This is a genomic window from Suttonella sp. R2A3, assembly GCF_021513215.1.
Taxonomy (GTDB): domain Bacteria; phylum Pseudomonadota; class Gammaproteobacteria; order Cardiobacteriales; family Cardiobacteriaceae; genus JAHUUI01.
Genome location: NZ_CP090975.1, coordinates 462,214 through 519,884, shown reverse-complemented (window position 1 = coordinate 519,884; position 57,671 = coordinate 462,214). Strand labels below are relative to the sequence as shown.

Below are 57,671 nucleotides of genomic sequence, written 5' to 3'. Positions count from 1 at the left end.
CATCCACGAGATATTGGAAAAACACGATCAACAAGCAGAAATTGCCTTTACCGCACCTTCAGTGCTTCCAGCAGAAACCGCCACTGAAATTCGCGCGCAATTGATTTGTCGTGACGATAACAGTCGAATCTGGCAGTGTGTGGAGCGTGCGTTATTTGTGCTTAGCTTGAATAATGAGCATTTTACCGATGCCGATAGTACGATTGCTGATGTAATTTTTGGCGATGGTGGTAATGTGTGGGCGTACAAACCGCTCAATTATTGCTGTTATTTGAAAGACGATCGCTATTATGTGCATTTTGAGCATACTTGGAACGATGCGGCAGTACTCGAAGAGATTATCAAGCGTGCACAGGCACACTATGACGCCCAAGACTGCCCGCGCAAAAATTTACTTGGTGAACATCTCGGGATGCAATCGCTGGAGTGGTCGATTGACGAACAAACCCGTTTATTGCTCAAAGAAGCGTTGGCAGAATATAGCCGTCGCGCGGAAAGCTTGCGTGTGTGGCACAACGAGCTAACCCTTAACGAAGAAGACCAAAATCTCTTACAAGACTATAGTCTCGATGGGATCTGTCAGCTGATATTGCAATATGCGCAATACGCCACCTTTGACCGTGTGCGCTCAACCTATGAAGCCGTTGATATGCGTCATTATATTCAAGGGCGCACCGAATGCTTACGCCCGGTATCTGAGCAGTCGCTTGCCTTAGTGCGTGCAATGGCGAACAGCAAAGCCACCCTTGCCCAGCTTGAAGCGTTTAATGATGAGCATAAAGCGCGGATTAAGGCGTGTAAACGCGGCGAGGGTGTGCACCGTCATTTATTAGGCTTGCAGATCATGGCCGAACAAGGCGATGAAGACGTGGCGTTTTTTAAAGATGAGGGCTTACGTTTGCTCAGTGAAGATTTCTTATCGTCTTCCTCGCTCGGCCCACACCATACCATCGGCAATGTCGCTTTTGCGCCAACACATGCTGAAGGCTTAGGCGTTAATTATTCTGCCAACCGCAATCATCTGAACTTTATGGTTATTTTCCGCCGCCAGCAGGGCGCTGCGGTAAAAACGTTTATGGCAGAGCTAGAAAACGGCTTAAAACGTTTGTTATTGCTGTTGAGAAGTTAACCGACGAATGCGCCTAACCGCGATTCATTTACACGGTTTTAAATCGTTCCCCGAGCGTACGGTGTTTCCTGTCGATGCACCGCTAACCGCGATCCTCGGGCCCAATGGCTGTGGTAAATCGAATATCATCGATGCGGTGCGCTGGGTGCTTGGTGAAAGTGCGGCCAAACAGCTGCGCGGTCAGGCGATGAGCGATGTCATATTTGCTGGCTGTCAAAGTCGCGCGCCAAGCCGTCAAGCCTCGGTTGAGCTTCATTTTGATAACAGCGATCAGCAAGCCGGCGGCGCGTTTGCCGATTTTGCCGAATTGGTGATTCGTCGTGAAATCGATAGTGAAGGGCAGTCGCGCTATTTGATCAATAAAAAACGCTGTCGACGTCGCGATATTATCGATTTATTGCAAGGCAGTGGCGTGGGTGCGCGCAGTTATGCGGTGATCGAGCAAGGGATGATCAGTCGTGTGATTGAGGCGAAGCCTGAAGAGTTGCGCAGCTTTATCGAAGAAGCCTCGGGGATTGCGGTTTATCAAAGCCGTCGTAAAGAAAGTGAGCGACGGATGGCGCGCGTTAATGAACACCTTACTCGCCACGATGACCGACTTTATGATCTCACCCGACAGCGCAGCCGGTTAGAACAAGAGGCGGAGATCGCCCAACAATACCGCGAAATACAGCGCCAGATTAGCGATCAACAACATCGCTTAAATAGTTGGCAATACCACCGCCTGCAGATCCAACAGGCAACGCTCAACAAAGAAAGCACAGAGTATGAAACGCAGTTGATCGAGATGATGGCGGTGCTTAATCGTGAACAAACGCAATTACCTGAAGTGGTACAACAAGCAGAAGACGCGCTGAACACCAAGCGTCAAGCCGCGGCTAACTGGCGCAAAGCGCAGCAACACGAACAGCTGATTAATCAGCAGCAGCTCTCGCAAAACCAAGCACTGCGTCATACGTCCGCTCAGCTTAACCAACTCAACGAGCGACAAGCGCGGTTGGACAAACAAAATGCGGCCGATGGTGCGCAGTTGCGTACGATGCAAGAAGAAGTGCAACAGGTAGAACGCGCGCAACAAAACTATGACGCCAGCTATCACCAGCAACAAGCCGATTATCAAAATAAAGAACAAACCTACCACGCGCAGCAGGCAGCGTATGATACTTTTACTAAGCAACGCGCACAACGCGATGCTGAACGCGCGCAAGCACAAAGCACCTTTGATCAAGCCACAAATCGTTTAGAGGCGCTAGATCAACGGATCGCTGAGCGCACGCAAGAACAACAAGCACATGAAGATCATGCGCTGGCGGTTGAGGAAGCTGCACTCGCCCAAGAAACCCAGGCGCTCGCCGTAGAAGACGCCGAAGTAGAGCTTGCGCGCATTGAAGCGAACCTTCAAACAACTGAAGCGGCGCTCAATACTGCCCAGCAAGACGAACAAGCTGCCAGAGACGCGTTCCAACACGCCAATCATCAGTACCAAACGTTGCAGCAGTGGGGCGAAGAAGCGCAAGAGGTACCAAGTAGTGAGGCGCCATTATTGCTTGATGCGCTTCGCGTTGATCCACTCTGGCGAACTGCTTTGGAGCGATTTTTGGGTAAGCGCTTGCAGGCGGTATATCAAGCAAAAGGGAATCATCAAAACGCGTTAGCACAACAACAGGCGCTGGTTAGCGCAGGCGATGTACCGCTGCCTTGGCAAGAGATTGTGCAGTCTGAGGCTGCTTTGTCTGATTGGCTGGCCGATGTTTGGCCGTTGGCTGAGCATGATGTTGATATCGATCTGAAATTGCTTGATAAAAACAAACATTATCTCACGCTGGATGGGACATTGATTACTGCGCATAGCATTGTACCGCTGCGTGATGGGGATCAATCAGGCGCATTAGCGCGTAGTGCACAGCGACGAACGCTGGCTGAAGAGCTACCAGCGCTCGAAGCCGCTTGGCAAGATAAAATCCGCGCTCACGAGCAAGCAAAAATCAACCATCAACGCTTGAAAATAGAGATCACTCAAGCGCAACAAGCCTTGGCGAGCCAGCGTGAGGCGCATCAACAAAGCGCTAATACACTGATTATAAAGCGCAACGCCCAGCAGTATGCTGAGCGTTTGGCGGCTGAGCAACGTGCCGTATTGCATAGCTGGCAACAAGAGCGCGAGAGTACGCAGCAAGCGCTCAATCAGGCGCAGGCACAACTCAATACGCTACCTGATGACGCGGATGATAGCGCGGTGGATGAGCAAGCATTAACGCGTGTGCGAGATGAGTGGCACAGCGCTCGTCAAGCGCTGAACCAGCTTAGTCAGGAAAAGCAGACTAACGAAACACGCCTAACCACACTGCGTGCGCATATTCAGGCGTATATCGAGCGCGAGGCACGTAATGAGGCCGAGCAAGACGAGATTAAGGTACAACAGCAGTACTTAACCAGCGAGCAAGAAACGCTCAGTTTAGCGTTAGAAACCTTAGAAGAGGAGCTGATAGCAGCTAATGAATCACTGCTTGAAGCCGAAACGGGGATGCAAGATGCAGAAGTGCGTGAGCATGAAGCCACCCAAAACGTGCAACGGTTAGAACGTACACTCGATCGCCGACAGCATGAGATAGATTTAGCGCAGCATCAGATGGCGCAGTACCAAGACCGCAGTGCAACGATTGACGAATCAATCGCACAATTGCAAGCCCATTTTCTCGATAGCGACCGCAAAGCGATTATCTTTCCAGAGGATATGACGCTTGATGAACGCTCACTTCAGCGTAGCTTGAAATCCTCACAACGAGCGTTGACAGAGCTTGGTGCGGTGAATCTCAGTGCGATAGAAACGTTTCGCAGCGTCGATGAAGAATACCAAACGCTTAATCAGCAGTGTGAAGACCTGCGCCAAAGCTTGGATCAGCTTAATGAGGCGATTCGTGAGCTCGATGAAGAAACCCGACAACGTTTACACGAAACGATGGGGGTGATTAACCACCATTTTGCGGCGCTGTTCCCACGCCTGTTTCGCGGCGGTGAGGCGGCGCTCGAATGGTCAGAAGACGATGTGTTAAGCGCGGGCGTAAATATCCGCGTGCGCCCACCAGGGAAAACGATTAAAAACTTAAGCGCGTTATCCGGTGGTGAAAAAGCGCTCACGGCGATCGCTTTAGTGTTTGCCTTATTCCGCCTAAATCCGGCGCCATTTTGTTTGCTTGATGAAGTCGATGCACCGCTCGATGATGGCAACGTCGGGCGATTGACCGCGCTGTTGCGTGATATGGCGCAGCACACCCAGTTTGTGGTGATCACCCACCACAAAACCACCATGCAAGCGTGTGACCATTTGATCGGGGTAACGATGAGCGAACCCGGTATATCGCGCTTGGTCGCGGTGAGCTTTGATGAGGCACAATAAATCAGCAGCAAAATAACCTTAAATGACCGCTTGTGATACGCTGACATATAAAAGATACTGACAAAAGTGGCAGGTGATCGATGGAAGCAGATCAGTGGATCATGCGAACGTATTACGCCTTAGATGGCACTTTGGTTAATGCCTCTGATGAGGTGATCGATGCGTTATCTGCTATGCTCGAGGGCAGCCACCAAGGGTCTTTTCTAACCACGCTGTGCGTTGAAGCAGATGCGGCGCAGACGCTTGAGATGCCATTTGCCACGGGCGCCTCTCTAGAGCTTTATGATGAATACAACACGCTGTGTGCGGAGTTGATCAGTTCAGTACATGGTGAAGTGGCTTTGCCAGCACTCGATGCAGGCTATTACACAGTGCGCGATCATCAAGCGCAGCAAGTACGTTTGGTTGTCGCTCCTCGGCAAGTTTATCAGCCACCAGTGCTCGAGCAGGGCGCTAAATTGAGCGGAATCACCTTGCAGCTTTACAGTTTGCGCAGTGCGCATAATTGGGGGATTGGCGATTGTGCGGATTTAGGCGAAGCGATTGATCATTTTGCGGCGCGCGGTGCGGATTTTATTGGTATCAATCCTTTGCATGCCTTATTCGCTGCTAACCCTAAAGCGGCCAGCCCTTATAGTCCATCATCGCGCTATTGGTTGAACCCGATTTATCTTGATGTCGATCATGAACCGGCGTTTTTAGCGAGCAGCGAGGCGCAAGACTGGTGGCACAGCGAGCAAACGCAAACGCAACTTGCTGCAGTGCGCGCCAGTGAGTGGGTGGATTATCAGTCGGTGTGGCAGCTGAAAGATCAGGCATTGCACTTTGCGTTTGCCCATTTTTATGAAGATACTGCTTTTACTGCTGAGCGTGAGGCATTTAGAGCTTTTTGTGACCAACACGGTGCATCACTCACCCAGTTTGCCTGTTTTCAAGTGCTTGATGAGCATTTTGCCTCAACGCAAGGCTGGCTAGGCTGGGCGCCAGAATATCACATGGTAAATAGTGAAGCGGTACAGGCGTTTTCTGCGGCACATTCACACGAAATAGACTACCACCGTTGGCTGCAATGGCGGCTGGATCAACGGTTGTGTTCATTGAACGAATACGCGCACGAAGCCGGTCTTCGCTTAGGGTTATACGGTGATTTAGCGGTTGGTGCGGCGCGTGGGAGTGCGGATGTTTGGGTAAATCGTGAACGTTATGCGCTTGACGGGTCAATCGGTGCACCGCCGGATGTTTTTAATCCACAGGGACAAAATTGGCAGTTGTCGCCGTTAAATCCACAGGTGTTGTTGACCCAGGGTTGTGCAGCATGGATAGCGCTGTTGCGTGCGAATATGCGCCATTATGGTGTACTGCGGATTGATCATGTGATGGCGCTGATGCGCCTATGGTGGGTCGCATTTGGGGAAGGTGCACAACATGGTGCGTACGTGCGTTATCCGCTTGAGGTACTGTTGGCGATTTTAGCTTTGGAAAGTACGCGGCAGCGTTGTTTGGTTATCGGTGAGGATCTGGGCGTTGTGCCTGATGAACTGCGCAGCTTGCTGGCTCAATATGGTGTTTATACGTATCGTGTGCGCTATTTTTCTGAAGATACTCAACAGTTCCCAGCACGTGCTCTCACCACTTTAGGTACGCATGATGCCGCGCCGTTTGTTGGTTATACTCAAGGTAAAGATATTGATCTATTGCACGATCTGGACGTTATTGATGCGACAGACAAACAAGCGTTACATGCGCAGCGAGCGCAAGTACTTAAAATGATGCGTTTTTCCTTATCGGGTTATGTGACAAACGCTGGTGCAGAAACTTTACATGATGCGTTACTCCAAGATTTGGCACGCTCCCCCGGTCAGTTACTCGCCTTACAGCTGGAGAATCTCTTTCAGTTAGCAATGCCGTGCAATATCCCTGGTGTGGCGGAAGCTTATCCTAATTGGCGGCTGAAAATGCCGGCAGCAATTAGCAGCTTGAATGATGCCGATTTGTGGCACACTGTGACCAAAGCGCGACAGGAGAAAACCATGACAGCGTTAGTAAGTGAAGAGGATCGCCAGAATATCGATGATGTCTTCGTTGCACGTTTGCACAATCCTTTTGCTTGGCTCGGGGTGCACGAGTGTGACGGTCGAACGTTGCTGCGCGTCGTACAACCTGATGCACAGGCGGTTCAAGCGGTCCTTGCTGATGGTAAAGCTTACGCCCTTGAATTGGTCGATGACCGAGGTTTGTTTGTCGGCGAGCTGCCGTATTGGAGCGATGAGTATACTTTGCGGGTGTTGCGTGATGGACAAGAACAACGCGTGGATGATGCGTATCGCTATACCAGTGCTTTAAGCAATTATGATTTATGGTTGCTTGCAGAAGGGGAACACCTGCGTCCTTACGAGCAGCTCGGCGCGCATCCGATGAATCATCAGGGCACTGCAGGGGTGCGGTTTGCGCTATGGGCGCCCAATGCGCAGCGGATCTCTGTGATTGGCGATTTTAATCAATGGGACGGGCGCCTCCACAGCATGCGTTTTCATCCAGGAAGTGGTATCTGGGATATATTTATTCCGGGTGTGGCGCGTGGGGCAAAATATAAATTTGAATTGTTAGACGCCGAAAATCAGGTTCGCCTTAAGGCTGATCCTTATGCTTTTGCCGCAGAACTACGCCCAGATAATGCGTCTGTCGTGCATGGTTTACCGGATAAGGTGTGTGTGTCGACTGTGCGTCAAAAAGCGAACGCCCGAGAAGCACCAATCAGCATTTATGAAGTTCATTTAGGTTCATGGCGCCGCCGTTTGGACAACCATTATTGGCTGGACTACGACAGAGTTGCTGATGAGCTGATCGATTATGTGGTTGAGATGGGGTTCACCCATATTGAATTGCTGCCGGTGGCTGAATTTCCCTTTGATGGCTCGTGGGGCTATCAAGCCACTGGTTTGTATGCACCAACCGCGCGCTTTGGTGATCCGGATGGATTGCGGCGCTTGATTGCGCGTGCTCATGAGGCAGGTATTGGTGTGTTGCTCGATTGGGTGGTTGGGCATTTCCCGACTGATGAACACGGCTTGCGCCATTTTGATGGGACGCCACTTTATGAATACGCCGATCCGCGAGAAGGCTATCATCAAGACTGGAATACGCTGATTTACAATTTCGCCCGCCATGAGGTGCGCAATTTCTTAGTCGGCAATGCTTTGTACTGGATTGAGCGTTATGGTTTTGACGGCTTGCGCGTCGATGCGGTCGCTTCAATGATTTATCGTAATTACAGCCGTGAAGAGGGGCAGTGGATTGCCAATCAATACGGTGGCGCTGAGAATCTCGAAGCGATCGAATTTTTGCGCCGCAGCAATGCAATTTTAGCACGTGAATGTCCACAGGCGATGATTGTTGCCGAAGAATCGACCTCATTTCCGGGGGTGACACAAGCAGTCGAGCATGGCGGTCTGGGTTTTACCTTTAAATGGAATATGGGCTGGATGAACGACTCTTTGCGTTATATGCGCCATGATCCGGTACATCGTCGTTACCATCATCAGCTGATGAGCTTTGCGATGATGTACCAATACAGCGAATCGTTTGTTTTGCCGCTCTCCCATGATGAGGTGGTCCATGGTAAAGGATCGTTACTGGCACGCATGCCCGGCGACTGCTGGCAACAGTTTGCCAATTTGCGCGCCTATTTTGCCTTTATGTGGGGGCATCCCGGGAAGAAATTGCTGTTTATGGGTGGGGAATTCGCCCAAGGCCGTGAATGGAGAGAAGACAACAGTTTGGATTGGTTTTTGCTTGATGAAGCCAATGGCCCATGGCATCGTGGGGTGCAACGCTGGGTACGTGATTTAAATCATGTCTATCGGCATCATTCGGCGTTTTTTGCTGGCGATGATAACGAGCAAGGGTTTACGTGGCGAGTGGTGGATGATGTCGGACAGTCGGTGTTTGCTTTTGAGCGCCTTCATGCTGGTGAGCGTGTATTGGTGGTGGTGAATTTTACCCCAGTTGTGCGTGAGAATTACCGTATTGGGGTTGGCGCGGCGGGGCGTTATCGTGAGATGCTCAATTCTGATGCCTTAGAGTATGGCGGCAGTGGCGTAGGTAACGCTGGTGAGGTGACAACGGACGCGCTGTTTGCTCATGGTGCTGAGCAATCGCTTAACCTGACTTTACCACCGCTTGGCGCGCTGTTTTTATATCATGAAGGCTAGAGCGTATCCACTGGGCGTGACCTTGCGTGAGGGTGGCGCAAATGTCGCTTTGTTTAGTCGCAATGCCAGCCAGGTCTGGCTGTGTTTATTTGATGATGCGGGCAAAGAAACGCGTCATGAACTGGCTTACCGTGAAGACGATGTTTTTTTTGATTTTATACCTGATATTAAAGTGGGGCAGCGCTATGGGTTTCGCGTGGCTGGTGAGGGGAAATGCTTTAACCCACAAAAGCTGCTGATAGACCCCTATGCGAAAGCGTTATGTGGCAAACCGCGTTATGGGTCGGCAGAAGAAGCCGCATGGTTTCACTATAAAGATCCACGTGATAACGCTGAGCGAGCAGTACAGTCAATAGTTATTGATGAGCGCTTTGCTTGGGATGACGATGTATTACTACAAACACCTTGGGCACAAACGGTACTTTATGAAGTGAATGTTAAAGGCTTTAGTGCTGAGCGACCTGAAGTACCGCACGAGCAACGTGGCACCTTTTTAGGCTTGGCGCATCCAGCTTCGCTGGCGCATCTCAAAGCATTAGGGATAACCGCTGTTGAGTTACAACCTGTCACCTTTGGTCTTGATGAACCGCATTTGCAGCGTTTGGGCTTAAGCAACTATTGGGGGTATAACGTGCTTGGCGCGTTTGCGCTTGATCCGCGCTTTGCGGTAAACGATCCTTTGCTTGAATTTAAAACCCTGGTTAAAGCGCTGCATCAGACAGGGATTGAAGTGATTCTCGATGTGGTGTTCAACCACAGCGCGGAAGGTGAACTAGACGGACCGATGCTCGGCGCACGAGGGATAGATAACGCCAGCTACTATTGGAACGACGGTCAAGGAAACTACGCAAACTGGAGCGGCTGTGGCAATACACTCAAGCTCGATGAGCCGATGGTGATGCGTTGGGTGTTAGACAGCCTGCGCTATTGGGCAGAAGCGTGTCATGTCGATGGCTTTCGTTTTGATTTAGGCACTGTGTTGGCGCGCACGCCGCACTTTGATAACCGGGCTGCATTACTGCAAGCGATGGCGCAAGATCCACTGCTCGCCACACGTAAAATGATTGTTGAGCCGTGGGATTTAGATACCTACCAACTTGGCGCCTTTCCACCACCTTTTGCGCAGTGGAATGATCGTTTTCGTGATGATATGCGACGTTTTTGGTTGCGAGGGGACCTGTCTTTAGGCGATTTTGCTATGCGTTTTGCTGGCTCTGCGGATGTGTTTCGTCACCAGCACCAGTCGGTATGGCGTAGCGTTAACTTTATCACCGCGCATGATGGGTTTACCTTAGCTGATTTGCTTAGCTATCAACACAAGCATAATGAGGCCAATGGTGAGGATAACCACGATGGGCATGATGAGAACTTCAGCAACAACCATGGTGTAGAAGGCCCCAGCGATAATCTGCAAGTACTTGAAGCACGTGCGCAAAGCGCAGAAGCGCTGCTTGCCACGCTACTGCTTGCTAATGGTACACCGATGCTGCTTGCCGGTGATGACATAGGGCATTCGCAGCAGGGCAATAATAACGCGTACTGTCAGGATAATGCGTTGACGTGGCTGGCTTGGTTAGAGGCCGATGAATTACTGCATGAGAAAGTACAAGCGCTGCTTGCTCTACGCAAAAAACTAGTGGCTGATGGTGTGCTGGGTTCGTGGTGGGATGAGGACGCGCAATGGTTTAACGGTGTGGGTGCGGCGATGGTTGAAGAAGATTGGCGCAGCCACGATGGTGTGTTGCAGCTTGTGCTCAAAAATCGCTGGTTGGTGGTGATTCATCGCGTATCGAATGAGCAAAGCCTGAATTTGCCTGAAGGTGATTGGCAAGCAGTGTATGGTCAGCGCTGTACGCTTGAGGATGATCGTAGAGCGCTGTGTTATGGCTCGGGGATTAGCGTTTTTCGCCATAATTTACTTATTTAAAACGCTAAATGCGTTAATATAGAAGAAAAAGGATGCTGGTGAATTTAAGGAGAAGATCATGATGCGTTCAGCCCAACAAATGCAGCAAATCTCAGAGGATACGTTGGTTTTGATTTTGGCGGGCGGGCGCGGTTCACGGTTACATGAATTTACCGATAAACGCGCTAAGCCCGCCGTCTATTTTGGCGGCAGTTGGCGGATTATTGATTTCCCTTTATCTAATTGTATTAATTCTAATTTACTCAAAATTGGCGTGATTACGCAATATGCTGCGCATTCTTTACTGCGTCATTTGCAGCGCGGCTGGTCTTTTTTGCCGTATGAGCGCAATCAGTTTATCGATATGTTGCCCGCGCGCCAGCAACTTGATGATCAAACATGGTATCGCGGTACAGCCGATGCGGTGTATCAAAATGCTTCAGTGATGCAGGATCACTACCGTTCGAAGTATGTGGTGATACTAGCCGGGGATCATATTTATAAAATGAATTATATGCAGATGCTGCTTGATCATATCGATAATGATGCGCGCTGCACGGTGGCGTGTATTGAAGTGCCGCGCGATGAGGCGCATCAATTAGGCGTGATGGCGGTTGATGAGAACTACCGGATAACCGATTTCCTCGAAAAACCCGAAGATCCACCGGCGATGCCGGGTAGAGATGATGTGTCGCTTGCTTCAATGGGGATTTATGTGTTTGACGCGGATCACTTGAACAACCTGCTGCGTGATAACCTTAAAGACGGCAGCACACAGCACGATTTTGGTAAAGACATTATCCCGCAGGCACTGGCCGCAGGAGGCTTGTTTGCGCATCCATTTACGCGCTCGTGTGTGCACGAATCCGATGAGCCTATTTATTGGCGCGATGTCGGGACGCTTGATAGCTACTGGCAGGCCAATATGGATTTGATTCACGAAGAGCCACAGCTGGATTTGTTTGATACGCAGTGGCCGATTCGCTCGATTCTCTCGCAAAACACCCCAACACGCTATTTTTTTAACGAAAAAAGTAACGCGAAAATCAATAGTTCAATGATTGCTGGCGGCAATATCATCCACGATGCAACCATTTTTCATTCGGTGTTATTTAACGACATCACAGTTGGCGAACACAGCTATATTGAAGAAAGCGTGATTTTGCCGAATATTCGTATTGGCAAAAATTGTGTGTTGAAACGCTGCATTATCGACCGCGATTGTGTGATTCCTGACGGGATGGAAATTGGTGTCGATATCGAAACCGATCGTGCCCGTTTTCGAGTGAGTAGTACCGGGAAAATCGTCCTTGTGACCGAACCGATGCTACGTAAGCTCAGTTAACGCGATGAAGGTACTTCATATTGCCTCAGAATGTTATCCGCTGATTAAAACTGGTGGGCTGGCCGATGTGCTCGGTGCGCTACCTTGGGCGCAGGCGCAAAGTGGCGCGGATGTGCGCGTCGTGTTGCCGTATTATCCGGCAGTGGCCGAGCTTCTGCCCAAAGCTCAACCGATTGATGAATTACACACCTTTGCCGGAACGATCATTCTGCGCGAAGCCAGCTATCAAGGGCTGAGTCTTTATTTACTCGACGCGGCGCATTTATTTGCGCGCCATGGTAACCCCTATCACAATGCCGATTATCAAGATTATCCTGATAATGTGTACCGCTTTGCAGCGCTCGCTTGGGTGGGCGCGTCATTAGCTGCCGGGCTTGATCAGCGTTGGGGGCGCGCCGATGTGTTGCATGCCCACGATTGGCAGGCAGGGCTGGCTTGTGCGTATATCAGCCATTGGCGCGTGCGATTAAAAACGGTATTCACCGTACATAACCTCGCCTACCAAGGGCTTTTTGCTGCTTGGCATTTGACCGAGTTGGATTTACCCAGCTCGATGTTTGCGATCGAAGGCTTAGAGTTTCACGGTCAGCTATCAATGCTCAAAGCCGGGTTGTATTACGCTGATGAAATTACCACAGTTAGTCAGTCGTATGCTCAGGAAATCACCGATAAGATGTATGGTTACGGGCTCCATGGATTGCTTCAACACCGTGCGGCACAAGGGCGTTTGCACGGCATCTTAAACGGCATTGACCCAAAGATTTGGGCGCCGGAAACGGACCCTTATATCGCTCAGAATTATTCGCGGGTAAAAACGCTCAAGCATAAAACAGAGAGTAAATACGCCTTACAGCAACGATTCGGGCTTAGTGAAGACGCGAATAAACTACTTTTGGTGATGGTCAGCCGTCTAACCGAGCAAAAAGGTGCTGATATTTTGCTCGAAGCGCTACCGAGAATTTTGTCCGATCAAGACGTTCAGTTTGTGTTGCTTGGTAGCGGAGAGCCTTCTTTAAGCGAAGCATTTGCGCGCTTGGCAGCAGATTATCCCCAGCAAGTCGGTGTGCATATTGGTTATGATGAAGCGCTGGCACATCAACTCATTGCTGGCGGGGATGTGATTGTCGTGCCGAGTCGTTTTGAGCCTTGTGGACTGACCCAACTATACGGTATGGCCTATGGCACACTGCCATTGGTACGTCATGTGGGTGGCTTAGGCGATAGTGTGCGTGATGGACAAACTGGGTTTGTGTTTCATCAAGCGAACGCTGAGGATTTATTTGAAGCGTATCAACGCGTACGTACACGTTGGGACAAACCACGTAGCTGGCAATATGCACAGCGCCAAGCGATGGCAGAGGATTTCGCTTGGGCAAATGCCGCGCAGCGCTACCTTGAGCTATACGCACAATAATAAGGGGTGTGAAAAGAGTGTGTTAGTGTGGCATAGATTGACTTCTGACACAGTTATTTTATAATTCGCCTCTGGTCTGCATTGGCGCTTCGCGACGGTGCGCCGTTAACCCCGCCAGGTCCGGAAGGAAGCAACGGTCGCGGCTAAACTGGGCGCCGGAGAATGCTGGTGCAGGCCTTCCTTTTTAGAGCAAAGCGCGATGTATCAAGTATTAGCACGCAAATGGCGACCTAAAAATTTTCATGAGCTGGTCGGTCAACAACATGTTACGCAAGCGCTCACTTATGCGCTAGATCATGATCGTATTCACCATGCCTATCTCTTTACCGGCACACGCGGCGTCGGCAAAACGACGATTGCGCGTATTTTTGCCAAATCCTTAAATTGCCTAACTAACGGCGTCAGCGCAGAGCCTTGCGGCGAATGTACGCATTGTCGAGAAATCGATGGTGGACGTTTTCCTGATTTGATTGAAGTCGATGCGGCGTCGCGTACTGGGGTCGATGATACGCGTGAGCTGCTTGATAATGTGCCGTATGCGCCAGTTAAAGGGCGGTTTAAGGTTTATCTGATTGACGAAGTGCATATGTTTTCTAAGAGCAGCTTCAACGCACTGCTAAAAACCTTAGAAGAACCCCCGGCGCATGTGAAGTTTATTCTCGCAACCACTGATCCGCAAAAAATGCCGGCAACAGTATTATCGCGCTGTTTGCAGTTCCATCTAAAAAATATGACCCAAACCCAGATCAGCGGACATCTGCGCGCGATCCTCAAACAAGACCAAGTCGTTTATGACGAAGATGCGTTGGCTATGCTGGCCGAAGCGGGCTCAGGGAGTATGCGCGATAGCCTGAGCTTGCTTGATCAAGCGATTGCTTATGGGCAGGGCGCGGTGCGTAGTGCAGAAGTTGCGCAACTGCTTGGCGCAATTCCGCAAACGCAATTGCGTGCGATCATTCACGGATTATGTGATGGTGATGCGCCAGCGGTGCGGCGTATTTTGTCTGAGTTAGATGAATTCGCCCCTGATTATCACGAACTATTGCGCCGTTTATTGCTGGAGCTGCAAAACATCACCATCGCGCAACTCCATGCACAGCGCTATGCAGGCGAAGTGGATCGAGAAATGATCGGGATTGCTGAGCGTTTACCGGTTGAGTTGGTACAACTTTGGTATCAAATCGCTACCGATGGCTGGCAAAGCCTGCCGTATCAGCCCGATAGCCGCTCAGCGATTGAGATGATTTTATTACGCATGATTGCTCTGCGTCCTATTTTGCCGACTATGGATGTGGGTAAGATTAAGCCAATCAGCGAACCTTCAGCGCCACAAAAAGACGAAACGACCGAGATTATCGAGAAAATGCAGGCTGAGCAATCAGCGGATTCTCAGCAGTCAACAGAACCTGATCATAGTGCACAAGCGCCTGAAGCATCGAGCGTAGAACCAGCACAACCAGTGGCGTCAGATGCAGAACACCCGCCACAGGATCAAGTGCCCGTGGAAACAGTTGTAGAACAGCCTGCTGCTCAGGAAGAACCTGTAGCGGTCGAGCAAGCTGCTGAGGTTGAACAGTCGCCCGTTGCGGATCACACACTATCGCCACCATGGGAAGAAGCAGCGCCTGCTGGCAACGAATATTACCCACAGGCAGCAGCTATTGATGCGCAAACACCTGCACAACCAGCAAAGCAAGTTGATGCCAATGAGCAATCTGCGCAAGCACCAACTGCTGATGTTGCCCAACCCACGCCACCAGTCAAAGCGTCGATCGATTTACACGATTGTGTTGGCAATGTTCGGCAATGGGGCGCCTTTTTGCGCGAATGCCAGCTTGCTGATGAACTGCGCGTGATTGCTGATCATAGCACTGTGGCACAATGGCAACCGCCAGAATTAACGCTGTCTGTTGATAGTGGTGCGTGGTTTATGATCAGCGATGAATCACTGGCGCAGATGGGCGAACAGTTTGCGGTGTCCACTCAAGCGCCTTGCCAGATAGCGGTGCATGAATGTAGGCAAGAACAAGACACACCGGCGCGACGTCGTGAAGCCGATGCGAAAAATGAACAGGCGCGCGCTGAGCAAGCGTTTCATGATCATCCAGTGGTGCACCGCTTACACAATGAGCTAGATGCGGTCGTCACCCCGGGCAGTATTTCTTCATTGAACAAAAATCAGGAGTAACGATGTTAAAAGGCGGATTGGGCAGTATGATGAAAAAAGCCCAGGAAATGCAGGAAAATATGCAACGCATCCAAGAAGAATTGGGCAATAAGACCGTCACAGGACAAGCCGGCGCTGGCGCGGTTGAAGTGGTGATGAATGGTCACTTTGGCTGTGAACGCGTGATTTTTAGCGACGAGCTACTCAGCGAAGATAAAGAGATGATCGAAGCGTTGATCGCCGCAGCAGTTAGCGATGCAGCGAAAAAAGCGCAAGCGATGAGTCAGAAAGAAATGGCCGCGATTACTGGCGGTATGAATTTACCACCCGGCTTTAAGATGCCGTTCTAATGTCCTTTTCTCCTTCCTTTGACCACTTGGTTTCTGCGCTCACCTGTTTACCTGGTGTGGGCGCTAAATCCGCGCAACGTATGGCGCTACAATTATTGCTACACAAGCAAGACAAAGCGCATCAGCTCGCGCAAGCGATCGAACAAGCCTTACACACCGCCACGCGTTGTCGGGTGTGTCGCAACTTAAGCGATGAAGAGGTGTGTTTGATTTGCGCGAACGAGCAGCGTGATACTGGCACACTGTGCGTGGTCGAAGCGCCTGACGATGTGCTCGCGATCGAACAATCAACTGATTATCGTGGGCAGTATTTTGTGCTGATGGGCCATATCTCGCCACTCGATGGAATCGGACCGGAAGCGCTCGGCCTAGACACACTCGATAAACGCCTCGCAGAAGGTGGTGTAAACGAATTGGTGCTTGCGACCAACAGTACGATGGAAGGAGAAACCACCGCATACTTTCTTGGCGAGCTTGCGGCAAAACATGGTGTAGAAGCCACGCGGTTAGCGAGTGGTGTACCAATGGGTGGCGAGCTATCGTATATCGATCGCGGCACACTATCGCTTGCCTTTAACGCACGCCAGCGTTACCAAAGCGAATAACTTGCTGATGAGTAAAGCCTACGATTATTTAGTATTTATCGGGCGCTTTCAACCGTTTCATCGCGCCCACCAAGGCGTTATTGCTCAAGCATTAGCCTTAGCGGACAACGTGATTTTGCTGCTTGGTTCGGCCGATAGTCCGCGCACGGTGAGCAATCCTTGGACGGTTGCTGAACGTGAAGCTATGATTCGTAGTACATACAGCGAAGAGGATAATCAACGTATTTTTATACGTGGTATCGTTGACCATCCACACGATGATGTCGCTTGGCAACGCAATGTTGTGCGTACAGTCAATGAGATTAGCGGACCTGATCGTGCCATTGGTTTGATTGGACACATGAAAGACAGCTCATCGTATTATCTTGGGCTTTTTCCCGATTGGGCGATGGTATCCGTGGATAATATTGATCAAATTAACGCCACTGATTTGCGCAAACAGCTCTTTTCTTTACCTGACTCACAAACCTTCCATCACCCGGATTTACATCCGGCAATTAATCAAACGCTCGAGGCATTTCGCCACAGTGAGGATTTTTCGCGCTTACAAGCTGAATATGCTCACTTACAAGCGCATAAAGAAGCGTGGACTAACGCGCCATTCCCACCAATTTTCGTCACCGTTGATGCGTTGGTGCTCTGTCAGCAATGCGTATTGATGGTGCAACGCAAAGGCCCACTTGGTGCGGGGCTCTGGGCGCTACCCGGTGGATTTGTCGAAAAGGAAGAAACGCTAGCTGATGGCGCACGCCGCGAACTCTATGAAGAAACCGGCCTCGCCCTTGAGCAAGATGCACTAGCAGTAAGCGTATTCGATCGACCGGATCGCAGCGCACGTGGACGCACCATCACTCATGTTCATAGCTATTCATTAGACGATGATGTATGCCCAGAAGTTCAAGCCGCTGACGATGCTGCAGAAGCGCGCTGGATACCGCTAGCTGAACTCAAACGTAGCCAATGCTTTGAAGACCATTATTCAATCATCCAAGCGATGACCTAGCAATTTTTACCTATAACAGATAAACACCAGAATATTCCATTCAATGAATGGCGCAAGTTAAGCTGCTTGTGTGATGGTTATAGTAACAAATGGATAGAGAAGGTCTATTGCGCGATCTGAACAAATGCTGCAAGGGTATTTTGTGGTATAAAAAAGCCCCTGAATAATCAGGGGCTGCGATCTAGAACTTGGCTTCGCACGCGGCAGGCTGTGCCATTCAAGCCTCTGACCCGGGAGAGAACTTCCCACAACAACTGCCTTCAGGTTGATTTTGGTAAGAAAATACAGGAAATCAAGTATGGCTAAGAACCACCCATTAACTTATAAATCGACCTTATCATCGCCAAGTTTAATAAATTGAGGACATCCTCGAAGCAGAAGTTGAAAGCATTTTTACGAACCAGTGATATCTATTTATCCACGAAAAAAAGTCTTATCTAAAAGTCGATAAGGCTGCATCTGCCGCTGCTGCTAGAAGTGTTTAGCAACCCTGACAAAATCTGGCTGAATTAGGAGGCGGTGGCTACTAGGCAAAAAAGCACGTGGTATAGCTCGATAATATTCCAGTTATCTAAGTGTGCAGATAACAAAGAACAATTGCTGCACCAAATCGATACTAAACGTAAGGGTATTTTGTTGTACAAAAAATCCCCCTGAATAAGGGGGATTGCGATGTTGAACCCGGCTTCGCACGCTTGCAGATATGCCTACATTCTCCGGCGCGGGGGGAGCAAGATCTTTACACGATCTGCACGCCAACTATAAGTAAAAAACCACAGGAAATCAAGATAGCAAAGAACACATCGATCACCTAACTACCACAACGCTCATCGATAAACTTAACGAGTTATCTGTCTAATTAGAAAACCTAGAGCTGGTGATGATGTGCATTGCAGGGATATTTGATTTTCTAAGCCGCCTGTGCGGCGGCTAACGTGTGTCTAGTTTTTTACGTTCTGCTTCTGGTGTTTCTAAGCCGCCTGTGCGGCGGCTAACGACAAGGATGGGGGGATTATCCCATTACAAGATTTCTAAGCCGCCTGTGCGGCGGCTAACGGTGTATTTAGATATAACGCACGCGCTAAAACTTTCTAAGCCGCCTGTGCGGCGGCTAACTCAAAGATGGTGAAGCGATTCTGTTGCCGAAATTTCTAAGCCGCCTGTGCGGCGGCGAACTGCCTACGTTGCCGCCAGAAGCGACGAATACATTTCTAAGCCGCCTGTGCGGCGGCGAACGATACACCGAATAGATCAGCGATATCGTCTTGTTTCTAAGCCGCCTGTGCGGCGGCTAACCTAAATACTCAACGGGCATTTTCGAAGAAATGTTTCTAAGCCGCCTGTGCGGCGGCTAACGTATTGATCTGTCTCGCCAACGCGCTGATATATTTCTAAGCCGCCTGTGCGGCGGCTAACCCTGAACAGGGTTTTTTAAGTGGCCAATGTATTTTCTAAGCCGCCTGTGCGGCGGCTAACATTGCCGCAAAGGTAGCAAGCTTTATATTGAGTTTCTAAGCCGCCTGTGCGGCGGCTAACATAACCAGTCAGCGGATCTTCAGCTACTAGCTTTTCTAAGCCGCCTGTGCGGCGGCTAACGAAAGGATGATCGTTTCAAGTGAGATTGTTTGTTTCTAAGCCGCCTGTGCGGCGGCTAACCTCGGCTGTTTGTGTACTCTGCATACAAAATCTTTCTAAGCCGCCTGTGCGGCGGCTAACGAGTTTAAAGAGCATATCCTCGATTTTTTTGATTTCTAAGCCGCCTGTGCGGCGGCTAACAAATCACCGCCGATATTTTCACCAGCATTTAATTTCTAAGCCGCCTGTGCGGCGGCTAACATTGATGGCATGCTCTGGCAGTTTATTATTGATTTCTAAGCCGCCTGTGCGGCGGCTAACGATTTTGCCACATTGAACATAGACGGACGAGATTTCTAAGCCGCCTGTGCGGCGGCTAACTTATGAGTGAAAAATTGTCTATGTCTCAAGTTTTTCTAAGCCGCCTGTGCGGCGGCTAACGTAATTTCTTTACGGCGTAAGCCCGACCGTTATTTCTAAGCCGCCTGTGCGGCGGTGAACGATGATGGTGCGTCGATTTTAAATAAAGATCTTTTCTAAGCCGCCTGTGCGGCGGTGAACTATTAAAGTAAATAGACCTGCCGCCACTAAATTTTCTAAGCCGCCTGTGCGGCGGTGAACCAGTTGATCAAGCGCTTAACGCTTATCATGAATTTCTAAGCCGCCTGTGCGGCGGTGAACATATTATGCGGTTCGCTAAACATCGTCATAGCTTTCTAAGCCGCCTGTGCGGCGGTGAACAAGCGATTCAACGATTCTTTAGAGATCACAAATTTCTAAGCCGCCTGTGCGGCGGTGAACACCGTTACGCTTGCCAAATCGCTACGTTAATATTTCTAAGCCGCCTGTGCGGCGGTGAACCAGGTAATGGCTCTGGATCTTCAGAAAATAGCTTTCTAAGCCGCCTGTGCGGCGGTGAACTAATTAGCAATAAGCTTTGCATCTTGCTTGTCTTTCTAAGCCGCCTGTGCGGCGGTGAACTCACGCCTCGCTAAAAAGGTGGTAAATCCAATTTTCTAAGCCGCCTGTGCGGCGGTGAACCTATGCTCAAAGAACTTGGAAAAACAGACGACTTTCTAAGCCGCCTGTGCGGCGGTGAACCTTATCAAGGCACATTATCACTCTGGAGACACTTTCTAAGCCGCCTGTGCGGCGGTGAACCTAAAAGATAGCGACGGTGCTGCGCAGGCAATTTTCTAAGCCGCCTGTGCGGCGGTGAACAGTTTCATTCGCAAACCATAGCGAACGTCCATTTTCTAAGCCGCCTGTGCGGCGGTGAACACCAGCGATTCTGAGCTGCTCATTCGCCACATTTTCTAAGCCGCCTGTGCGGCGGTGAACATCAAGAAATCAAGGAATCGATCCGTGCGATTTTTTCTAAGCCGCCTGTGCGGCGGTGAACGCAATTTGTACAATTCAAAGTAAAAATCATAATTTCTAAGCCGCCTGTGCGGCGGTGAACTTTTGTTGCAGCAAGGCTTCTTAAGTATAATTTTTCTAAGCCGCCTGTGCGGCGGTGAACTAATAAACATTACAACACGGCAACAATACAGTTTTCTAAGCCGCCTGTGCGGCGGTGAACGCTAAATCACGCGATCAAAGAATCACTGATGATTTCTAAGCCGCCTGTGCGGCGGTGAACTAATCACTCATTTGCCGTATGGTGTTAAGTATTTTCTAAGCCGCCTGTGCGGCGGTGAACCCAACCATTCGTCTTGGGCATGTGGATCTTGTTTTCTAAGCCGCCTGTGCGGCGGTGAACAGTACAAAGATGCAATCAATTCGAGAGTCTAATTTCTAAGCCGCCTGTGCGGCGGTGAACTTGCCCTCGTATTCGGTCCATGACCTTCACCTTTTCTAAGCCGCCTGTGCGGCGGTGAACGGTAAGTATGAAGCAACATTGCTTATCCCCAATTTCTAAGCCGCCTGTGCGGCGGTGAACTAGAATTTTAAGGTGAACAATATAGTTGTGGCAAGCGTTTAGTGACAAAAACCAAATATTCACCAATTGTTTTTTAACTTACTGCAACTATATGATTTTTAATTAAGTTTTTAAAGAGCGTATCAAAAGGGTATTTTTGCCTTTTTGTTATGGGTTATTACCAGTGTGGAACGGTCACTTTATTTGATAGGTTATTTATTCCATATGTGTTAAACGTTCCTTGTACTGGCTTGTCTGCCTTTTCTTGTTTGATGGCTAACTTATAAAAATGATTGTTTCCCTCGCTTTTTAAGTTGATAAATGGATAACTTTGGTTGTCTCGTTTATATTTTTTGCAGTGTTCTAGTGCATCTTTATATGGGATGTCTTTAAATGCCGCGAATTTTTCAGCTTGTTTTTGTTCGTTATAGTGCCGATAACGTTGAACAATTATATGACCAGTATTATCTGGTACATACTCAATACTTTCATTTTGTACATAATCAGTCAGTCGCTCAAGCCATTTGGCTATGTTTAGTGTTTGAAGATCATGCTCGTGTTTTGCAAATATACGTAGTTTATTGCCTAAGGTTGCAAAAGTTTTTTCATCACCTTGCTCAAAACGATAGTTAGGAAAACTCACGCCAATATTATTTATACCGTAGTTGTTATGTATATTTGCCAAGGCAATGTGGAGCTGTTTGTATAGCTTACCCCATATAAAGTATGGTGATATGCCAGGGTCGGAGAGTAGGATTAGTTCTTGGTAATAATTCATAAACTACTCCTTACCGCTGGCACCAAAGACACCGCCGCGAATTAGTACACCCATAACAAAATGCTGTTGTTCTTCTTCGGGTTTTTCGCCCTTTAAAACCCAAGCATCAAATAAGCTATAAAAATCCATTTTTTGTTTAGGTTGTCGAAACGCGCTGCCCAAGGTGGTTACAGCACCATAAGGCTCAATAGCTATCGGAAAACCGTTGTCTTGATAATCAGGATACCAAGTATCAATGGTCCGAATAGCATTGCTGACTTTTTGTGAATGCATGCCTGCTTTGCCATTTATTTCGTAAAGGACTTTGCTCTTGGCTTTTCCTGTATCTAAAATTAGCTCTTGTGAGGGATACACCTCTTGTCCAAAGCCCATGTGAGCCTTAGCTTCAACATAAAGAATAATAAATTTCTCACCTGTAAGCCCTTGCTCTATTAATTTAGCTAGTTGCGTTATATTGTTATCACTGCTATCGAAGCCTTTCAAATTGATTTTTAAAGCATCAAATTCAAGACTCTCATTGTTGCAGGTTACAACCACATCGATGCGTTCAGCACCCACACGATTGCGCCATAACCAGCGGGCATTTGCGATATTTGTTGCATAACGTTTCGCTAATTCACTCACGCCGTATTCAGCTAGATATTCTTGTACAATACCCATTAGTGCTTTTTGGTAGTTTTGGTTGTTGCAGACATTTGGCTGGCCAGTAAACGGTAAAACTTTACAGCTCCACTTGGCAATTAGGGTGTCACAGTTTTCATTAAGTGCGGCTGCATCAACACGTTGTAGGTTTGCTTTCTCTATCTCAGCATCCAACTTGGCAGGGTCATTAGTAATCGCGTTTTTCAAACGATTACTAATGGTGCCACGTACTGATTTTTCATTGATAGTTACAGGTGTAGCATTGCCTTTTTCATCGCGGCTACTGGTTTGCCAGAAAAATGCATCTGAAATATCAAGGTTGCGTTCAAATGCTAATACGCTTGCTGTTTGTAAATTACTCATAATTTATCTCCGTATTTTAAATGCTGTATTGGTTAAGTTTTGGTTTATGGGTTGTCTTGTGTGACAAGGTAGAGTGAACGTTTGGCATCATGGCTGTAACGCCAAAACGCATTTTCAAATTCATCCGTTAAACGTTGCGGATAAATCCATCTGCCTAGGCTGTAAATAGCTTCTACATACTGGCTAGGATATTCAGGGTTACGTGCATGTTGCATTAACTCTGGTTCAAATACATCGGATATACCTTGATAGCCAATGGGTATGGGAACTAGCCAACCTGAGCCTGAGCTGCGACCTGATTTTACGGATGTGGTTGTCCACGTATATTCCCCCGTGGGTTCACCGTTTTTAAATCTAGGTTCAGTTATGTGATGTAAGGTACAGACATCTAGCAAAGCATCTAACGCTGTTTTTTCAGGGTTTTCACTTTGCTGTTCTTCAATAATCTCAGCAAAAGTGTCTTGTGCATCCATGAGTACAAAAGCAGGCATCAGCAGTGGTGCTAGTGTGTCAATTTCTTCCTCTTCAATAAATGACACGGGCAGGCTTGAGTCCAAACCATGAACGCTGCCTCCTGCAATGCGTTGTTGCTGTATCAAGTGTTTGCACAGCTGTATCAATATCTCTATTTCTTCTGAGCTTGGCGCTTCATCACCTAACACTTCTACCACAAAGCTCATGGTTAAATGGCATTTTCCCTCTTCGATGATGGATGCAGTTTTGCCATCTTTTTTAATCGGATTGCGTGTTTGGTTGAATGTATAGTTGCTGTATTTGCTAGAACGGTATACTTGAGGTTGGCAGTCATGGCAAGCTAACAACACGCCTCCTAAGCTATAAGGGTTTACTGCTTCATTAGTGCTCATTTTTCGAGACAGCGCATGAAATGCTCCTAAGAATCCCGTAATTGCCGGAAAACCATAAGTAATGGGGCTTGATATGCTATTGGCATTGATAATCTGCACTCTCTTAAAGAGAATGTAACCTACAACCTCTTTGGGGTTTATACTGTTGTTCATAGAAACACTCCTTTACCTGCGCGCTCATAGCGTTTTAGCATCTCCTCTATTTCTCGTTCCCACTCATTGTGTTCGGGATTGGCAAATTCGTGTTTAATGTCTTTAAACGCTTCCTTGAGTAATGCGTTTATCCAGTTGGCAAAACGAGTAATAATGATTTTATTCCAGTCGGTAGACTCTCTTTTCTCTTTAAATTCCTCTTCGCCTTCGAGCTGAGCTCTATTTGGATCTAACCAGAACTTTTCTTCTATATCTAAATCAAAACCTTTAGACCAGCCTGCGGGTTTTTCTGTACGTACTGCGTTTGCAATTGAAAACAATGTGTGAAGCACGCCGTCAATAGCGTCTTTTCTATTATCACGCCAGTCCACATTGTTTTTGTTGGATTTAACCACCTTTAATATTTCATCAATATGATGATTAGCACGGTATCGCAGTGATTTACTTTGAAAGATGCTGCTTGAAAACTTTGATACATTAAAACTATCGTTCGGTTTTAGTTTGGGAGGCATGGAAGGCAATAGGTAATTTCTTCCACGTTGCTTACTCATTAACTGACTTACCCCTTGGGGATTGCTGCCACCAATTAAAGTTACGGCTAAGTTTTCTAATGTAGGATATGAACTCATTTCGCCAGTATTAGAAAATCTATTTTTTCTTTTCTGGCTGATTTCATCAGAATATTTAACGTGGTTTACACGTTCAAAGATGTAATTTGTGAAAGACGAAGGGTATAAGGGTATTAAGCAAGTATATGAGTTATCTCCAGTGCTCCAGAGAATCTGTTTGTTATACTTACTTGTTTTTGGCTGAGTAGGTTGAGCAAGCAACAAATTTCTGAAAATATTGAAGTATTGTAAAGAAAGCTTTTTATCATTTGAAAAAGCGGCTTTAAAATTGTCATCATTATCAATAATGAAATGCTTTATCTTTTTGTTGTCAATAACTGAACAGTCAAACAGGGAAAAAAGAGGTAATGCAGCTGCATTACCGCTAGCGTCTAGTTTGTGTGTTTTAACTGACTGGTGTCCTACGAGGTTTTTTGGTAACTGAGTGCTTGGAACAAAGTTGATATTGTCTCCCTTGGAGCTAGGATGTATTCCTTTTGATATATGGCTTCCAAAGCCGATTTGATTTGCCATCCAATTAGCAGCTCTATCCATCCAAACTTCGAGTTCATAGTCATTTTTTATTCTTTCAATTTTGTTTTCAATTTCTAATATCTTTTCCGTTTCCTTGTTTTTGATTGCTTTCGCTAAACTCTTAATTTCTTTTTCTGTTTTTTTATTTAGTTGATTATCGAGGAAACCCAGAATAGTTGATCTTGCCAATTCTGGCGTAATTTTTTTCATATATATCTCCTTTGTAAAATGTTACTGTTTTCAATTGGCTAAATAAAATACAGTCTTGCCATTTAATTTCGCATAAATCCAAAAAACTCATGAAAGCACCAACCATTTTGGTTGCTCTCTAGCGACACACTGTTATAACTCATCGACAAACTTTTCAGACTTTTGTCAGATTCTTTTTCTTTTAATTGGTTAAGCGCATCCACTAAAGACGTTATCAACCATGGTGAAATTTGTGGATGATTGAACGTATAGTCAAGAGGTCTGATGTACTGTGATTGTGGTGTGGCTTCATGTTTTTTTTCAAACACATCCTCAGTATAAAAAGGAAGAAACTCTCTAATGCTTTCAGGGTATGTCGCATCTGTGTCAGGTAAGAGTAAAAAATCTTCTTGAGGTGTTCCTACGCGAAACTCGCTTATTTGCTGCAAGTGAGTATGCGCTCTATTTGCGGTGGCTTGAGTATCCCAGTATGCATTGACAAAATTCAGGTTAGGGCTATTGAGCAATGTCCCCATGACTTCATGCTCAAGTTTGCATAAGCTATCAATTTCAGTTTTTTGTGATGGGTTTTCAGTCGTCGGCTTTTCAATACGCGGTCTGGCATCTATGTGTTCTAACTGATTCTCAGGTACAAGTTTATGCACATCATAGTTTGTAGGTTTGAAGTATTTACTTTCAAACCCTGGTTTAGTAAACACTGGCTGGTTCATGCGACGCGTAAAGTACCTAATGTTGTGCTGCATAACCAACATATTGATTTCATTAGCTATTTTTGTTTGTCGGTGACGCCATATGCGTCCAGCTAATTGAATAATTGAGCGCATGGATGATGGCTCTACAATCGCCCAATCATAGTCATGATCTCTTCCCACTTCTGCAACTGATGTCGCCAACACGATAAAAATATGTTTGCGTGCGTCACTTTTATTCAATGCATTATTTATTTCTTTATGACTAAATAGAGCATCCAAACTATCTTCTTCACGATGCAAAATGCGGTCTAGTTTAACTTCCAGTGCATTTCTCAAAATCAATAATTGTTTCGCGTGATAGCAGCTTAAATGAATATGCGTATCGTCAGATACTTTAACTGTTTCAAACAGCTGCTTTGCAAGACCAATGATGTTCTTAATATTAGCAATTCGAACCAATCCTATACTGACTTGTTTTTGGCTGTTAGGTTCGACTTGATGGTAATAACTATGAAGACGTTCAGCACCGTATAAAATCTCTTGCCCTAGTTTGCTATAAAATAGCTCAGCATTTTCTTTAATATAATCCAAGGAGAGTGGCATTATCTCCGCTTTTCTTCTAACAGGTTGCTCAGCTAAGAAGTCTGCACGCTTTTTTACAAAGTTTTGGTGCTGCTTGGAAAAATCGTCATTATTATTACAATTAACAGAAGAGATATTTTTACTGTTTTCATCAAACCAAGCGCAAACCACTTGTGGCTCAGGTGTGTTTTGAGACTTGTTAAATTGCTTTCGCCCAGCCTGATAAGCAGAGAACAGGCCTGTTACTAGGTCGGGGGTAAGCGTTGCTGATGAGAGCAAGACTCGTGACCCAAATAATCCTGCCAAATGAACCAGTCGTGACAGTGCTGGCAAATCATCTTGGTCAAAGTCATCTGGCTCATCTAAAACGAGGTCACCACTGAGTAAGCGCAGCATTGGGGCAATATATTTACCGCCACGTTTACATTCGCTAGCTTGGATAATATGATCAATAGTACATGTAATTACGGGCGCAAAAAGTAAATCACGCATCTTAGAGTTTTCAATGATCGTGCCAAGATTGAGAGCATCATAGTCACTATAGTCAATGTCACTATGCACCATTTCATCAATTAGTTCATCACTCGACTCACTGCCCCATGTGCTGCCATATGCTAACTGCTTTTCTCCAGTGATTTCTTGTTTTTCAGCTGTGCTTTCTTGGTTAAATTCAAACAATTGTTTTTGCGCTTGACCACCGACCAATATAGCTAGTTGTGATTCATTAAGGCGTAAATCTTTGCGGAGGCTTTGCCCGGTTTGCAATGTCAATACACGCAAACCAAGCGCAATGATAAATCGAGCGCCTTTTTTAGGGTCTGCCAAACCATACATGATTCGTGCATTGCCAATGGTTTTGCCGCACCCCGTAGACGCCATATTAACGCCAAAAAAGCCATTTTTTTGGGATTCTTGTTGAATATTTTTTGCCAATTCGAATGCTTTATTTTGCCAGCCAAAACGTTTAGATGTAGTGGGGTTTGATAAGGATGATTGATTTTTTAAGCTTGGCAGTTCATTAGCTATGATGGGTAAACGGTGTGCAAATTGTGCAGAAAAATTTGCTACTCCAATTAAGTGTTCATCTAGCGCTTGCTTAGCCTGATTTTCCCCATCCACATTTTTGGTTGTATTGGCAATAATTTTGCTAAATTCACGAGAGCCTGTTGCACAGCGCTTGTGCTGGATTGGTAAGCTTGAATAGTTATGGTCTCCCACCATCAGGCAAAGCCGTGAGAGATACATCAGAAACGCGTCACTGATACATGCATTATCATTACTTGCATCCAATGCCAGTTGGTTTAACGTGCTATCTTGCAAGGCTTTTTTACTCCATCTTGCTAAATGCTTTTGCCATTCAGGGCTGTGGATGACGAGCGTTTCATATTGCCAGAAGTTTTTACAAAATGATTCTGTGGATTCATCCAATGTTTTGGGGTTTTTCACCCAATAATCAAAAGCCTGAAAATACTTTTCGTAATACCTTAAAAGCGTTGGTTTGATTTCTTTGGTTTGACCTCTAAGTTTTTCTTTTGCTTTTGGTGTGTAATAGACTTTTTTGAAAGGTGGTAGCCGGTGGTGGGTTGCTATCAACCATGCTACCCATTGAGCTAACGGCGGCATTGTTGAAATATCAACGTTATCTTGATTGCAGTTTTTTAAAAAATTGTCAGATTGATTATGTTTAAGCCATGTATCAATCTTTTGAAACCTGCTGAGCCATTGCTCGTCTGTGTCACAGTCTTTTATTAATGCTTCAAATAATTTGAGTGAAATCCACTCATGCCGGTATGGGTCACCTTTACCTGTGTATTCATGAAGCTTATTTTGGAAGCCAAGCGTAGATTTCCCGATGTCATGTAACAGAGCAGCAAGTGTCGCTATTGTTTGAATGCTGCTGATGTAGTGCCAATTATTTTCCCATTCTGAATGCAATATATTTCGTTTAGTACGATTCACCGCCACCATGCCACGATAATCAAAGATATTTTTTTGTCCTACCACCCACAGCAAGTCAGACCTTGCGCGTGTGCGTATCCAGTGGCAGCTCACTGCGGTGTTTTTGCTGGCGGTTTTGCGCAGTAAATTTTTGACTGTTTGTAGTCCTTCTTCAGTAATCACAGTTTGCCATGTGTTATCACCAATACGGTCAGCAAAAGCGTCCAGCACACGACGGGTGCGTTTGAGGGCTTTTTTCTCACACTGGCTGACAAAGATGACCATCATGTTGGTACATCCTTATCGCCTGTCCAATCGGTTTTGAGCGCGACGGCTTTGACGACATCGAACATATAATCCAATACGTTGTGCTTGGTGAATATTTGCAAGCATTGTTGGCGAAACGCTTGTTCGCTGGCGTTTTCTTTAGCACAGATAAATGCTGTGGGCAGAACCAGTGCGTCTTTAATCAAATCGGCGATGTCAAATACGAGTGCGCCGCGTCGCGTTTTGCCATGCATGACGGCGAAACCGTGAGGAATGCCTAATACCCAGGCAGTGGTTGCACCTAATCCATAGGCTAAATAGTTACCGTGGTTCAAGAAAGCATTAGCTTTGTCCAGACCTTCATGGTTACGGCTAAAGCCCATTTGTTTGGTTTGGGTGGCGGCAAATTTGTATAGTTGTTTGGTGAGTCGAGCTTCGAGTTGTAGCAGGTTCATCGTGCTGTTTTGCAGAGAGATTTGCGCGCGCTGTTCGTCTAATGATGATGTAAGATGTGCGATGTTAAACCCTTCAGCTTTGAGTTCACGGTCTTTTTGCCACACGTGGGTTAAAAAATCTAGGCGTGCGTGTTGAAACAGTTTGGCTGCTTGCAGGCGTTTGCTATCATTAAACCACCAGCTTAACCAGCCTTGTACGTATTCAGTGGGGCGATATTCGCTTTGTGGGCAAAGCCACTGAATTTCGGTGGCCATCAAAAGCGGTGTACCGCCACCACCGCAGAAACCAACCAAAACACCAGCGCTGGCGAGCATGCGCATAGCAGCTTGGGTGATAGACGTACCTGTGGCGAGTAAAATGCAGGTGGTATTGGCAATGGGGATATTGTAGTAGTGGTTTTCTTTTTCAGCTTCGGTGAGATAGAGCACACGGCCATCTTTTTGCATTACGCGGCAGTGCTCCAAGTAATAAATATTGGCGCGTTTAGAATGAAGAATGGTTTTGAGATCAGCACTGGTAATTGCTTGATTCATCCTGTCTCTCGCATGAAACCATAATACCTATCATAACAGTAAGCGTTATTTAAAATCATTAGTTATTTTATGCGAAGTCTGGTAGGAATTTACCCCTCATATAGCAAGGGTATTTGCTACAATATCGAGACTTTTTTAACACAAGATGAGTTCATGAACACCACAGCACCACGCCGTATTTTGGTGACCAGCGCGTTGCCTTATGCCAATGGGCCGATTCATATCGGGCATTTGGTTGAGTATATTCAAACCGATATCTGGGTGCGTTTTCAGCAACTGCGCGGGCATGAATGCCATTATGTTTGTGCTGATGATGCGCACGGAACGCCGATTATGTTGCGCGCTGAAAAAGAGGGCTTAACCCCACAGACGCTGATCGATAAGAGCCATGCCGAGCATCAGGCCGATTTTCAGGGCTTTTTAGTTAACCATCATCAGTTTCATACTACGCACAGCGCTGAAAACCAGCATTACACGGGTAAAATTTATCAGTCGTTAGACGAGCAAGGCTACATTCTTACCAAGGTGATCGAGCAAGCCTATGATGTGGAAAAACAGATGTTTTTACCCGATCGCTTTATCAAAGGGACGTGTCCTAAATGCAAAAGCAAAGATCAGTATGGGGATAACTGTGAGGTGTGTGGGGCGACTTACGCACCAACGGAGCTGCTTGAGCCCTATTCTGTACTCTCTGGTGCATCACCTGAGCTGCGCGATAGCGAGCATTATTTCTTTGATCTGCCGCAGTTTGAGGCGTTTTTAAAAGGCTGGTTGAACGATCAAGACGTTAATTTGCAAACCTCGATGCGTAATAAATTAGCAGAATGGTTTGAAAGTGGCTTAAAAGCGTGGGATATCAGCCGTGACGCGCCTTATTGGGGGTTTGAAATTCCGGGTAAAAAAGATAAATATTTTTATGTGTGGCTGGATGCGCCAGTCGGCTACATGGCGAGCTTCCAAGCGTTATGTGATCGAGAAGGGCTCGATTTTGAGGCGTTTTGGGGCGCAGATAGCGATGCTGAGCTTTATCACTTTATCGGTAAAGACATTGCTTATTTCCACATGCTCTTTTGGCCGGCGATGCTTAAAGGCGCAGGCTATCGCACGCCAACTGGTGTGTTTTGTCATGGCTTTTTGACCGTTAATGGCGAAAAAATGAGTAAATCGCGCGGCACCTTTATCCAGGCAGCGACCTATTTGCGTCATTTGCGTCCTGAATATTTACGCTATTACTACGCGGCGAAGTTGAGCTCACGTGTGGAAGATATTGATTTAAGTATGGATGATTTCAAAAATCGTGTGAACAGCGATCTGGTCGGGAAGTTGGTCAATCTGGCGAGTCGTTGTGCGCCGTTTATCATCAAACATTTTGATGGACAGCTTAGCGATGCGTTACCAGAAAACCATCTGTTTGTTGATTTTGCGGCACGTGGAGAAAAAATTGCTCAGTATTATGAGCAACGTGAGTATGCCCAAGCGATGCGTGAGATCATGCAATTAGCCGATGCGGCGAATGAATATATCGATGCAGAAAAGCCGTGGGTTAAGATCAAAGACGAAGCGAGCAAAGCGGATGTGCAAGCGATTGCCACAGTTGGCTTAAATGCGTTCCGTCAGTTGATGGTTTATTTAAAGCCGGTGTTACCGCAAGTGGCTGCTGATGCTGAAGCGTTTTTACACATTGAGCCGCTTACATGGGCGGATGCAACACAACCACTGCTTGATCATCGTATTGGTAAATTTAAGCCGTTGATGCAGCGCATCGAAGATAAAGATATTGACGCGATTATTGCCGATAGCAAAGAAGATTTACGTGCGGAGAACACCATGCAAACAGCTAATGAACAACCTGTAGAAAACCAAGAAGATTGGATTACGATTGACGATTTCGCCAAGCTCGACTTGCGCATTGCAAAAGTGCTGAGTTGTGAGCCGGTGGAAGGCGCGGATAAACTGCTACAATTTACCTTAGACGTAGGTGAATTAGGCCAGCGTCAGGTATTTTCCGGGATTAAAAAATTCCATGCACCAGAAGAGCTCGACGGCCAGTTGGTGGTCTATATCGCCAACCTTAAGCCACGAAAAATGCGTTTTGGGCTCAGCGAAGGGATGATCCTTTCTGCAAGCGATGATGAAACCTTGCAGATTCTCTTGCAAGGCGGGCGCGCGAAAGCCGGCATGAAAATCAGCTGATGCATATTTTATGATCATTTTAATGCCGGACTTTGCGCCGGCATTGTTTTATCTCCTAGCTAAATATTGGGTTTTGTGATGATTAGTACGCAGCAACTCGGTGCGGTTCAGGCGTTGGCGCAAGCAGTAAATGTGTATCAGCCAAGTGCCGATGATATCGCGCAAATCGATGGACTGTTTGACCAGCAAAAGTTGATTGCCTTTGCCTGTTGGCAGGTGGTTTGTGATGAGGCAACGCTGCTTAGTATTGCGGTTGATGAGGTTTATCAGCGTTTAGGTTACGGAAAAAAAGTGCTTGCACACAGCGAACAGCGCTTGGTTGCTTCTGGTATCACGCAGTTTTTTCTAGAAGTTCGCGAGAGTAATCTGGCGGCACAGCGTTTATATGAAAACTTGGGTTATCAAGAAATCGCAAGACGGCGTGATTATTACCCAATTGCTAATGGTCGTGAGGATGCGATTATCATGAAAAAGGAGTGTTAAGGTATGCAACGCATGACCTTTGAACAGGCGAATATGACTTGGCAGGCGATGGCCAAGAAAACGCCTTTGGTACATTGTATGACCAATCAAGTTGCTGCTGCATTTACCGCCAATGTGTTACTCGCCGCTGGTGCGAGTCCGGCGATGGTAACTGCACCAGAAGAGGTGCAACACTTTACGCCGCTGGCGGCAAATCTACTGATTAATGTGGGTACGCTACAGCGTGATCAGTTGGATGGTATGCGTGAGGCGGCTGAACAAGCACAGAAGCATCATAAGCCTTGGGTGTTAGATCCGGTGGCTGTTGGCGATGTGTTGCGTTTTCGGCGCGATTTTGTGTATGAATTACTGACTTATCAGCCGGCGGTTATTCGTGGTAACGCTGGCGAGATTTTGTTTCTTGCTGGTGAGTCGGGGCGCATTCGTGGCGCAGATAGCCTATCAAGTAGTGATGAAGCGCAAGAGGCTGCGCAAGCCTTGGCTAAACGTTACCGTTGTGTCGTAGTTGTCACTGGTGCACGGGATTATATAACCGATGGTGCGCTGATGCGCTATACCGAAGGTGGTAGTGTGTTACAAACGCGAGTAACGGCTTGTGGCTGTACACTTTCAGCTTTGGTTGCGGCTTTTGTGGCTGAAGGTAATGTGCTTGATCATGCGGCAGCCGCTTGCGCGGTGATGAAGCATGCTGGGGATTTGGCCGCAGCACAACATACCGGGCTTGGCAGCTTTGCGCAGGCGCTATTAGATGGATTAACGTATGAGTAAGCGGGTTGAATGCTGCGTGCAAAGAAACGGTAGGATGAATGGTCATTGATTTATCACTTTATTTGGTGCTCGATGCAGCGGTATGTGGCTCTCGAGAGCGCCTAATCGATACGGCAAAACTGGCGCTCAATGCTGGGGTGAGTGTATTACAATTGCGCGGTCATAAAACGGCGTGGTCGCGGCGTGATTGGTATGAGGTGGCGCTTGCGTTAAAGCCGCTTTGTGCCGCGGCGCGTGTACCTCTGATCATTAATGACCAACTCGATATTGCCTTAGCCGTGGACGCTGACGGGCTGCATATTGGACAAGACGATTTACCGGTTGCTGTGGCACGGCGTTTGCTCGGAAAAGATAAGATTTTAGGGTTATCAACGCATAATTCGCATGAAGCGCAGGCCGCAGATCCAGCGGTGGTTAATTATATTGGTATGGGGCCGGTGTACAGCACATCGTCTAAAGCCGATGCGAAACCAGCGCTGGGCTTGGATGGCTTGGCAGAGTTGGTTGCGGTTAAGCGGGTGCCTGGGGTAGCGATAGGCGGGATTAACGCTGAGCGTGCTTCAGCTGTGCGGCAGGTTAATCCGCAAGGGATCGCAGTGATTTCTGCGATTTGTGGGCAAGACAATATTCCTGCTGCTGTTGCAGCGTTGCGTGCGTAGCACTAAAAACTAAGCTGGATGAAGCGCGATCACAAGTGCGCCGCTTCTGCCATCTGTGTCGATGATCTCACACACGGCTGCAATATCGCTGTGGTTGAGAATGAGCTCGATAACCGCATGTTTGAGCGGGGCGCGATCATAATGTGGGCTGTTATTGCCTTTGCCGTGAACGATTTGCCAACAACTCAGATGACGATTGCGCCGTTCGTTGAGCGCATCTTGTAATACGCGCAGGGCGTGATCGACGTGCAAGCCGTGTAAATCGATCACGCGATCGGCAGTGATTCGGTTATACTGCATGGCATGAAATAAGCGCGGATCAATGCGGTCAAAATTATGGCTGATGCGCTGAAACGATCGGTGCACTATGGGGTCGCGATGGCGACGTTTGCGGATCCGCACTTTGGCCTGGCGCTGAAAATTCGGATGAGTGTCCGAGCGTTTGACGTTATCGACGTTGCCAATCAGCTCGGCAAAGGTGTCTCGCTTGCTCATGGTGAATCTGGTGAGTGGGTTCGGAACTAAGATGGGTATCATAAACCACGAGATAAAAGAGGACAAATGATGAAAGTGGCGGTTCACGCAGTCGATGGGAAAATGGGCCAGGCGATTTTGCGTTTAATTAGCGAGCAGGACGCGTTAACCCTTGGTAGCGGTTTTGTGCGCAATGGGCATGCTTGGGCTGGAGAATCGATTGCCAAACACACGGGTATTGATGTGGGCACAGTGCGTGCAACAAGTAATCATGATCAGTTTTGTGCCGCGGGCGATGTGGTGGTCGATTTTACCCGTCCTGAAGCCACGCTGGCCTTGCTTTCGGTGTGTCGAAAACAGCGTAAACCTTTGATGATCGGTACTACTGGTTTTAACCATGAAGCGAAGAAATGGATTGAAGATGCTGCGCGCGATATCCCGATTATTTTGGCGGCCAATACCAGTGTTGGGGTTAATGTGTTGATTGAAGTCAGCCGTCAAGTGGCCAAAGCGCTACCGTTTAAAAACTGGAATGTCGATATTTTAGATATCCACCACAAACATAAAGATGACGCACCATCGGGCACAGCGTTGCGTTTGGGTGAAGCAGTGGCTGAGGCACAAGAGAGTGATTTTGATGCGCGAATGGTTTATCCGTATCAGCAACGTCGTGGCGCGGATGATATTGGGTTTGCGGTGATGCGAAGCGGGGAAGTGGTTGGTGAACATACGGTGTATTTCACCAGCGACAAAGAGCGCATTGAGCTTAGTCACCGCGCTAGCGATCGGGTGATTTTTGCCCAGGGCGCGTTGCAAGCAGCAGCTTGGTTGGTCGATCAACCCCCAGGTTTATACACCATGGCTGATGTATTGGGGTTCAATTAATGACTGCACTCAGCGTTAACTTAAATAAAATCGCCTTGTTGCGTAATGCGCGTGGGCGTGATTATCCGAATGTGGCCGATTTTGCCCATTTGGCGTTGCAGCATGGCGCAGCTGGGGTCACGATTCATCCACGCCCGGATCAGCGACACGCAACTTATGCAGATATCGAGACACTCGCTGTGGTGGTGGCTGACTACGATGGTGCTGAATTAAATATCGAAGGCTATCCAAACGCAGATTTTCTTGATGCGGTATGCGCGGTGCGTCCAGCACAAGTTACTTTAGTGCCAGACGCGCCAGGACAGCTCACTTCAGATCATGGCTGGGCGGTGCGAGAACATCGCGGGCAATTGACTGAGGTGGTGGCACGCTTGCATGAGGCGGGTATTCGTGTGAGCCTGTTTATGGATTGTCAGCGTGAGGAAATTGCCGCAGCACAAGCGCTTGGTGTGGCACGGATTGAATTACATACTGAGCCGTATGCACGGGCGTTTGAGCAGGGTGGCGAGCGCTATGTGGCTTCGCTGGCCACTTTTACCGAACACACAGCTTATGCGCGCTCAATCGGTCTCGGCGTTAATGCCGGCCATGACTTGGATTTGGCGAATGTGGCGGGGTTTGTGCGTGCGTGTCAGCCGGATGAAGTCTCGATTGGGCACGCCTTAACCGTTGAAGCGTTAACTCGCGGTTTTGCCGCAACCGTGGCACAATACCACTTTCTACTGCAAGCATCATCGGAGAGAAAATATGATTCAAAAATGGTTTAACTATGCGTTCATCGCGCTGTTTGGTGTGGTGTTTATTTTGATGGGCTTACTCAATAGCGACATGGTAACGTTTAACTATTTACTTGGCGAAGGGCAATGGCCGTTGGTGCTGGTGATGGCGATGAGCTTTGTGATTGGTGCGCTCTTCTCGTTGGCTGTGTTTGGCCTGCGTGCGATGGTTTGGCGCTCACGTGCGAAAAAACTGCAAAAACAAATCGATTACGAACACGAAGCACAGCGTAAAGCAAACATTCGCTCTGATTTTCATTCTGAACAAGCCGCATAAATGGCGCAATGGTTGGTGATTTTTTTGTTGCCACTAGCTGCGTGGAGCGGCTGGTGGGTTGCGATGCGCAAAGAAGCACGCATGCTGAGACAAAATCGTTCACGAGCGGCGTATTTTGAGGGCTTAAGCTATCTGCTGAACGATCAAACCGATAAAGCGGTTGATGTGTTCGTCAATATGTCGGCGCTTGATCATCAAACCATTGACAACCAATTAACCCTCGGTAGCCTGTTTCGAAAGCGTGGCGAGCTTGATCGTGCGCTACATCTGCATCAGCAGCTCGCTGAACAAACCACAGAACCGCGACAAAAACGCAATATTCAGTTTGAATTGGGCGAAGATTACCGCGCTGCCGGGATGTTCGCACAGGCACAATCGATTTTTGAGGCTTTATTTAACGATCAATCAGAGCAACGCGTTATGGCGGTGCTAATCGATGTCTATGAGCGAACCGGTAATTGGCAAGCCGCGCAAGATATGGCACAACTTTGGCAGGATAGCGGCTATGGCGATAAATCACGTGCGCTGGGGCAATACGATTGTGAGTTGGCGATTGAAGCGAGAGCGCGTGGCGATAAAGGGGCCGCACAAGCGTATTTACAATCCGCTTTGGGGCGTGATCATGGTTGTATCCGTGCGAATATGTTGCTGGGCGAATGTGCACTTGACGATGCGCGTTATTTATCAGCAATTCATGCTTTACAGTCAACCGCGGATCTTTCACCAGCGCATATTCCGGAATTATTGCCTTCTTTGCGCAAAGCGCATCTGGCGATCAATCAAAAAGATGCGTACCGTAGCTGGCTTAAAGAATTAGCCAGCCGCTACGACAAAGCGCGATTACAAACTGCAATTGCTGATGAACTGGCCGCTTTGGATCAACCGTATGAGGCGCGTGTTGTGTTAGAACAGGCGGTGGCTGGTCAGCGTAACCCGCTCCTTGTTTGGAGCTGCCTGCGTCACCATGTGCCCTTAGAAGATCACAGCGAAGAAATTATCAGTGCACTGAAACCACAAACGATTTATCAATGCCATGATTGTGGGTTTCGTCAGCAACGCCCTTGCTGGCATTGCCCAGCATGTTTTTCATGGAACAGTTTTCAAGCGGTGCTAGAGTTAAAAATGGAGCAACGATGAGTTCACGATCAGTACTGGTTGCCCTGGATGTGGATAGTTACGATAAGGCGATGCATTTAGCAGAATGTTGTTCGCCAAAGCTTTGTCGAATGAAAGTGGGCAAAGCGCTGTTTACGCGCTGTGGGCCAAGCGTTGTCCAGGGTTTGCACGATCTGGGTCATGAGGTATTTTTGGATTTGAAATACCACGATATTCCCAACACAGTGGCTGAAGCCGTTCAAGCAGCTGCCGATTTAGGGGTGTGGATGGTTAATGTGCATGCCAGCGGTGGTGAGGCGATGATGCGCGCGGCGGTTAATGCGCTTGATGGTTATGAACGTAAACCGTTATTGATTGGTGTGACTGTGCTCACCAGTATGTCGCAGGATGAATTGCCAGCGCTTGGCGTAGCAAGAGCGCTCAACGATCACGTGTCCGCGCTAACCCAATTGACCGCTGATGCCGGTTTAGATGGTGTGGTGTGTTCGGCACAAGAAGCCTCAGCCGTCAAAGCGGCTCATGGTGCTGGTTTTTACACGGTGACGCCTGGTATTCGTCCAGCATGGGCAGCTAAAAATGATCAATCGCGAGTGATGACGCCGCGTGAAGCTGTGGCTGCAGGGAGTGATTATTTAGTGATTGGACGGCCGATTAGTCGAGCCAAAGATCCGGCGGCTGCGCTTGCGCGCGTGCACAAAGAATTAGTAGGGGAGGCCTAATGAAAGGCTATCGTACGATCTATATTTTGCCTAATGCAGTAACCACTGCTGCATTATTCTGTGGATTTTATGCGATTTTAGCAGCGATTAATGGCAGGTTTGATCATGCGGCAGTGTTGATTTTTGTCGCAATGATTTTTGATGGCTTTGATGGACGGGTGGCGCGCTGGACCAAAACAGAATCGGACTTTGGCGTGCAATACGATTCGCTCTCGGATCTGATTTCATTTGGTGTTGCGCCTTCGATCTTGATTTACCAATGGGCGTTACATGGCTCGATCTCTGATCCACTATTACCGACCAAGCTTGGCGCAATGTCAGCGTTTATTTATACCGCTTGTGCCGCGCTGCGATTGGCACGATTTAATATTCAGGTTGAGCAAGTCGATAAAGCTTTTTTTGTTGGTCTGCCGAGTCCAGCTGCAGCGGCAGTGGTAACGAGCTTTGTGTGGGTGGGCGCACGCTATGATTTTGCGATGAGTCAATATGCGCTGCTGCCGGCGATTATTGTGGTGTGTGTTGGTTTGGCGATGGTTGCGAACATCAGCTATTACAGCTTCAAAACGTTTAAGCTTGAAGGGCGCATTCCATTTTCACGCGCGTTTGTGCCAGCAGCAATCATCGCGTTGATCTTTCTAGAACCACCTTTGATGCTGTTTTTAATTTTTGGCGCTTATGCACTGCATGGGCCACTGTGGTCAGTTTGGCGCTACTGGCGCCGCCAACGCAAGAAAGCCCATGATTGATAGGCTTGAGCCGTTAAGCGACTGCGCGGGGATGACCCTTGCATTGCTAGGGTATCAACGCTGGTTGCCACGATCAGTATGCGCTGGTGCGTTGGCGTTCGACTTACAAGAAACCACGGATCGTATGGATGCGCTGCTGAAAAGCTTCAACGATCAAACGCCGCAACAACCGCTTGAGACAAGTGAGCCGCTGGCGCTTGATTGGTGGGTTGCGCATCTGAGCCACCCACCGCTATTACAGCTTACCCGCGATATGAGCATCTTACATGAAGCGGGCGCGCCAGAAGCTTGGTTGTTACCACCGCTTTATCAAGGCGATCAAAACGCTTGGACATTTTGGCGTAGCGATTCAGAAGCAGCGCTTTGGCACGCAGCATTGAACGCTTGTGGGCACTATCAGGCTGCAGGTTGGTTTGCTCGTGCATTAACAGAACCTGTAGCTGCTAAACAATTACCCAAGCAATCAATTGCTGCGGATCAGTGGTCGATGCCCGAAAGCATTAACACCCTTTGGGTGATTGATGGCTTAGCGCACCATTGGTTTTTTGCTGGAAAAAATACACAACGGCAATTAAGCATTGATTGGCAAGGCAGGCAAGTTGCAGTAAGATGCGTCACACACCCTTATCGCTGCATCCTTGATGGGCGTATGAAAGCTCAATTATGGCGAGATTTGATAATTAAATGATGAAAAAAATGACGATAAAAAGCTTAAGTCTGCTGGCGTTATTCGTTGGCTGTAGTGCACTGGCCCAAGAGGCTGAGCAATCTTGGATTAGTGATGATTTACGCACCGCGGTTCATGAAGAAGCGTCTGCCAATGCTGGCTTTAAAGGAACGGTAATGGCTGGTGAGGCGGTTGAGGTTTTGCAGCTAAGCCCTGATGGCGAATTTGCTGAGATTCAAACTGACGATATTCGTGGTTGGGTGCGCGCACGCTATATTATGGATGCGCCGAGTTTTCGGGCACGTGCGCAACAAGCACAAAGTGCGCTGAATGAAGCACAAAATGAATTGAGTACGCTGCAATCAAGCCAAAGTGGTAGCACAGAAAAAATTGAGCAATTACGTCAGGCATTAACCCAGGCGCAAGGTGAAGCACAAAAAGCCAAAGAAGATTTATTGCGCCTGCAGCGGGCCTCAGAAAATGTGGTGCAAATTGATGAATTAAATAACGAATTACAAAGTAAATTGGTGCGTTTGGAACAAGAGAATATTCAACTCAATCAGCGCAATGAGCGCTTAAAAAGCACCCAGGACAGCAAACAATTAATGTTTGGTGGGGCGTTGGTTGTAGGCGGTATGCTGCTATTCTGGCTGTTGCATTTTATGGTCAATACGCAATCTCGCCGACGCACCTTCCACGATTTCTAACCTCAAGGAGTTTATGATGAGTAAGCGTATTGAAGACTATTTAGGCAATGAAGCTGAAACGCTACTAAACCATACCTGTAAAACCATCGATAAAAATGATCTTTACCTGCCAGGCGGGGATTATATTGACCGGGTTTTTAGCGAGACTGATCGTTCTCCGGCGGTGCAGCGTTCATTCCAGCAAATGCTCGATCATGGACGTTTAGGCGGTACAGGCTATTTATCGATTCTCCCTGTCGATCAGGGCGTTGAACACTCTGCGAGCGCCTCTTTTGCTGCTAACCCACGCTATTTTGATCCAAAGAACATCGTTGAACTCGCTATTGAAGGCGGTTGTAACGCAGTTGCCTCAACTGCGGGTGTGTTGGCCAGTGTGTCGCGCAAATACGCACACAAGATCCCATTTTTAGTCAAGCTTAACCACAATGAATTATTGAGTTTGCCAGCGATCCACGATCAAAACATGTTCGCAAGCGTTGAACAAGCTTTTGATATGGGCGCGATTGCGGTTGGCGCGACCATTTATTTCGGTGCGCAGGAATCGCGTCGTCAGATTATGGAAGTCAGTGAAGCGTTTGCCCGTGCGCATGAACTCGGTATGGTCACCGTTCTTTGGGCGTATACACGCAATTCAGCATTCAAACACGATGGCGTGGATTATCATACTTCTGCCGATTTAACCGGCCAAGCGAACCATTTAGCGGTGACCATTGGTGCCGATATCGTTAAACAGAAGCAAGCGACCAATAATGGCGGTTTCCGTGATATTGGCTTTGGTCAGACCGATGATCGCGTTTACAGTGAACTCACCACCGACAACCCAATTGATTTAACCCGTTATCAGTTAGTGAACTGTTATATGGGTCGCTTTGGTTTGATTAACTCAGGTGGCGCGGCTACTGGCAAAGATGATTTGGCCGAAGCAGTTCGCACCGCGGTGATTAACAAACGTGCTGGTGGTATGGGGTTGATTCTCGGGCGTAAGTGCTTTAAGAAGCCGCTTGATGAAGGTATTGAGCTATTAAATGCCGTACAAGATGTTTATCTCAACGATCAAGTCACCATCGCTTAAATACATTCGGGGCGGGTTGACCGCCCCTTTACATTCCTTGATTCACTATGCTTTATCATCCTGATATTAACCCCTATATTTTTGAACTCGGCCCGATCAAGCCAACCTGGTACGGAATGATGTATGTGATTGCGTTTGTGCTCGCGATTGTGCTCGCTAAATATCGCGCCAAACAACAGCCATTATGGACCGAAGAAACCGCTGATAAATTGGTCACCAATTATTTAGCCTTTGGCGTTATTCTTGGCGGTCGACTCGGCTATGTGTTGTTTTATGGTTTAGAATACTGGCAGCAAGACTGGCTTTATCCGTTAAAAATCTGGCAGGGCGGGATGTCGTTTCATGGCGGTTTACTTGGAGTGATTTTTGCGTGCTGGTTGTTTGCGCGCAAACAAAAAATGCACTTTTTCCAAGTCACTGATTTCTTAGCGCCACTGATTCCGGCCGGTTTATTTTTTGGCCGGATTGGTAACTTTATTAATGGCGAATTGTGGGGCAAAATCAGCGATGTGCCATGGGCGATGGTGTTTCCGACCGGTGGGCCGTACCCGCGCCATCCCTCGCAGCTCTATGAAGCAGCTTTAGAAGGATTGGTATTATTTGTCGTGCTTTGGTTGTACTCAGCCAAACCACGGGCATTAGGTCGAGTATCAGGGGGCTTTCTGTTCGGCTATGGCCTGTTCCGTGCATTGATTGAATTTGTTCGTGAACCAGATGCACACTTGTCGTATTTGGCCTGGGATTGGTTAACCATGGGGCAAATTTTGTCTTTGCCGATGATATTATTTGGTTTGTATTTATTATGGCGGCCCGTCACTCATGAAAAATTATCTTGATTTAGTCCAGGAAATTATCGATCACGGTGTGGATAAGGATGATCGCACTGGTACTGGTACGCGTTCACTTTTTGCACGTCAGCTGCGTTTTGATTTAAACGCGGGTTTTCCGTTGGTCACGACAAAAAAAGTTCATCTGAAATCGATTGTTTATGAATTATTGTGGTTTTTGCGTGGCGAGACCAATATTGCCTATCTCAAAGAGCATGGTGTGCGGATTTGGGATGAATGGGCCGATGAGCAAGGTAATTTAGGGCCGATCTATGGCAAACAGTGGCGTGATTGGGACGGCCACGATCAAATTAAATTGGTGCTAGAGCAGATTAAAACTAACCCCGATTCCAGACGAATGATTGTCAGCGCGTGGAACGTTGGCGAGCTGGAGAATATGGCGTTGATGCCGTGCCATGCGTTGTTTCAATTTTATGTGGCTGATTCACGCCTGTCTTGTCAGCTTTATCAGCGCTCGGCTGATATTTTCTTGGGCGTACCGTTTAATATTGCCAGTTATGCGCTACTCACGATGATGATGGCGCAACAAACCGGTTTAGGCGTCGGTGAGTTTATTTGGAGTGGGGGTGATGTGCACCTTTATCACAACCATTTTGAGCAAGCACATACCCAGCTGGCGCGCGATCCTAAGCCATTGCCACAGTTACGCCTCAATAAGGCGCCGGCGATCGATCAATACCGCTACGAAGACATCGAACTCATTAATTACCAACATCATCCGGTGATTTCAGCGCCGGTTGCTGTATAGAAAGGACAGACTCTTGTTAAAGCTCATCCGTAATACATTTTATTTTTTAGTTGCCTTATTTATCTTAGGCCTTGTGGTCGCTGTGGGTTATGGGATCCATCTTGATCAAAAATACGGTCTTTCTGATGAAGATCTCGGTGGTGCGCTGTGGTCGATGCCGGCGAAAGTGTATGCTCGGCCGATGGAGCTTTATCAAGGCGCTGAGATTAGCGCTGAACGCCTGGTGCGTGAGCTTGAGATACTGGGTTATCACAAAACGGATAATCCGGTTGTGCAAAATACCTATAGTGTGGGCGAGAATACGGTCACTTATTACGCGATCCCATTTGTTTTTTGGGATGGTGCGAAGCCGCCGCGTAAGATTGAAGTATCCTTTGCTAATGGCAAAGTTACCAAGATCACCAATTTAACCACTTTAGAACCGGAAGTGCTGGAAAAGCTTAATCCGCTGCGGATTGCTAATATTTATCCGAAGCACCGTGAAGACCGTATTTTAGTCGATCTTGATGATGCGCCACCGGTACTCATCGATGGGTTGATTGCGCTAGAAGACCGCTATTTCTGGCAGCATCCGGGGATTGATCCGAAAGGGATCATGCGCTCGATTTATGTCACTTTTATTAAACAAACCGGCTTTCAAGGCGCGAGTACGCTGACCCAGCAATTTGTTAAAAACCATTATTTGACCAATGAACCGACGTTGTCGCGGAAAATCAAAGAAATGCTGATGGCGATAGCGCTCGAAACCCATGCCAGTAAACAAGATATCCTTGAAGGGTATTTGAATGAAATTTATTTAGGTCAGGATGGGCAGCGCGCCATTCATGGCTTTGGTTTGGCGAGTGAATTCTTTTTTGATAAAAAGCTCAAAGAGCTAAATTTACATGAAGTCGCGATGTTGCTTGCATTAGTGCGTGAGCCAGGTGATGCAAACCCGCACCGCCATTCAGAATATGCCCTGGAGCGGCGTAATCTTGTGCTCGATGTGATGTTCGAGCGAGAGCTCATTAGCGACAAAGACTTAGAACTCGCCAAATCTCTACCGCTGGATGTGGTTGATGCGAAACAAACCACCGATCGTGTGCTCTATCCAGCGTTTGTTAATATGGTGAGCAAGCAGTTGGCGCAATATTACAGCCAGGAAGATTTAACCCGTGAGGGATTAAATATTTTCACTACTCTTGATCCGCTGATGCAGGAAGACACCCAGGAAGCGATCAGCAGCGGCTTGCCGGTATTAGAGCAACGTGAAGGGCTTAAGAGCGAATTCTTACAGAGTGCGGCAGTGGTGGTCAATAGCACCAATGGTGAGATTAATGCTTTGGTGGGTTCACGAACGCCAGGCGATTTGGGCTTTAACCGCGCCTTGTCGGCGAAACGTCAAGCGGGTTCATTGGTCAAACCGATGGTTTATTTGAGCGCCTTGGAATGGCCACAGCTCTACTCGTTAGCGAGCATGATCGATGATAGTCCGCTGAACTACGATATGGGGAATGGTACGGTATGGTCGCCGAAAAACTACAGCAAAAGAAACCATGGCCAAGTGATGCTGATCGATGGCTTGGTCAAATCGTATAATATCCCGACCGCCCGTATTGCGCTTAATTTAGGGATTAGCGATGTGGTCAGCACCATGAAACGCTTGGGTGGGCGTGATGACATCCCAACCTATCCGTCTGTGTCGCTTGGCACAGTTCATTTTACACCGATGGAAATCGCGCAAATGTATGAAACCTTGGCCAATGGTGGCTATTACACACCGCTGCGCGCGATTCGTGAAATTACCAGCCAAGACGGGGAAGTCATTCAGCGCTTTCCTTTATCAAACACCAAAGCGATTGAGCCGGGCCCGCATTACTTGATCACCAAAGCGATGCAAGAAATTCCGCGTCGCGGTACCGCACGTTCGATGAGTAGTAAAATCGATCCTTCGTTGAATATTGCCGGGAAAACTGGTACCACGGATAACTATCGCGATAGCTGGTTTGCCGGTTATAGCGGGAATGTATTGAGCGTGGTTTGGGTAGGTAACGATCAAAACAAACCTACTAAACTTAGCGGCAGCAGCGGCGCGCTGCGGGTGTGGATGGACGTGATGAAAAACATGCCGTTAAAACCCTTGAATGTGGCGAAACCTGGCGGGATTGTCGAGTATGATATCGATCCACAAACCGGGTTGCGGGCAGGGCGTGGATGTACCGGTGATCGTTTGATAACTTTACCGTTTATTGCCGGATCACAGCCGCAGGATTACACCAGCTGTGTGAGGTTAAACCCCGAGATCACTGAGCCTGAAAGCGGTGGTGCGTCGCCTTATTATCAGATGCAGACGAATCCAATGTTCCAAACACCAGGGAATACAAATACCAATCCGTCGGGAAATACTTCAGGTTGGTTTGGTAATTAGAGAGAATACCGGTAAAATAACGAACAAGTGTATTCAATGTGGAGTGGGTTAATGAATAAATTTAGTCTTAGCGCGATTGCGGCAGCCTTGGTATTGAGCGGTTGTAGCTCAATGATGTATGGCGACTCAGTCGCACCAATCGTTAGTTTAAATACATCGGTTGGGCAACAGCAAATGCTACAACCACAAAATACGCCTGCCGAACCGACTGGCGGTTATCGTGGACAAGTCGCTAATACGACCCAACAAGCCAATACTGCTAGCGCACAATCGTTTACTCAGCCGGTAAATGCGCAAAATACGCCATTAGTCCCACAACAGAATATTTCACCGTACCAGCCAGTACAAAACAACCAAACGGCGAATAATGATGATGGCTGGTCTGTGACGCCTGGCAAAAATGGATTAGAACAAAATACACAAACAGCGCAAGCTGAAGCGGAAAAACCTCAAGAAAATCGACCACAGGCTGTTCGCCCACAAATGGCTAATGAATCAACTGGACCCAAGCCAAGTGAGCCAAAACCTGAGACCGCAGAGAATAAGCCTCAAGAGCCGTCAAGCAATCAGACGCCAGCAGAGAATAAGCCTCAGGGAAGTAATGAACAAGTTGCCAGCGTGACCCAACCTTCAGAGCCGCAACAACCACCAGCTGAGGAAGATGCTGTATCAACGCTGTTGAAAAAGGCGTCTGCTTCCTTAGGTAAAGGCGATTACGATGGCGCGGCAGCGTATTTAGAAAATGCGCAGCGTATTGAACCGCAGAACGCGAAGATCCTGTATGACATCGCCAACATCCGCTATCACCAAAAACGCTATCGCGAGGCTGAATCCTTTGCTAGCCGCGCGGTGCAAGTCGGTGGTGGTAATAGCACAATGAAGAAAACGTGGGCATTGATTGCCAATGCACGCAAATCATTAGGCGATAACCAAGGGGCGATTACAGCAGCAGAAAAAGCTGCGTCACTGTAAATTGCTCAACCACTTTGAGTAAACACTCCGCTTCGTTATTTGCACATAACGGAGCGTTGGCCCAGGCTGTAGAAGGGTATCAGCTGCGTGAATCGCAAAAAACGCTCGCTGAAGCCATCGATCAAGCCCTTGATGAACAAACCTTATTACTCGCTGAAGCCGGCACGGGTATCGGTAAAACCTTTGCCTACTTGTTGCCAGCTTTGTTGAGTGCGCAAAAGGTTCTCGTTTCAACAGCCACAAAAAATCTTCAAGAACAAATCTATACCCGTGATTTACCGCTGGTGCGTCAAGTATTGCGTAAGGCGTGTAAAACAGCGCTGCTAAAAGGGCGGCGTAATTATTTTTGTCATCATCACCACGAGCAGCTTGAGCAATCTCCACCAGCGAACGCGGAAGAAAAGTTTTACCGTAATCATATCAACCAGTTTTTAGCGCGAACTACGGATGGTGATTTAGCCGGACTAAGCGAGATTCCTGAAGACGCGCTGATTCGTGATGCGATCTCCAGCACAGCAGATAATTGCTTGGGTAGAGAATGTGCATTTTTTGAAGAATGTTTTTTACAAAAAGCGCGTCAAAAAGCCAAAGAAGCTGATGTGGTGGTGGTCAATCACCACTTGTTGCTCGCGGATTTTGCGTTAAAGAGCGAGGGTTTTGCCGAAATCTTACCCGATATCGACGCCTTTATTATCGATGAAGCACACCATTTGCCGGCAACTGCGGTGCAATTTCTTGCCAAACGCCTGTCGTATCGACAATTGGTGTTACTGTGTCAAGACGCTGAGGCAGCGCTGATTGATGAAGCCCCTGATGCCCTTGATGCACGTAACGCGATCAAAGCGTTGCGTAAAGCGGGCAGAGACGCGTTACTGAGCGTGAGTACTCATGGTGAAGCACGTTTTGACATGCAGGATTTGCAGTCCTTGACCCCATTCTGGCAGGCGCTTGATACACTCATGGTTGCGCTTAGTGAGGTGGAACGGGCTTTGGCTAAACATCGTGAGCGGGGTAAGTTGCTTAATAATGTTGCCGAGCGTGTGGATAGCATGCTGCTTACGTTGCACAATTTTATTCATAAGAAACCAACTGTGCAAAGCGAGCCGGAAGGTGATGCTGATGCGCCGCAACAAGCGGCACCGGAAGCGCGTTGGCTTGATACCAGCGATAAAGGCTTTATGCTCTGCGCGGCACCGGTTAATGCCGCTGGTCGGTTTGCTGGCTGGGTTCGCCAGAGCGAGGCGAGCTGGATATTTTTATCGGCAACACTTGCCGTCGGTGGCGATTTTAGTCATTTTATTCGCGAAATGGGCCTGCCGAATGATGTGCAAACGCTATTACTCGATAGTCCCTTTGATTATCGTAAGCAGTCGCTGCTCTATCATCCCAGTGATTTGCCCGACCCCAATAACCCGAATTACACCGAAGCTGTGTTAGATGCTGTATTGCCGGTGATTGAGCGTAGTGGTGGCCGTGCATTTTTACTGTTCACCAGTTACCGCGCACTGTATGCTGCCGAACGTTATCTCTTTAGCCACGATTTTCATTTATTGGTTCAAGGTAAGGCGCCAAAAGGGCAATTACTGGAAGACTTCCGCCAACACAAACGTGCGGTATTACTCGGTACATCGAGCTTTTGGGAAGGCGTTGATGTGCGAGGCGATGCGTTGGTTGTGGTGGTGATTGATAAATTGCCGTTTGCGGCACCGAATGATCCGATCAGTAAAGCGCGTCAGCAAATGCTTAAAGATAAAGGCTTGTCGCCGTTTATGCACGATGTGTTGCCGCAGGCGGTGATCTCGCTCAAGCAAGGGGTAGGCCGCTTGATTCGTGACCAGCACGATTATGGGGTGATGGTGATCGCTGATCCGCGTTTGACCAGCAAAGGGTATGGCAAAATCTTTCTCGATAGCTTGCCGCGCATGACACGCACCAAGCAATTTGCTATTGTAGAGCGCTTTTTCAACCATCACGAATCTTGATATGACCTGTATCCCTAATCCACCCTTACTCGCTATCGATACCGCGACGCCCGCGTGCTCGGTAGCGCTACTTCATCAAGATGGCAGCCGTCAGCAAAAATTTGAACAAGATGCACGCAAGCATACCCAGCTGCTGTTACCGATGACGCGTGATTTACTCGATGACGCACAACTTAGCATGGACGATATTGCAGGGATTGTGGTCAGCGCGGGACCGGGGGCATTTACCGGTTTGCGTGTTGGCGCTGCGGTTGCTATGGGGATTGGTTGTGCGCAAGATATGGCGTTATCTGCAGTATCAAGTTTAGCCCTGCTGGCTGCCACTGCGGCACGAACTCATGGTGATGGGCGAATTCTGGCACTTCTCGATGCGCGGATGGGGCAGGTTTATGCCGGTTTGTATGATTGTCAGCAGGGACATATTGCCACACTGGGTGAAGACTGTTTGGCAACGATCGAGGATTTGCCTCAATCGTGGTTTGCACAAGCTGACTATGCTGCTGGCGCTGGTTGCCTATACGCTGAACAATTTCCTGAATCACTCACCACCTATGAAGACGTATTGCCGCAAGCGATTGACGGGTTTGATTTATTGTTAGATGCTAAGTGGCAAAGTGCGTGGCAAGGCGTACAATTACGCTATCTTCGTAACGATGTGGTGCAAAAATGAGTCACTTTTCTACCACGCTAACGGTACGCGTTGGGGATATCAATTTTGGTGGCCATGTTGGTCACGACCGTTTGATTGCGCTGCTTCACCATGCGCGTCATGCGTTTTTGCGATCTTTTGGCTATAGCGAGCTCGATTGCGGTGGCGTGGCGTTGATTATGCGACGTATTGAAGTCGATTATCTAGCCGAACTTTTTCTAGATGACGCGATCGAAATTGCCGTCTGGGCAGATGATTTTCGCAATAAGCGATTTTGTTTGCACTACCGTGTGTCAAAAGGTGAGAAAGTCGCTGCCAAGGCGCAAACTGTCATGGTGAGTTTTGATTATCAGGCGCGACAAGTCGCTGCCTTGCCCGAGATCGTAGTTGAACGGTTAGGATCAAGTAATGAGTGCTGATAAAAAGAACACATCGATTGATAGCGTTAGCCTGTTGCGTAAGGTTTTTATCCTGTTAACCGTGTTGATTGTACTCGCGGTATTGCTGCTGATTTTTCAGTTTACCGATGTGGCGTTTCGGGTGTGGGATCGCTTACAAAATACCCCGAGTGGGTTTTTATTGGTCTATGTGCTGGGGGTGATTGTCATTGCCACCTTGGGCATTTTGTTGATTTATCGAATATGGACGGTTGGGCGCCGCAAACCGACTAAAAAAGCATCACCTGAACCACTACGCGTTGAAGACGTACAAGCGCGCTTAGAAGACGCGCGTAGTAAAGGGATTGACGTGCATACAGTCGATCAAGATTTAGCCGCGGTTAGCGATAAGAGCGAACCTAGGGAACTACAAATCGCACTTTTTGGCAAGATCAGTACCGGTAAAAGTTCGCTCATTCAAACCATTTTGCCGCAGGCGCATATTGATATCTCGATTATTGGCGGCTCGACAACCCGGGTGGAACGCTATAGCTACACCGCTGATAGTGGGCTGGATTTAACGCTCTATGATATGCCGGGTACGCAACAAGCTGAAGCGCTGCCGAGTATGGAAGCCGAAGTTCTTGAGGCGACGCGCCGCGTGCATGTGGTGCTTTATATCCTCGACCAAGACCTGACTGCTTCTGATCTCAGCGCTATCAAACAACTCATAGGCTTTGCTAAACCGCTGATCGTGGTGCTCAATAAAAGCGGGCAATACGAAGATGATGAGCTTGTGCAGTTACGTGAGCGGATTGTCTCACGACTTCCTGAGGGGACAATGTTGGTGACCAGCGATAGTGCGTATCGCCGCGAAGTAACCATTCGTGGATCTGATGGCGATGCCCGTCAGGAAACGCGCTTGGTCGGTGGCGAGATCGATGAATTACTCAGCGCTTTATCAAACCTCGGTGAGCAACGGGCAGAATTAGGTGAGCAACAACGTCATGCCTTGTTGTCACTGGCTGATGAGTCGCTCAAGCAACGGGTAGGCAAGTATCGGCGTGAACGTGGTGAAGCAATGGTCAAAGCGTATGCGCGCAAAGCGATGCTTGGTGGTGTGGCTGCGGTTGGCCCGGGCACTGATGTGATTATCCAAGGCTATTTAGGCGTCGATATGATGAAATCATTGACCAAGCTTTATGATGTGTCGGTCAAAGACGTTGATTTGCACGCCTTAGTTGAAACAGCGAGCAGTAAGGTACGCTCTCACCTGACAGTGATTTTGGCTTTGGCCGGTAATGTGTGTAAAGCGTTTCCAGGGTTAGGTACTGTGCTTGGCGGCGCCTCACATGCCGTAGCCTATGGATTGGTTTTTGAAAGTTTGGGTCGTGCCACACTCACCACCTTGGAATCATCACACGAAGATTTTAGCGATACAAACATCATGCAACATTTTGAGGAACAGCTTCATCATGATTTGGAACAGCGGGCGAAGAAACTCATCACCACCGCCATCAGCGGACGATCCGAGCGCGGATCATCTTGAGCAGGCGCAAACCACGCTGCAATCGCTGCTTGATGATAAACGCTTAGATCACGCAGCCAAAGCTAGACTCAGTGAAGATTATGCACAATTACAACGCCTGCTCGATAAAATCGAGCAGGGGCATGTTTATGTGGCGGTTTTTGGTCGGGTTAGCGTGGGTAAATCGGCGCTGCTTAATGCATTGGCTGGTGAGCAGGTGTTCGCCACGTCGGTATTACACGGCGAAACCAAACACAGCGCGCAAACCTTATGGCAGGAATACGACAGTGGTGGGGTGTATTTACTCGATACTCCAGGGATTGATGAGATCAACGGTGAAGAGCGCAGCGAAATTGCCGAACAAGTAGCTCGCCAAGCCGATGTGATGATTTTTGTCGTCGATGGCGATATGACAGAGATTGAATACGACGCACTATTTAACCTCGCCAGCCCGCAACAGCCAATGTTGTTGGTACTTAATAAAGTCGATCGCTTGGGTGAGCGAGAAACCAAGCGCTTGCTCGCACATTTGCAGCGTCGTGTTGATGGGATCGTTCCAGCTGAACATGTGCTCGCAGCCAGTGCTGAACCAGATAAAGTGTTGGAATATCAAGAAGACGCACAAGGTAATGAGCAAGAAGTGTGGGCTCAACCCGAGCCGGATGTTAAAGCGCTGCGCGATACGCTGTGGCAGTTATTAAAGGCCTCGGGTAAAAGTTATGCGGCGCTTAATGCCAGTGTGTTTGCCGATCAACTCTCACAAAAAGTCGGTGCAGAAATTATCGCCACCCGACGCGATATCGCCGAGCGCCTTATTCGTCAGTATGCACTGATTAAAGCGCTCGGGGTGGCGGTGAATCCCATCCCCGTGGTCGATTTGCTCGCTATTGCCGCAGATGCCTCGATGGTGGTGCATCTCTCAAAAGTCTATAACATTCCGCTGACCCGTCACCAAGCAGGTGAATTGATTCGGGCGATTACCGTGCAAATGGGCGTGTTATTAGGCACAGTCTATGGTGTACATGCATTATCCTCGGTGTTAAAAGGTTTAACGGGTGGTCTGTCGACCATACTGACTGCCGGTGCGCAAGCTGGCGTGGCGTTTTACGGCAGTTATGTCGTTGGGAAAGCGGCCGAGCGCTATTTTGAGCAAGGTGCTTCTTGGGGTAAGCATGGGGCGAAACAAGTGATTAAACAAATCATGGATGATCTGAACAAAGACGAGCTGGTCGAACAAGCACGATCATCGGTGAAAGATTATTTTAGGAAAGGTAAAGATGAGTGAGTTATGGATTGCTGATACAGCGCTGAGCCTAGACGATATCAGTGTGGGTATCGCAAAACTGTCGTTTCGTGGGATCGATGATGCCGATGTGTTTATTCAGCGCGCGCGCCAGGAAACGTGGGCATTGAATGAGGGCAAGGTCAAGACGGCCGATTATTCGGCATCAGCCGGTTTGGGTGTGCGTGCCTTATCGGGTGAGCAAACGGGGTTTGCTTACGCTGATGGTTTAACTCCTGTGTTACTTGATGATGCGGTAGCAGCGGCTAGAGCGATTGCGCGCCATGGACAGAGCGTGACCCATGCGGTTCATGCGCAAGCACAAACGGCTGCTGCACTCTATCCTGCGCTTGACCCACTGGCGCAATGGACAGCTGAGCAAAAAGTGGCGTTGCTGCATCGCGCCGATGAATATGCCCGACGTCGCGATTCAGGTGTGGTTGATGTCAGCGTATCACTTTCAGGCAGCTATGAAGAGATGCTGGTGATGGGGCTAGACGGTCGATTTGCCACCGATCTTCGTCCATTGGTGCGCTTTAACGTCAGTGTGGTGATTGAGCGTAATGGTCGGCGCGAAAGCGGCTTTAGTGGTGGCGGTGGTCGCGATGGCTATGCGTGCTTTTTCAGCGATGAGCAAGTGTTGGCGTATGTTGATGAGGCGCTCACACAAGCGCAGTTAAATCATCAAGCGGTTGCTGCACCGGCTGGACAAATGCCGGTAGTGTTAGGCAATGGTTGGCCGGGTATTTTATTGCATGAAGCGGTAGGTCATGGCTTGGAAGGCGATTTTAACCGCAAAAAAACTTCAGTCTTTAGCGGCAAAATTGGCGAGCAAGTATGCTCACCGCTATGTAGCGTAATTGATGATGGTACGCTTGCTGGACGCCGTGGTTCACTAAGCGTTGATGATGAAGGAACGCCGAGTGCGCATAATGTGTTGATTGAAAATGGGGTACTCAAAGGCTATATGCAAGATCGCCTCAATGCGCGTTTGATGGGCACCTCACTCACTGGTAATGGTCGACGCGAAAGTTATGCCCATCTGCCAATGCCGCGTATGACTAACACCTACCTTGCCGCGGGTCATCATCATCGTGAGGAGATGATTGAAAGTGTGACGCGTGGGATCTATGCCGAAACGTTTGGTGGTGGACAGGTGGATATCACTAATGGACAGTTCGTTTTTGCTGCCACTCAGGCGTATTTGATTGAAAATGGCAAGCTAACGACGCCGGTTAAAGGGGTAACCTTGATTGGTAGCGGACTGCAGGCGATGCAAGCCGTGTCTATGGTTGGTGATGACCTTGCCTTTGATAGTGGGATTGGTGTGTGTGGCAAACAGGGGCAAAGTGTCCCCGTCGGTGTGGGGCAGCCGAGCGTCAAAATAGATGAATTAACCGTAGGTGGGACCGCATTATGATCTTACGTGATAAACAAACGTTGTTTGATGCTGCCCAGTGGGCGTTAGAATGCGCCAAACGTTGTGGTGCGGATCAGGCAAGGGTATCTATTGGCGAGCAAAGTGGGCTGAGCGTTGATTGTCGAGATCATCAATTAGAAACGCTGACTCGAGAAAGCGATATCAATGTATCGCTGAATGTGTTGCGCGCAGGGTGTGCCGGTAGTGCACAAATCAGTGATTTATCGTTTTCAGCCATTGAACAAGCCGCTTCTGCGGCGTGTGCGGCGAGCCACTACAGTGAAGCAGATGATGATTTGCGTCTGCCCGATCCTGAGCAATACAGCACGATGAGTGACGCTGATATTGAGATGCTTGATGTATATGACCCCAGCACGAATGATGTGGGTATGGAAGCACTCCTTGCTCAGGCACAAGCTTGTGAGGCTGCAGCGCGCAGCGATCGGCGAATCATCAACAGCGATGGCGCGAGCGCTACTGCAGCGCGACAGCAAGGTGTGTATGCCACCAGTAATGGTTTTATGCGGCATTTGCTCAGTTCACGACAAGGATTATCGGTGAGTGTGGTCGCTTCTGATGGTGGTGGGCAGCAAACCGATTACGCCTATAGCAGCACACGTCACCGTGAGGATCTTGAGTCCGCAGAAGCTATAGGTAAGCGGGCGGCTCAGGGCGCGATTGCCGCGTTAAACCCCCAAAAAATCACCAGTGGGCGTTATCCGGTGGTGCTGCGTTATGATATGGCAGCCTCACTGATCGGTCATTTGCTTGGGGCATTATCTGGTGTACAGCAATATCGGGGTTTAAGTTTTCTCACAGGCGCGTGTGGTGAGCAGATTGTGCCGTCGTGGCTGAGTATCGATGAGCAGCCTTGGCTGCCGCGCGCGCTAGCCAGTGCACCATTTGATAGCGATGGCTTGCCGGCAAGTGACGCACCGATTATTAAAGATGGCGTCATTGCACGTTACCTACTCTCGCTTTATGCTGCAAGACGCTTGAATTTGCCAGCAACTGGTAACGGTGGTGGCGCGCGTAATGTTCGTTTGTTAGCTGATGATAGGCATGTTAAAAGTTTTAACGATTTACTAGCCGATATTGAAGATGGCGTACTGATTACCAGCCTCATGGGGCAGGGCGTTAATCTCTTAACCGGCGATTATTCGCGCGGTGCAAGTGGTTTACGTATTCAACAGGGCAAAATTACCCATGCGGTTGAAGGGATTACGATCGCGGCGAACCTCAAAGACATGCTGCAAGGGATTTCTGCGATTGGCGATGACGTCGATTATCGTGGGCGTATTCACGCACCAAGCCTGCGCATTGATGCGATGACTGTGGCGCAGTAAATGATTCGCTGGGTCAGCGCACCAGCTTACGCTGAGCACATTAGCAAACGCCTGTGGTGGCAGGTGATGTTCGCCTTTGTTGCTGCATCGCTGCCGCTGTGGTGGTTTTTACCCACAGTAATGAGCGGATTATTGATTCTCGCTGTTAGCGCAAAAATGCTCGCCTTATGGTGTGGGCAACAGCGCTGGGCATGGGCTGCAATGATGCTGATTGTACCTATTGGGTTGGCGCAGATTTATCTTGACTATCCCAATCAAGGACTCACCTTTAGTTTTATTGCTTTGCTTGCGTTAACTGGCGCCGGAAAGCTGCTCGAATCGCGTAATGAACGCGATATTCAGGTGCTGTTTTTGCTTGAATTAACCCTGATGATGGCATTTTTAATGTATTCACAGGGTTTTTTGCTGTTTCTCTATTTGTTGGTCGCGCTCATCATCGCAGTAGTAGTGCTGATTCGTGTCAGTCAAAGGCGAAGTGAGGTGGTGCAGTTTGCGCGCTGGCAAGAAATGGTCAAATTATTAGGTTTGGCGCTGCCTTTTGCTATGTTGCTGTTTTTCTTCTTCCCACGCATCGATCCGCTTTGGGGTATTCCTCGCCATGAATCGCGCGCGGTTACTGGTTTGCCTGATGAAATGCAGATGGGGGATCTAGCCTCATTAGTGCAAAGCAATGAGATCGCGTTTCGTGTGCGGTTTGATGGTGAGCTACCACCACCACAAGAGCGCTATTGGCGTGGGACTGTTTTATGGTCGTTTAATGGCGAGCGTTGGTTACAGCGCGATCGTGATCTGCGTGAATCACCACCGTATTCTTATTATTGGTCAGCCAGTGAGTATACCTATACGCTGATGCCGGTAAAATCGTCGTTAAAATGGCTGCCGGCGCTCGACAGGCCGCTTGATGTGCCTCAGGGTTTAACGCGTGGTGCCGCATATCAGATTAGGCTTCCTGAAACACACAAAGGACCAGCGCGCTATCGATTAACGTCTGTGTTGGCGTATCGGGGCATTGAGCCGCTAAGCGATGTTGATCTCCGTGCGGCGCTCCAATTGCCGGAAGATCTTGAGATGGCACAAACTCGAGCCTTGGCTGAACGTCTATTGAGAGAAAGTGGACACGATGCGGGTAAGTTCGCTGAAGCGTTTACCCGCTATATCCGCAGTGAACCTTTTTATTACACCCTTGAGCCACCACCCGGGGTGGGTGATGTCGAAACCTTCTTATTTGATTGGCGGATGGGGTTTTGTGAGCATTATGCCAATGCCCTAGCTTTGGCCGCACGTAGTGTGGGTATTCCCTCTCGGGTGGTGATCGGTTATCAGGGCGGTGAGGTGAACCCGCTGAATAATGATTTTGTGGTGCGCGAAGAATCCGCTCATGCCTGGGTAGAGCTTTGGGCGGACGGGCGTGGCTGGTTTCGAGTGGATCCCACCGCAGCTGTTGCCCCAGAGCGTATCGAGAATGCCCGCTTAAGCGCTGAGAATTTTAGCGCAGGAGATGATCAGCGTGCGCTCGGCACACGCCTTGCTGATTCGCTCTCTGCCATTGCCTGGTTACGTCACGCTAGTGATGCGGCGCAAGCCTTTTGGCAGGACTGGGTGGTGGATCTCAATCGTGCGCAGCAGGGCAGTTTATTTAATGCGCTAGGGCTCGCGCAACTCACTGATGGGTTGCTGATTGTGTTTATGATGGTGCTCACCATCGGCGCTGTCGCTTTATTATGGGTGGTTTGGCAACGGCGGGCACGGTCTGACGAAGATGCGGTTGCGCGTGCGGCACGGCGAGTGCTTGCACGTTGCGCAAGGCGTGGCGAATTGGTGCTCGCGGGTGAGGAATTCAGTGAATTTTTGCGGCGGATGGCAGAAAAGCAGGAAGGGGAGCAACGTAGCAAATGGCTGCGCGCCGCACAACATTACCAAGCGTTGCGTTACCACGAGCGCGGTGACAGTACACGAGTGATTCGTGAACTCCGTCAGCTTAGGCTATAAATAAACCCATGAAAATCGCAGTAATCAATCGTTGAACACAAATCAATTATTGGCACGTCTTCGATAGAATAATCCCTATAAAGACGTTATAATACGCTGTTTTGTATCAAAGACGATGTTACGTGTTCTAAGCATCATGCTGATGATAGGGATAGGCGCTTTGATCGGTGGCAAGGTGGGTGTGGCCATGAGTTATTGGTTCGCACCTGAGATCATGCGTCTCTACTTAGGTTGGGGCGATTATCTCGCTGTACTACCGCGTTTTCTCTATCCTAGCAACCCAGTGGAACTATTGCCGCTGGTCATTACGTCTCAGATTCTCGGCGTGATCGGTGGGACAGCGCTCGCTTTGGGCATATATCGTTATATCATTCATAGGATAAACAAGCATGTATAGAACGCATTATTGCGCTGAAGTTACCGAACAACTTGACGGTGAGACCGTACGCATTTCAGGATGGGTACACCGCCGCCGCGACCATGGTGGGGTCATTTTTATCGATTTACGCGACCGTAGTGGTTTAGTCCAAGTTGTGGTTGACCCGGATACCGAAGAGGCTTTTAACCTTGCCGAACAAGTGCGCAACGAATTCTGCTTAACCATCGAAGGCCGCGTGCGGCCACGTCCTGAAGGCACGATTAATGCCGATTTAGCCAGCGGCAAAATTGAAGTACTCGCAAAAGAACTCACGATTTTATCGCGCTCAGAAACGCCACCATTCCAAATTGATGAAGACGATGTTTCCGAAGAAGTGCGCCTGCGTCACCGTACCATTGATTTACGCCGCCCACAGATGCAGCAGAATTTAATTTTGCGTAGTAAAGTGGTTTCGAGCATGCGTCGCTACCTTGATAACCACGGCTTTTTAGACATCGAAACCCCGATGCTGACTAAAGCCACCCCTGAAGGTGCACGCGATTATTTGGTGCCTTCTC

General features: G+C 48.3%; 44 protein-coding genes, 1 other RNA gene and 1 CRISPR repeat array (2 of these 46 only partly in view). Of the genes, 38 read left to right on the top strand and 7 right to left on the bottom strand.

The window, feature by feature from the left end:
* From L0B52_RS02485 to L0B52_RS02435, 11 genes are all read left to right on the top strand, one after another.
* On the top strand, positions 1-1,129 hold the 3' portion of the coding sequence (locus L0B52_RS02485; RefSeq protein ID WP_235064962.1) for a choline/carnitine O-acyltransferase. 581 nt of this gene lie to the left of the window's left edge; only the last 1,129 of its 1,710 coding nucleotides appear in the window; its start codon lies off the left edge, out of view; it ends in the stop codon at positions 1,127-1,129.
* Between the two features lie 7 nt (positions 1,130-1,136).
* Positions 1,137-4,526, top strand: coding sequence for a chromosome segregation protein SMC (gene smc, locus L0B52_RS02480; RefSeq protein ID WP_235064961.1), 3,390 nt, complete (start codon positions 1,137-1,139; stop codon positions 4,524-4,526).
* Positions 4,527-4,606: 80 nt separating this feature from the next.
* A complete protein-coding gene (glgB, locus tag L0B52_RS02475; RefSeq protein WP_235064960.1) occupies positions 4,607-8,737 on the top strand; it encodes a 1,4-alpha-glucan branching protein GlgB in 4,131 nt (1,376 codons plus the stop codon).
* Entirely contained in the window at positions 8,727-10,664 is a 1,938-nt protein-coding gene (gene glgX / locus L0B52_RS02470) for a glycogen debranching protein GlgX (RefSeq protein WP_235064959.1), read from the top strand. The genes glgB and glgX overlap by 11 nt, the downstream gene beginning before the upstream one ends.
* Before the next feature lie 58 nt (positions 10,665-10,722).
* Complete coding sequence (gene glgC, locus L0B52_RS02465; protein ID WP_235064958.1) at positions 10,723-11,988, top strand: glucose-1-phosphate adenylyltransferase; 1,266 nt, start codon at positions 10,723-10,725, stop codon at positions 11,986-11,988.
* 4 nt (positions 11,989-11,992) lie between these two features.
* Entirely contained in the window at positions 11,993-13,402 is a 1,410-nt protein-coding gene (gene glgA, locus L0B52_RS02460; protein WP_235064957.1) for a glycogen synthase GlgA, read from the top strand.
* A gap of 78 nt (positions 13,403-13,480) precedes the next feature.
* Positions 13,481-13,577, top strand: an RNA gene (gene ffs / locus L0B52_RS02455) — signal recognition particle sRNA small type.
* 24 nt (positions 13,578-13,601) lie between these two features.
* The gene (gene dnaX / locus L0B52_RS02450; RefSeq protein WP_235064956.1) at positions 13,602-15,590 is read left to right on the top strand and encodes a DNA polymerase III subunit gamma/tau; all 1,989 of its coding nucleotides are present in this window, start codon (positions 13,602-13,604) and stop codon (positions 15,588-15,590) included.
* 2 nt (positions 15,591-15,592) lie between these two features.
* Positions 15,593-15,919 (top strand): YbaB/EbfC family nucleoid-associated protein, encoded by a 327-nt coding sequence (locus L0B52_RS02445; RefSeq protein WP_235064955.1) that lies wholly within the window; start codon positions 15,593-15,595, stop codon positions 15,917-15,919.
* Positions 15,919-16,524: a recombination mediator RecR gene (gene recR, locus L0B52_RS02440; protein ID WP_235064954.1), complete on the top strand. Its 606-nt coding sequence runs from the start codon at positions 15,919-15,921 to the stop codon at positions 16,522-16,524. The genes L0B52_RS02445 and recR overlap by 1 nt, the downstream gene beginning before the upstream one ends.
* 7 nt (positions 16,525-16,531) lie before the next feature.
* Positions 16,532-17,527, top strand: a complete 996-nt coding sequence (locus L0B52_RS02435) for a bifunctional nicotinamide-nucleotide adenylyltransferase/Nudix hydroxylase (RefSeq protein ID WP_235064953.1) — start codon at positions 16,532-16,534, stop codon at positions 17,525-17,527.
* Between the two features lie 907 nt (positions 17,528-18,434).
* Positions 18,435-21,044: direct repeats of the CRISPR family, unit length 28 nt; unit sequence TTTCTAAGCCGCCTGTGCGGCGGTGAAC.
* 157 nt (positions 21,045-21,201) lie between these two features.
* Here the strand turns inward: L0B52_RS02435 and cas6f are convergent.
* From cas6f to cas1f, 6 genes are all read right to left on the bottom strand, one after another.
* The gene (cas6f, locus tag L0B52_RS02430; RefSeq protein WP_235064952.1) at positions 21,202-21,801 is read right to left on the bottom strand and encodes a type I-F CRISPR-associated endoribonuclease Cas6/Csy4; all 600 of its coding nucleotides are present in this window, start codon (positions 21,799-21,801) and stop codon (positions 21,202-21,204) included.
* A 3-nt stretch (positions 21,802-21,804) separates the two neighbouring features.
* Positions 21,805-22,806 carry a type I-F CRISPR-associated protein Csy3 gene (csy3, locus tag L0B52_RS02425; RefSeq protein WP_235064951.1) on the bottom strand — a complete coding sequence of 334 codons (1,002 nt, stop codon included), beginning with the start codon at positions 22,804-22,806 and terminating at the stop codon, positions 21,805-21,807.
* A gap of 44 nt (positions 22,807-22,850) precedes the next feature.
* Positions 22,851-23,825: a type I-F CRISPR-associated protein Csy2 gene (gene csy2, locus L0B52_RS02420; protein ID WP_235064950.1), complete on the bottom strand. Its 975-nt coding sequence runs from the start codon at positions 23,823-23,825 to the stop codon at positions 22,851-22,853.
* A complete protein-coding gene (gene csy1, locus L0B52_RS02415; protein WP_235064949.1) occupies positions 23,822-25,177 on the bottom strand; it encodes a type I-F CRISPR-associated protein Csy1 in 1,356 nt (451 codons plus the stop codon). The genes csy2 and csy1 overlap by 4 nt, the downstream gene beginning before the upstream one ends.
* Before the next feature lie 62 nt (positions 25,178-25,239).
* Positions 25,240-28,677, bottom strand: coding sequence for a type I-F CRISPR-associated helicase Cas3f (gene cas3f / locus L0B52_RS02410; RefSeq protein ID WP_235064948.1), 3,438 nt, complete (start codon positions 28,675-28,677; stop codon positions 25,240-25,242).
* Positions 28,674-29,645: a type I-F CRISPR-associated endonuclease Cas1f gene (gene cas1f, locus L0B52_RS02405; RefSeq protein WP_235064947.1), complete on the bottom strand. Its 972-nt coding sequence runs from the start codon at positions 29,643-29,645 to the stop codon at positions 28,674-28,676. Before cas1f ends, cas3f begins: the two co-directional genes overlap by 4 nt.
* Positions 29,646-29,798: 153 nt before the next feature.
* Between cas1f and metG the strand changes: the two genes are divergently transcribed.
* From metG to thiE, 4 genes are all read left to right on the top strand, one after another.
* The gene (metG, locus tag L0B52_RS02400; protein ID WP_235064946.1) at positions 29,799-31,838 is read left to right on the top strand and encodes a methionine--tRNA ligase; all 2,040 of its coding nucleotides are present in this window, start codon (positions 29,799-29,801) and stop codon (positions 31,836-31,838) included.
* A 78-nt stretch (positions 31,839-31,916) separates the two neighbouring features.
* Entirely contained in the window at positions 31,917-32,321 is a 405-nt protein-coding gene (gene rimI / locus L0B52_RS02395; RefSeq protein WP_235064945.1) for a ribosomal protein S18-alanine N-acetyltransferase, read from the top strand.
* 3 nt (positions 32,322-32,324) lie between these two features.
* Positions 32,325-33,089, top strand: coding sequence for a hydroxyethylthiazole kinase (gene thiM, locus L0B52_RS02390; RefSeq protein WP_235064944.1), 765 nt, complete (start codon positions 32,325-32,327; stop codon positions 33,087-33,089).
* Between the two features lie 38 nt (positions 33,090-33,127).
* Positions 33,128-33,748 carry a thiamine phosphate synthase gene (thiE, locus tag L0B52_RS02385; RefSeq protein ID WP_235064943.1) on the top strand — a complete coding sequence of 207 codons (621 nt, stop codon included), beginning with the start codon at positions 33,128-33,130 and terminating at the stop codon, positions 33,746-33,748.
* Between the two features lie 9 nt (positions 33,749-33,757).
* On the opposite strand, the gene L0B52_RS02380 is transcribed toward thiE, so the two are convergent.
* Complete coding sequence (locus L0B52_RS02380; protein WP_235064942.1) at positions 33,758-34,243, bottom strand: Smr/MutS family protein; 486 nt, start codon at positions 34,241-34,243, stop codon at positions 33,758-33,760.
* Positions 34,244-34,309: 66 nt separating this feature from the next.
* Here L0B52_RS02380 and dapB point away from each other — a divergent pair, with 66 nt between their 5' ends.
* From dapB to aspS, 23 genes are all read left to right on the top strand, one after another.
* Positions 34,310-35,107, top strand: coding sequence for a 4-hydroxy-tetrahydrodipicolinate reductase (gene dapB / locus L0B52_RS02375; protein ID WP_235064941.1), 798 nt, complete (start codon positions 34,310-34,312; stop codon positions 35,105-35,107).
* Positions 35,107-35,874 carry a pyridoxine 5'-phosphate synthase gene (locus tag L0B52_RS02370; RefSeq protein WP_235064940.1) on the top strand — a complete coding sequence of 256 codons (768 nt, stop codon included), beginning with the start codon at positions 35,107-35,109 and terminating at the stop codon, positions 35,872-35,874. Before dapB ends, L0B52_RS02370 begins: the two co-directional genes overlap by 1 nt.
* Positions 35,855-36,160: a lipopolysaccharide assembly LapA domain-containing protein gene (locus L0B52_RS02365; RefSeq protein WP_235064939.1), complete on the top strand. Its 306-nt coding sequence runs from the start codon at positions 35,855-35,857 to the stop codon at positions 36,158-36,160. Before L0B52_RS02370 ends, L0B52_RS02365 begins: the two co-directional genes overlap by 20 nt.
* Positions 36,161-37,297, top strand: a complete 1,137-nt coding sequence (locus L0B52_RS02360; RefSeq protein WP_235064938.1) for a lipopolysaccharide assembly protein LapB — start codon at positions 36,161-36,163, stop codon at positions 37,295-37,297.
* Complete coding sequence (pyrF, locus tag L0B52_RS02355; protein ID WP_235064937.1) at positions 37,294-37,995, top strand: orotidine-5'-phosphate decarboxylase; 702 nt, start codon at positions 37,294-37,296, stop codon at positions 37,993-37,995. Before L0B52_RS02360 ends, pyrF begins: the two co-directional genes overlap by 4 nt.
* Entirely contained in the window at positions 37,995-38,741 is a 747-nt protein-coding gene (pssA, locus tag L0B52_RS02350) for a CDP-diacylglycerol--serine O-phosphatidyltransferase (protein WP_235064936.1), read from the top strand. Before pyrF ends, pssA begins: the two co-directional genes overlap by 1 nt.
* Entirely contained in the window at positions 38,734-39,429 is a 696-nt protein-coding gene (locus tag L0B52_RS02345; RefSeq protein ID WP_235064935.1) for a hypothetical protein, read from the top strand. The genes pssA and L0B52_RS02345 overlap by 8 nt, the downstream gene beginning before the upstream one ends.
* Positions 39,430-39,437: 8 nt before the next feature.
* On the top strand, positions 39,438-40,115 hold the full coding sequence (locus L0B52_RS02340) for a TIGR04211 family SH3 domain-containing protein (RefSeq protein WP_235064934.1): 678 nt from the start codon (positions 39,438-39,440) through the stop codon (positions 40,113-40,115).
* 16 nt (positions 40,116-40,131) lie between these two features.
* Positions 40,132-41,187 (top strand): class I fructose-bisphosphate aldolase, encoded by a 1,056-nt coding sequence (locus L0B52_RS02335; RefSeq protein WP_409202309.1) that lies wholly within the window; start codon positions 40,132-40,134, stop codon positions 41,185-41,187.
* Between the two features lie 47 nt (positions 41,188-41,234).
* The gene (gene lgt, locus L0B52_RS02330; protein WP_235064932.1) at positions 41,235-42,023 is read left to right on the top strand and encodes a prolipoprotein diacylglyceryl transferase; all 789 of its coding nucleotides are present in this window, start codon (positions 41,235-41,237) and stop codon (positions 42,021-42,023) included.
* Positions 42,007-42,783, top strand: coding sequence for a thymidylate synthase (locus L0B52_RS02325; RefSeq protein WP_235064931.1), 777 nt, complete (start codon positions 42,007-42,009; stop codon positions 42,781-42,783). The genes lgt and L0B52_RS02325 overlap by 17 nt, the downstream gene beginning before the upstream one ends.
* Before the next feature lie 13 nt (positions 42,784-42,796).
* Positions 42,797-45,190, top strand: a complete 2,394-nt coding sequence (gene mrcB, locus L0B52_RS02320) for a penicillin-binding protein 1B (RefSeq protein WP_235064930.1) — start codon at positions 42,797-42,799, stop codon at positions 45,188-45,190.
* Positions 45,191-45,241: 51 nt separating this feature from the next.
* The gene (locus L0B52_RS02315) at positions 45,242-46,162 is read left to right on the top strand and encodes a tetratricopeptide repeat protein (protein WP_235064929.1); all 921 of its coding nucleotides are present in this window, start codon (positions 45,242-45,244) and stop codon (positions 46,160-46,162) included.
* Between the two features lie 56 nt (positions 46,163-46,218).
* Positions 46,219-48,144, top strand: coding sequence for an ATP-dependent DNA helicase (locus L0B52_RS02310; RefSeq protein ID WP_235064928.1), 1,926 nt, complete (start codon positions 46,219-46,221; stop codon positions 48,142-48,144).
* A gap of 1 nt (position 48,145) precedes the next feature.
* Complete coding sequence (tsaB, locus tag L0B52_RS02305; protein ID WP_235064927.1) at positions 48,146-48,814, top strand: tRNA (adenosine(37)-N6)-threonylcarbamoyltransferase complex dimerization subunit type 1 TsaB; 669 nt, start codon at positions 48,146-48,148, stop codon at positions 48,812-48,814.
* Positions 48,811-49,212 carry a thioesterase family protein gene (locus tag L0B52_RS02300; RefSeq protein WP_235064926.1) on the top strand — a complete coding sequence of 134 codons (402 nt, stop codon included), beginning with the start codon at positions 48,811-48,813 and terminating at the stop codon, positions 49,210-49,212. The genes tsaB and L0B52_RS02300 overlap by 4 nt, the downstream gene beginning before the upstream one ends.
* Positions 49,202-50,719, top strand: a complete 1,518-nt coding sequence (locus tag L0B52_RS02295; protein ID WP_235064925.1) for a GTPase — start codon at positions 49,202-49,204, stop codon at positions 50,717-50,719. Before L0B52_RS02300 ends, L0B52_RS02295 begins: the two co-directional genes overlap by 11 nt.
* Positions 50,646-51,983 (top strand): GTP-binding protein, encoded by a 1,338-nt coding sequence (locus tag L0B52_RS02290; RefSeq protein WP_235064924.1) that lies wholly within the window; start codon positions 50,646-50,648, stop codon positions 51,981-51,983. Before L0B52_RS02295 ends, L0B52_RS02290 begins: the two co-directional genes overlap by 74 nt.
* Positions 51,976-53,400 carry a metalloprotease TldD gene (tldD, locus tag L0B52_RS02285; RefSeq protein WP_235064923.1) on the top strand — a complete coding sequence of 475 codons (1,425 nt, stop codon included), beginning with the start codon at positions 51,976-51,978 and terminating at the stop codon, positions 53,398-53,400. The genes L0B52_RS02290 and tldD overlap by 8 nt, the downstream gene beginning before the upstream one ends.
* On the top strand, positions 53,397-54,746 hold the full coding sequence (locus tag L0B52_RS02280) for a TldD/PmbA family protein (protein ID WP_235064922.1): 1,350 nt from the start codon (positions 53,397-53,399) through the stop codon (positions 54,744-54,746). Before tldD ends, L0B52_RS02280 begins: the two co-directional genes overlap by 4 nt.
* On the top strand, positions 54,747-56,735 hold the full coding sequence (locus L0B52_RS02275; protein WP_235064921.1) for a DUF3488 and transglutaminase-like domain-containing protein: 1,989 nt from the start codon (positions 54,747-54,749) through the stop codon (positions 56,733-56,735).
* Positions 56,736-56,922: 187 nt separating this feature from the next.
* Positions 56,923-57,132 (top strand): hypothetical protein, encoded by a 210-nt coding sequence (locus L0B52_RS02270; protein WP_235064920.1) that lies wholly within the window; start codon positions 56,923-56,925, stop codon positions 57,130-57,132.
* Positions 57,125-57,671: the 5' portion of an aspartate--tRNA ligase gene (aspS, locus tag L0B52_RS02265; RefSeq protein ID WP_235064919.1), read on the top strand. 1,232 nt of this gene lie beyond the right edge of the window; 547 of the gene's 1,779 nt are visible here — the first part of the coding sequence; the start codon lies at positions 57,125-57,127; its stop codon lies beyond the right edge, outside the window. Before L0B52_RS02270 ends, aspS begins: the two co-directional genes overlap by 8 nt.

What these genes read in the sequence shown, in the direction of transcription:
- thiM (WP_235064944.1), top strand. Translation starts at nt 32,325, where the DNA reads ATGCAACGCATGACCTTTGAACAGGCGAATATGACTTGGCAGGCGATG.
- metG (WP_235064946.1), top strand. Translation starts at nt 29,799, where the DNA reads ATGAACACCACAGCACCACGCCGTATTTTGGTGACCAGCGCGTTGCCT.
- L0B52_RS02370 (WP_235064940.1), top strand. Translation starts at nt 35,107, where the DNA reads ATGACTGCACTCAGCGTTAACTTAAATAAAATCGCCTTGTTGCGTAAT.
- smc (WP_235064961.1), top strand. Translation starts at nt 1,137, where the DNA reads ATGCGCCTAACCGCGATTCATTTACACGGTTTTAAATCGTTCCCCGAG.
- L0B52_RS02445 (WP_235064955.1), top strand. Translation starts at nt 15,593, where the DNA reads ATGTTAAAAGGCGGATTGGGCAGTATGATGAAAAAAGCCCAGGAAATG.
- recR (WP_235064954.1), top strand. Translation starts at nt 15,919, where the DNA reads ATGTCCTTTTCTCCTTCCTTTGACCACTTGGTTTCTGCGCTCACCTGT.
- rimI (WP_235064945.1), top strand. Translation starts at nt 31,917, where the DNA reads ATGATTAGTACGCAGCAACTCGGTGCGGTTCAGGCGTTGGCGCAAGCA.
- pyrF (WP_235064937.1), top strand. Translation starts at nt 37,294, where the DNA reads ATGAGTTCACGATCAGTACTGGTTGCCCTGGATGTGGATAGTTACGAT.
- tsaB (WP_235064927.1), top strand. Translation starts at nt 48,146, where the DNA reads ATGACCTGTATCCCTAATCCACCCTTACTCGCTATCGATACCGCGACG.
- cas3f (WP_235064948.1), bottom strand. Translation starts at nt 28,677, where the DNA reads ATGATGGTCATCTTTGTCAGCCAGTGTGAGAAAAAAGCCCTCAAACGC.
- thiE (WP_235064943.1), top strand. Translation starts at nt 33,128, where the DNA reads ATGGTCATTGATTTATCACTTTATTTGGTGCTCGATGCAGCGGTATGT.
- lgt (WP_235064932.1), top strand. Translation starts at nt 41,235, where the DNA reads ATGCTTTATCATCCTGATATTAACCCCTATATTTTTGAACTCGGCCCG.
- glgC (WP_235064958.1), top strand. Translation starts at nt 10,723, where the DNA reads ATGATGCGTTCAGCCCAACAAATGCAGCAAATCTCAGAGGATACGTTG.
- L0B52_RS02360 (WP_235064938.1), top strand. Translation starts at nt 36,161, where the DNA reads ATGGCGCAATGGTTGGTGATTTTTTTGTTGCCACTAGCTGCGTGGAGC.
- dapB (WP_235064941.1), top strand. Translation starts at nt 34,310, where the DNA reads ATGATGAAAGTGGCGGTTCACGCAGTCGATGGGAAAATGGGCCAGGCG.
- L0B52_RS02300 (WP_235064926.1), top strand. Translation starts at nt 48,811, where the DNA reads ATGAGTCACTTTTCTACCACGCTAACGGTACGCGTTGGGGATATCAAT.
- L0B52_RS02340 (WP_235064934.1), top strand. Translation starts at nt 39,438, where the DNA reads ATGACGATAAAAAGCTTAAGTCTGCTGGCGTTATTCGTTGGCTGTAGT.
- glgA (WP_235064957.1), top strand. Translation starts at nt 11,993, where the DNA reads ATGAAGGTACTTCATATTGCCTCAGAATGTTATCCGCTGATTAAAACT.
- L0B52_RS02295 (WP_235064925.1), top strand. Translation starts at nt 49,202, where the DNA reads ATGAGTGCTGATAAAAAGAACACATCGATTGATAGCGTTAGCCTGTTG.
- L0B52_RS02280 (WP_235064922.1), top strand. Translation starts at nt 53,397, where the DNA reads ATGATCTTACGTGATAAACAAACGTTGTTTGATGCTGCCCAGTGGGCG.
- L0B52_RS02380 (WP_235064942.1), bottom strand. Translation starts at nt 34,243, where the DNA reads ATGAGCAAGCGAGACACCTTTGCCGAGCTGATTGGCAACGTCGATAAC.
- L0B52_RS02345 (WP_235064935.1), top strand. Translation starts at nt 38,734, where the DNA reads ATGATTGATAGGCTTGAGCCGTTAAGCGACTGCGCGGGGATGACCCTT.
- csy1 (WP_235064949.1), bottom strand. Translation starts at nt 25,177, where the DNA reads ATGAAAAAAATTACGCCAGAATTGGCAAGATCAACTATTCTGGGTTTC.
- pssA (WP_235064936.1), top strand. Translation starts at nt 37,995, where the DNA reads ATGAAAGGCTATCGTACGATCTATATTTTGCCTAATGCAGTAACCACT.
- csy2 (WP_235064950.1), bottom strand. Translation starts at nt 23,825, where the DNA reads ATGAACAACAGTATAAACCCCAAAGAGGTTGTAGGTTACATTCTCTTT.
- cas1f (WP_235064947.1), bottom strand. Translation starts at nt 29,645, where the DNA reads ATGAATCAAGCAATTACCAGTGCTGATCTCAAAACCATTCTTCATTCT.
- L0B52_RS02335 (WP_409202309.1), top strand. Translation starts at nt 40,132, where the DNA reads ATGAGTAAGCGTATTGAAGACTATTTAGGCAATGAAGCTGAAACGCTA.
- glgX (WP_235064959.1), top strand. Translation starts at nt 8,727, where the DNA reads ATGAAGGCTAGAGCGTATCCACTGGGCGTGACCTTGCGTGAGGGTGGC.
- L0B52_RS02275 (WP_235064921.1), top strand. Translation starts at nt 54,747, where the DNA reads ATGATTCGCTGGGTCAGCGCACCAGCTTACGCTGAGCACATTAGCAAA.
- tldD (WP_235064923.1), top strand. Translation starts at nt 51,976, where the DNA reads ATGAGTGAGTTATGGATTGCTGATACAGCGCTGAGCCTAGACGATATC.
- L0B52_RS02365 (WP_235064939.1), top strand. Translation starts at nt 35,855, where the DNA reads ATGATTCAAAAATGGTTTAACTATGCGTTCATCGCGCTGTTTGGTGTG.
- L0B52_RS02315 (WP_235064929.1), top strand. Translation starts at nt 45,242, where the DNA reads ATGAATAAATTTAGTCTTAGCGCGATTGCGGCAGCCTTGGTATTGAGC.
- cas6f (WP_235064952.1), bottom strand. Translation starts at nt 21,801, where the DNA reads ATGAATTATTACCAAGAACTAATCCTACTCTCCGACCCTGGCATATCA.
- L0B52_RS02270 (WP_235064920.1), top strand. Translation starts at nt 56,923, where the DNA reads ATGAGTTATTGGTTCGCACCTGAGATCATGCGTCTCTACTTAGGTTGG.
- L0B52_RS02435 (WP_235064953.1), top strand. Translation starts at nt 16,532, where the DNA reads ATGAGTAAAGCCTACGATTATTTAGTATTTATCGGGCGCTTTCAACCG.
- glgB (WP_235064960.1), top strand. Translation starts at nt 4,607, where the DNA reads ATGGAAGCAGATCAGTGGATCATGCGAACGTATTACGCCTTAGATGGC.
- L0B52_RS02290 (WP_235064924.1), top strand. Translation starts at nt 50,646, where the DNA reads ATGATTTGGAACAGCGGGCGAAGAAACTCATCACCACCGCCATCAGCG.
- dnaX (WP_235064956.1), top strand. Translation starts at nt 13,602, where the DNA reads ATGTATCAAGTATTAGCACGCAAATGGCGACCTAAAAATTTTCATGAG.
- csy3 (WP_235064951.1), bottom strand. Translation starts at nt 22,806, where the DNA reads ATGAGTAATTTACAAACAGCAAGCGTATTAGCATTTGAACGCAACCTT.
- L0B52_RS02325 (WP_235064931.1), top strand. Translation starts at nt 42,007, where the DNA reads ATGAAAAATTATCTTGATTTAGTCCAGGAAATTATCGATCACGGTGTG.